The sequence below is a fragment of the Buttiauxella sp. 3AFRM03 genome, from assembly GCF_003675305.1.
GTDB classification, from domain to species: Bacteria; Pseudomonadota; Gammaproteobacteria; order Enterobacterales; family Enterobacteriaceae; genus Buttiauxella; species Buttiauxella ferragutiae.
On sequence record NZ_CP033076.1, the window covers coordinates 2,184,851 to 2,242,521 of the forward strand.

49 protein-coding genes, 1 tRNA gene and 4 pseudogenes (2 of these 54 running past the window's edge) are annotated in these 57,671 nt (G+C 49.3%); 22 read left to right on the forward strand and 32 right to left on the reverse strand.

Features of this window, described 5'->3' with window-relative positions; all coding sequences use genetic code 11:
* The 4 genes from D8682_RS11670 to D8682_RS11685 all read left to right on the forward strand — a co-directional run.
* Positions 1 to 31, forward strand: a tRNA-Phe gene (locus D8682_RS11670) (it extends 45 nt beyond the left edge of the window).
* Positions 32 to 283: 252 nt separating this feature from the next.
* Complete coding sequence (locus D8682_RS11675) at positions 284 to 1,075, forward strand: SDR family NAD(P)-dependent oxidoreductase (RefSeq protein WP_121814307.1); 792 nt, start codon at positions 284 to 286, stop codon at positions 1,073 to 1,075.
* A 357-nt stretch (positions 1,076 to 1,432) separates the two neighbouring features.
* Positions 1,433 to 2,203, forward strand: a complete 771-nt coding sequence (locus D8682_RS11680) for an ABC transporter substrate-binding protein (RefSeq protein ID WP_121814308.1) — start codon at positions 1,433 to 1,435, stop codon at positions 2,201 to 2,203.
* An 11-nt stretch (positions 2,204 to 2,214) separates the two neighbouring features.
* Entirely contained in the window at positions 2,215 to 3,309 is a 1,095-nt protein-coding gene (locus D8682_RS11685; protein WP_238392836.1) for a DUF2817 domain-containing protein, read from the forward strand.
* Here the strand turns inward: D8682_RS11685 and D8682_RS11690 are convergent.
* The gene (locus tag D8682_RS11690) at positions 3,306 to 4,079 is read right to left on the reverse strand and encodes a 2OG-Fe(II) oxygenase family protein (RefSeq protein WP_121815689.1); all 774 of its coding nucleotides are present in this window, start codon (positions 4,077 to 4,079) and stop codon (positions 3,306 to 3,308) included. The two genes, D8682_RS11685 and D8682_RS11690, sit on opposite strands and share 4 nt — an antisense overlap.
* Before the next feature lie 100 nt (positions 4,080 to 4,179).
* On the opposite strand from D8682_RS11690, the gene D8682_RS11695 reads away from it, so the two are divergent.
* A complete protein-coding gene (locus D8682_RS11695) occupies positions 4,180 to 5,088 on the forward strand; it encodes a LysR substrate-binding domain-containing protein (RefSeq protein WP_121814309.1) in 909 nt (302 codons plus the stop codon).
* Between the two features lie 260 nt (positions 5,089 to 5,348).
* Complete coding sequence (locus D8682_RS11700) at positions 5,349 to 6,110, forward strand: hypothetical protein (RefSeq protein WP_064540247.1); 762 nt, start codon at positions 5,349 to 5,351, stop codon at positions 6,108 to 6,110.
* Positions 6,111 to 6,267: 157 nt separating this feature from the next.
* Here the strand turns inward: D8682_RS11700 and D8682_RS11705 are convergent.
* The 19 genes and pseudogenes from D8682_RS11705 to tssB all read right to left on the reverse strand — a co-directional run bounded on the left by D8682_RS11705 (position 6,268) and on the right by tssB (position 28,300).
* A pseudogene (locus D8682_RS11705) lies at positions 6,268 to 7,595 on the reverse strand (VasL domain-containing protein).
* A 112-nt stretch (positions 7,596 to 7,707) separates the two neighbouring features.
* Positions 7,708 to 8,178 (reverse strand): DUF1240 domain-containing protein, encoded by a 471-nt coding sequence (locus D8682_RS11710; protein WP_121814310.1) that lies wholly within the window; start codon positions 8,176 to 8,178, stop codon positions 7,708 to 7,710.
* Positions 8,179 to 8,244: 66 nt separating this feature from the next.
* Complete coding sequence (locus D8682_RS11715; protein ID WP_121814311.1) at positions 8,245 to 8,709, reverse strand: DUF1240 domain-containing protein; 465 nt, start codon at positions 8,707 to 8,709, stop codon at positions 8,245 to 8,247.
* 66 nt (positions 8,710 to 8,775) lie between these two features.
* On the reverse strand, positions 8,776 to 9,234 hold the full coding sequence (locus D8682_RS11720) for a DUF1240 domain-containing protein (RefSeq protein ID WP_162303014.1): 459 nt from the start codon (positions 9,232 to 9,234) through the stop codon (positions 8,776 to 8,778).
* Positions 9,235 to 9,238: 4 nt separating this feature from the next.
* Positions 9,239 to 9,961: a hypothetical protein gene (locus tag D8682_RS11725; protein WP_238392837.1), complete on the reverse strand. Its 723-nt coding sequence runs from the start codon at positions 9,959 to 9,961 to the stop codon at positions 9,239 to 9,241.
* 156 nt (positions 9,962 to 10,117) lie between these two features.
* Entirely contained in the window at positions 10,118 to 10,597 is a 480-nt protein-coding gene (locus D8682_RS11730; protein ID WP_064539989.1) for an Hcp family type VI secretion system effector, read from the reverse strand.
* 74 nt (positions 10,598 to 10,671) lie between these two features.
* The gene (tssM, locus tag D8682_RS11735) at positions 10,672 to 14,196 is read right to left on the reverse strand and encodes a type VI secretion system membrane subunit TssM (RefSeq protein ID WP_121814313.1); all 3,525 of its coding nucleotides are present in this window, start codon (positions 14,194 to 14,196) and stop codon (positions 10,672 to 10,674) included.
* 18 nt (positions 14,197 to 14,214) lie between these two features.
* Positions 14,215 to 15,609 carry a type VI secretion system protein TssA gene (tssA, locus tag D8682_RS11740; protein ID WP_121814314.1) on the reverse strand — a complete coding sequence of 465 codons (1,395 nt, stop codon included), beginning with the start codon at positions 15,607 to 15,609 and terminating at the stop codon, positions 14,215 to 14,217.
* A 4-nt stretch (positions 15,610 to 15,613) separates the two neighbouring features.
* Positions 15,614 to 16,219: pseudogene (gene vasI, locus D8682_RS11745) on the reverse strand (type VI secretion system-associated protein VasI); the annotation flags it as partial.
* An 83-nt stretch (positions 16,220 to 16,302) separates the two neighbouring features.
* Positions 16,303 to 19,005 carry a type VI secretion system ATPase TssH gene (gene tssH / locus D8682_RS11750; RefSeq protein WP_064539995.1) on the reverse strand — a complete coding sequence of 901 codons (2,703 nt, stop codon included), beginning with the start codon at positions 19,003 to 19,005 and terminating at the stop codon, positions 16,303 to 16,305.
* Positions 19,006 to 19,013: 8 nt separating this feature from the next.
* Positions 19,014 to 19,757, reverse strand: coding sequence for a type IVB secretion system protein IcmH/DotU (gene icmH, locus D8682_RS11755; RefSeq protein ID WP_121815690.1), 744 nt, complete (start codon positions 19,755 to 19,757; stop codon positions 19,014 to 19,016).
* Between the two features lie 79 nt (positions 19,758 to 19,836).
* Positions 19,837 to 21,180, reverse strand: coding sequence for a type VI secretion system baseplate subunit TssK (tssK, locus tag D8682_RS11760; RefSeq protein ID WP_064556633.1), 1,344 nt, complete (start codon positions 21,178 to 21,180; stop codon positions 19,837 to 19,839).
* 2 nt (positions 21,181 to 21,182) lie between these two features.
* Positions 21,183 to 21,692 (reverse strand): type VI secretion system lipoprotein TssJ, encoded by a 510-nt coding sequence (gene tssJ, locus D8682_RS11765; RefSeq protein WP_121815691.1) that lies wholly within the window; start codon positions 21,690 to 21,692, stop codon positions 21,183 to 21,185.
* A 17-nt stretch (positions 21,693 to 21,709) separates the two neighbouring features.
* A complete protein-coding gene (gene tagH / locus D8682_RS11770; RefSeq protein WP_370090872.1) occupies positions 21,710 to 23,005 on the reverse strand; it encodes a type VI secretion system-associated FHA domain protein TagH in 1,296 nt (431 codons plus the stop codon).
* Between the two features lie 28 nt (positions 23,006 to 23,033).
* Complete coding sequence (gene tssG / locus D8682_RS11775) at positions 23,034 to 24,080, reverse strand: type VI secretion system baseplate subunit TssG (RefSeq protein WP_121814315.1); 1,047 nt, start codon at positions 24,078 to 24,080, stop codon at positions 23,034 to 23,036.
* Positions 24,047 to 25,867 carry a type VI secretion system baseplate subunit TssF gene (gene tssF, locus D8682_RS11780; RefSeq protein WP_064540003.1) on the reverse strand — a complete coding sequence of 607 codons (1,821 nt, stop codon included), beginning with the start codon at positions 25,865 to 25,867 and terminating at the stop codon, positions 24,047 to 24,049. The genes tssG and tssF overlap by 34 nt, the downstream gene beginning before the upstream one ends.
* A 2-nt stretch (positions 25,868 to 25,869) precedes the next feature.
* A complete protein-coding gene (tssE, locus tag D8682_RS11785; protein ID WP_064540253.1) occupies positions 25,870 to 26,289 on the reverse strand; it encodes a type VI secretion system baseplate subunit TssE in 420 nt (139 codons plus the stop codon).
* A 5-nt stretch (positions 26,290 to 26,294) separates the two neighbouring features.
* Positions 26,295 to 27,779 (reverse strand): type VI secretion system contractile sheath large subunit, encoded by a 1,485-nt coding sequence (tssC, locus tag D8682_RS11790; protein ID WP_064540005.1) that lies wholly within the window; start codon positions 27,777 to 27,779, stop codon positions 26,295 to 26,297.
* A 20-nt stretch (positions 27,780 to 27,799) separates the two neighbouring features.
* Complete coding sequence (tssB, locus tag D8682_RS11795) at positions 27,800 to 28,300, reverse strand: type VI secretion system contractile sheath small subunit (RefSeq protein ID WP_064540008.1); 501 nt, start codon at positions 28,298 to 28,300, stop codon at positions 27,800 to 27,802.
* 638 nt (positions 28,301 to 28,938) lie between these two features.
* Here tssB and D8682_RS11800 point away from each other — a divergent pair.
* The 6 genes from D8682_RS11800 (at position 28,939) to D8682_RS11825 (ending at position 37,935) form a co-directional block, all read left to right on the forward strand.
* Positions 28,939 to 29,457 carry an Hcp family type VI secretion system effector gene (locus D8682_RS11800; RefSeq protein WP_064540010.1) on the forward strand — a complete coding sequence of 173 codons (519 nt, stop codon included), beginning with the start codon at positions 28,939 to 28,941 and terminating at the stop codon, positions 29,455 to 29,457.
* A 225-nt stretch (positions 29,458 to 29,682) separates the two neighbouring features.
* The gene (gene tssI, locus D8682_RS11805; protein ID WP_121814317.1) at positions 29,683 to 31,674 is read left to right on the forward strand and encodes a type VI secretion system tip protein VgrG; all 1,992 of its coding nucleotides are present in this window, start codon (positions 29,683 to 29,685) and stop codon (positions 31,672 to 31,674) included.
* 55 nt (positions 31,675 to 31,729) lie between these two features.
* On the forward strand, positions 31,730 to 32,824 hold the full coding sequence (locus tag D8682_RS11810; protein ID WP_121814318.1) for a DUF2169 domain-containing protein: 1,095 nt from the start codon (positions 31,730 to 31,732) through the stop codon (positions 32,822 to 32,824).
* Between the two features lie 11 nt (positions 32,825 to 32,835).
* Positions 32,836 to 33,180: a PAAR-like domain-containing protein gene (locus D8682_RS11815; protein WP_064540016.1), complete on the forward strand. Its 345-nt coding sequence runs from the start codon at positions 32,836 to 32,838 to the stop codon at positions 33,178 to 33,180.
* A 58-nt stretch (positions 33,181 to 33,238) separates the two neighbouring features.
* The gene (locus tag D8682_RS11820; RefSeq protein WP_121814319.1) at positions 33,239 to 37,462 is read left to right on the forward strand and encodes an RHS repeat-associated core domain-containing protein; all 4,224 of its coding nucleotides are present in this window, start codon (positions 33,239 to 33,241) and stop codon (positions 37,460 to 37,462) included.
* Positions 37,459 to 37,935: a hypothetical protein gene (locus D8682_RS11825; RefSeq protein ID WP_121814320.1), complete on the forward strand. Its 477-nt coding sequence runs from the start codon at positions 37,459 to 37,461 to the stop codon at positions 37,933 to 37,935. Before D8682_RS11820 ends, D8682_RS11825 begins: the two co-directional genes overlap by 4 nt.
* A 60-nt stretch (positions 37,936 to 37,995) precedes the next feature.
* On the opposite strand, the gene D8682_RS27205 is transcribed toward D8682_RS11825, so the two are convergent.
* Positions 37,996 to 38,283 carry a SymE family type I addiction module toxin gene (locus D8682_RS27205; protein ID WP_238392838.1) on the reverse strand — a complete coding sequence of 96 codons (288 nt, stop codon included), beginning with the start codon at positions 38,281 to 38,283 and terminating at the stop codon, positions 37,996 to 37,998.
* A 55-nt stretch (positions 38,284 to 38,338) separates the two neighbouring features.
* Between D8682_RS27205 and D8682_RS27340 the strand changes: the two are divergent.
* The 3 genes and pseudogenes from D8682_RS27340 to D8682_RS11835 form a co-directional block, all read left to right on the forward strand.
* A pseudogene (locus tag D8682_RS27340) lies at positions 38,339 to 38,434 on the forward strand (hypothetical protein); the annotation flags it as partial.
* An 84-nt stretch (positions 38,435 to 38,518) separates the two neighbouring features.
* Positions 38,519 to 40,054, forward strand: coding sequence for an RHS repeat domain-containing protein (locus tag D8682_RS11830; protein ID WP_238392839.1), 1,536 nt, complete (start codon positions 38,519 to 38,521; stop codon positions 40,052 to 40,054).
* Entirely contained in the window at positions 40,054 to 40,536 is a 483-nt protein-coding gene (locus D8682_RS11835; protein ID WP_121814321.1) for a pentapeptide repeat-containing protein, read from the forward strand. Before D8682_RS11830 ends, D8682_RS11835 begins: the two co-directional genes overlap by 1 nt.
* 42 nt (positions 40,537 to 40,578) lie before the next feature.
* On the opposite strand, the pseudogene D8682_RS11840 reads toward D8682_RS11835, so the two are convergent.
* A pseudogene (locus D8682_RS11840) lies at positions 40,579 to 40,836 on the reverse strand (SymE family type I addiction module toxin); the annotation flags it as partial.
* Between the two features lie 88 nt (positions 40,837 to 40,924).
* Here D8682_RS11840 and D8682_RS26755 point away from each other — a divergent pair.
* The gene (locus D8682_RS26755; RefSeq protein WP_162303015.1) at positions 40,925 to 41,092 is read left to right on the forward strand and encodes a hypothetical protein; all 168 of its coding nucleotides are present in this window, start codon (positions 40,925 to 40,927) and stop codon (positions 41,090 to 41,092) included.
* 176 nt (positions 41,093 to 41,268) lie between these two features.
* On the opposite strand, the gene D8682_RS11850 is transcribed toward D8682_RS26755, so the two are convergent.
* Together D8682_RS11850 and D8682_RS11855 are read right to left on the reverse strand one after the other, a co-directional pair.
* Positions 41,269 to 42,102 carry a sugar phosphate isomerase/epimerase gene (locus D8682_RS11850; RefSeq protein WP_121815693.1) on the reverse strand — a complete coding sequence of 278 codons (834 nt, stop codon included), beginning with the start codon at positions 42,100 to 42,102 and terminating at the stop codon, positions 41,269 to 41,271.
* 429 nt (positions 42,103 to 42,531) lie between these two features.
* Positions 42,532 to 45,066 (reverse strand): penicillin G acylase, encoded by a 2,535-nt coding sequence (locus D8682_RS11855; protein ID WP_121814324.1) that lies wholly within the window; start codon positions 45,064 to 45,066, stop codon positions 42,532 to 42,534.
* 252 nt (positions 45,067 to 45,318) lie between these two features.
* On the opposite strand from D8682_RS11855, the gene D8682_RS11860 reads away from it, so the two are divergent.
* Positions 45,319 to 46,680, forward strand: a complete 1,362-nt coding sequence (locus D8682_RS11860; protein WP_121814325.1) for an HdeD family acid-resistance protein — start codon at positions 45,319 to 45,321, stop codon at positions 46,678 to 46,680.
* A gap of 2 nt (positions 46,681 to 46,682) precedes the next feature.
* Here the strand turns inward: D8682_RS11860 and D8682_RS11865 are convergent, their stop codons facing one another.
* From D8682_RS11865 to D8682_RS11880, 4 genes are all read right to left on the reverse strand, one after another.
* A complete protein-coding gene (locus D8682_RS11865) occupies positions 46,683 to 48,041 on the reverse strand; it encodes an 8-oxoguanine deaminase (protein WP_121814326.1) in 1,359 nt (452 codons plus the stop codon).
* A 227-nt stretch (positions 48,042 to 48,268) separates the two neighbouring features.
* Entirely contained in the window at positions 48,269 to 48,814 is a 546-nt protein-coding gene (locus D8682_RS11870) for a hypothetical protein (RefSeq protein ID WP_064540044.1), read from the reverse strand.
* Positions 48,815 to 48,989: 175 nt separating this feature from the next.
* Entirely contained in the window at positions 48,990 to 49,550 is a 561-nt protein-coding gene (locus D8682_RS11875) for an NlpC/P60 family protein (protein ID WP_121814327.1), read from the reverse strand.
* A 203-nt stretch (positions 49,551 to 49,753) separates the two neighbouring features.
* Entirely contained in the window at positions 49,754 to 50,257 is a 504-nt protein-coding gene (locus D8682_RS11880; protein ID WP_064540047.1) for an ESA_00282 family adhesion-associated protein, read from the reverse strand.
* On the opposite strand from D8682_RS11880, the gene D8682_RS11885 reads away from it, so the two are divergent.
* Positions 50,256 to 50,759 carry a hypothetical protein gene (locus tag D8682_RS11885; protein ID WP_238392841.1) on the forward strand — a complete coding sequence of 168 codons (504 nt, stop codon included), beginning with the start codon at positions 50,256 to 50,258 and terminating at the stop codon, positions 50,757 to 50,759. The two genes, D8682_RS11880 and D8682_RS11885, sit on opposite strands and share 2 nt — an antisense overlap.
* Before the next feature lie 5 nt (positions 50,760 to 50,764).
* Positions 50,765 to 51,151, forward strand: a complete 387-nt coding sequence (locus D8682_RS11890; RefSeq protein WP_238392842.1) for a cytoplasmic protein — start codon at positions 50,765 to 50,767, stop codon at positions 51,149 to 51,151.
* On the opposite strand, the gene fucR is transcribed toward D8682_RS11890, so the two are convergent.
* The 3 genes from fucR to exbB all read right to left on the reverse strand — a co-directional run bounded on the left by fucR (position 51,130) and on the right by exbB (position 53,205).
* On the reverse strand, positions 51,130 to 51,867 hold the full coding sequence (gene fucR / locus D8682_RS11895) for an L-fucose operon activator (protein ID WP_064540053.1): 738 nt from the start codon (positions 51,865 to 51,867) through the stop codon (positions 51,130 to 51,132). The genes D8682_RS11890 and fucR overlap by 22 nt on opposite strands.
* Positions 51,868 to 52,040: 173 nt before the next feature.
* The gene (gene exbD, locus D8682_RS11900; protein WP_064540055.1) at positions 52,041 to 52,466 is read right to left on the reverse strand and encodes a TonB system transport protein ExbD; all 426 of its coding nucleotides are present in this window, start codon (positions 52,464 to 52,466) and stop codon (positions 52,041 to 52,043) included.
* 4 nt (positions 52,467 to 52,470) lie between these two features.
* Positions 52,471 to 53,205: a tol-pal system-associated acyl-CoA thioesterase gene (gene exbB / locus D8682_RS11905; protein WP_121814329.1), complete on the reverse strand. Its 735-nt coding sequence runs from the start codon at positions 53,203 to 53,205 to the stop codon at positions 52,471 to 52,473.
* Positions 53,206 to 53,393: 188 nt separating this feature from the next.
* Between exbB and metC the strand changes: the two genes are divergently transcribed.
* A complete protein-coding gene (gene metC / locus D8682_RS11910) occupies positions 53,394 to 54,581 on the forward strand; it encodes a cystathionine beta-lyase (protein ID WP_064540061.1) in 1,188 nt (395 codons plus the stop codon).
* Between the two features lie 180 nt (positions 54,582 to 54,761).
* A complete protein-coding gene (locus D8682_RS11915; protein ID WP_064540063.1) occupies positions 54,762 to 55,421 on the forward strand; it encodes a DedA family protein in 660 nt (219 codons plus the stop codon).
* A 58-nt stretch (positions 55,422 to 55,479) separates the two neighbouring features.
* On the opposite strand, the gene D8682_RS11920 is transcribed toward D8682_RS11915, so the two are convergent.
* Positions 55,480 to 56,370 (reverse strand): AraC family transcriptional regulator, encoded by an 891-nt coding sequence (locus tag D8682_RS11920; RefSeq protein ID WP_121814330.1) that lies wholly within the window; start codon positions 56,368 to 56,370, stop codon positions 55,480 to 55,482.
* A gap of 190 nt (positions 56,371 to 56,560) precedes the next feature.
* On the opposite strand from D8682_RS11920, the gene yqhD reads away from it, so the two are divergent.
* Positions 56,561 to 57,671: the 5' portion of an alcohol dehydrogenase gene (yqhD, locus tag D8682_RS11925; protein ID WP_064540068.1), read on the forward strand. The gene runs 53 nt beyond the window's last position; only the first 1,111 of its 1,164 coding nucleotides appear in the window; its start codon is at positions 56,561 to 56,563; its stop codon lies beyond the right edge, outside the window.

Below are 57,671 nucleotides of genomic sequence, written 5' to 3' on the forward strand. Positions count from 1 at the left end.
GTCCTTGGTTCGATTCCGAGTCCGGGCACCACTATTTAAAGAAACCAGCCTACGGGCTGGTTTTTTGCTTTTGGAGAAACGCTCACTCCATCAAACCCTATTCGATGACTCATCGCCTCCCCCCACATTCCAGCGCCTGCTACACTTTCAGCAATCCTGATGCGCAGGCATTCTGAAGGGCGAATTCACTTCCTTTCTCCCCATATTCCCCACTGACCTGCCCATTGCGAGACTGCAAAACTGACCCCATGTTTTTGTCATCCAATCTCGACAGGAGCAGAAAATGCAAATCGATCTCACAGGCAAGAGAGCGCTGGTTACAGGTTCAACGGAAGGCATCGGCTACGCAATTGCTCGCCAACTTTCAAGGGCTGGAGCGGATGTCGTGCTCAATGGCCGCTCAGAGGAAAAGACCACAAAGGCCGCCAAACGGCTAGAAGCCGAAGGCGCAAGAGGTAGCGTTAAACCTGCCACGGCCGACCTGTCAACTGCCGAGGGGTGTGCGGCTCTTGTCGCCCAAATTCCTCAGGTAGACATCCTGATTAACAACGCAGGCATCTTCCAGCCAATTGACTTTTTCGACGCTGACGACGAAGTTTGGGATCGCCACTGGCAGGTCAATGTCATGTCCGCCGTCAGGCTTTCCCGCGCCTATCTTCCAGGCATGCAGAAACTGAACTGGGGCCGCGTGATATTCCTGGCCTCAGAATCTGGTTTTAATATTCCGGTCGAAATGATTCACTACGGCGTCAGCAAGACCGCCGACATCGCTGTCGCCCGCGGTCTCGCTAAGCGCATGGCTGGTACAAATATCACCGTTAACTCCGTACTCCCGGGTCCTACTCTTTCCGAAGGTGTAGAAGCGATGCTTGCCGATGAGCAAGCGAAAACGGGGTTGCCGCTGGAGGAAATTGCCGCCGCCTTCGTCAAGCAGCATCGTGGCAGTTCGATCATTCAACGTGCCAGCAGCGTCGAGGAAGTCGCAAACTTAGTAACCTATCTTGTGTCGCCGTTTGCTTCCGCGACCACAGGAGCGTCCGTTCGCGTTGACGGTGGGGTCATCGATACTCTCTGACAGCAAACTATTTCACTGACATAACCGAGTTGAACGGCATTTTTATAGATCTCTAACCTGGTTATTAAGCACTATCAATAAACTGGAATCATCACCATTCTACAGTTCGGTTACTTGACCAATAATTTATCAATAAATCGCCTGCTTAATTTGCAATATAAATAAACGCATTTATTCCCACTAATAGTATTAAATAATATTTAATGCTGTCGAAAGTTTTACTTACCACAACGACCCAACCGAAATTATAAGAAAAAACTAGTGCTGAAGTAAGATATTTACTGGCGGAAATAGTAACGTCATGGTAATTAATTTATGTGTGACTAATAATTTCACCTGCGCCCCTCGGAGATAAAAATGAAAAAACATATTCTCGCCTCACTGATTCTCGCGTTTTCAGGATTAAGTCATACTGCTTTTGCACAGCAGACCCTACGTATTGGTGTCGACCCAACGTTTGCGCCGTTTGAATCTAAAGCTACTGACGGCTCGCTTCAGGGGTTTGATATTGATCTGGGCAATGCCATCTGCGCCCAGGCTAAAGTGACCTGCCAGTGGGTAGAAATTGGCTTTGACGCGACCATTCCTGCGCTTAATGCGCGGAAGTTTGATGCGATTCTGTCTGCTATGGCAATGACCGAGAAGCGCCGTGAGCAGGTCGCATTTAGCGACATGCTTTATAACACTCCAAATGCGCTGATCGCACTGAACAGCAGCACACTGAGCCATGATACGGCTTCACTGCAGGGCAAAAAAATCGGCGTAGCACAGGGGACTATTCAGGAAACCTACGCCAAGAAAAAATGGGAACCACAAGGCGTGGAGGTCATCTCCTACGCCAATCAGATGGAGATTTATCCTGATCTGGTTTCCGGGCGTCTTGATGGCAGCCTGACCAATATTATCTCTGCCGAGCAAGGTTTTCTTGATAAACCGGAGGGTAAAAACTTTGCGATTAAGGCCACTATTACAGACAAAGAAGTATTTGGTGATGGTGTTGGCATCGCATTAAGAAAAGACGATAAAACAAATCTGCAATTAATAAACCTGGCATTGGCCGAAATACATAAAAATGGCACTTACGATCGTCTGGCAAAGAAATACTTTAATTACTCAGTTTATCCATAAGGAAATAAATAATGATGACAGCGGATATTCCATTAGCGGATTATACCACTCAAAGGTCGCGTTTTATTTCTATGGCAGAGACGAAAGGTGGGTTGATTCATTCTTACCCACATCCACTCAGCGGCCCGAAAGGTGAATTACTTTATACCGATGTAGCGCTTTTTGGCAGTGAGACGGCATCTCGCATGATGCTTGTGATTTCTGGCACTCACGGGGTTGAAGGCTATTATGGCTCAGAGAGCCAGATTGCCTGGCTTGCGGAATTTGAGATGAATCAGTTACCTGCTGATACAGCACTGCTGTTTATCCATCTGCTTAACCCCTGGGGAACCGCCCACCTGCGGCGAGTCAACGAAGACAATATTGATCTTAACCGCGGTTTCATCGATTTTTCACAGACCATCCCGAGTAATCAAGACTATCTGCGTTGGCACGATATTTACTCTGGTGAGCGGGAATTTGCCGACAGGCAACTGGCGTCAGCGCTGTCCAGGGAGGGATGGCCTGCGCTAAAACGCGTAGTCGAGGCCGGGCAGTATCAGTATCCGACAGGCTTGTTCTATGGTGGCAACCAACCCAGTTGGTCCATGCAAACCATGCAAGCCATCATTGAGCGTCATCTCAGTCGCGCACGGACCATCATCAGTTTTGATCTGCATACGGGTGCTGGAGCCTGGGCCCATCCAATGCTGCTTTCTATTGCTGAGCAGCCATTCCCGGCACACGCATGGGGCAAACGGATCTACAAAGAATCACTGACGCTTTTGTTTACCGGTGCGGGTCGAGATAGCGATACCGGCGTCACAGCGACAGCAACGGGTTATTTGTCGCAGTTCCTGCTCAACGCTCTGCCTGATACCCAGATTCTGCCGCTGGTCGTGGAATGTGGCACCTACCCCGCAGAAGAGATGCACCGGCGACTACGGAACGATCACTGGTTACATCTCAAAGCTAATCCTGCCACTGCCGAGGGCCAGGAAATTAAACGTGATTTGGTGGAAGCGTTCTGGCCCGCCGATGAAGACTGGCGGGCACTGGTGGCGTTGCGTACTCAGCAATACTTTGCCCGTGGTTGGCGTGCGCTGCTTAACGAGACTGAAGATTAAAGACGCCCATAAAAGGTCATACGGGCGTTTTCTGATAGTGCGATATCCGGTTTAGTGTTGTAAGCCAGTACGACCAACATTCGCGTCACCTCACCTTCGGTGGGCGTGACGCGATGAAGCGAATTACGGCCCCGAAACAAAACCAGATCGCCCGGGTCAATTGCCAATTGATCGACAGTGCGGCGTTCATCAAGGACTTCTGCCACTCCGTCGTAATTCATCTCACCCGCATCTGCATCGCGCAAATCCTTCACATACTGAAAAATACCGCCCGCTAGCGGTTTTTGTAATAACAGAGTGATGGCAAACGATGAGTTATCAAAATGCCAGCCCAATTCCTTACCGTGTGGAGCATAGTGAATATTAATCGATGAGAGGGAGTCGGCATAAGGATAGAGAGCTTCTTCGCCCAGTACATCGCAAAGAAAAAACTGAAACTCAGCACTATTATAAAGTGTGCGTAGCGGCGAATTAGAGGCAATTAAATCATCAGTGATGCAACCTTTGGTACTGATTACGTCGCGATTGCGGGGATGTTCCGCACTGAATTCCGGATCGGTTTTCATCAGGTATGCATTATGGCTGCTGACCGTGTGATACGCCTGATGGCGCTGTGCTTCGGCCTCACCGATAATGGTATTCAGTGCTGCTGGTTGCAAAAACTGGCGTAGTACCAGCGCACCGCTGGCGTTTAACTGCTCCCGGCAAGAGCGACGCCAGGCGATATCGTTAATCGGGTGCGCGTCGAGACTAATAATGGATTCAGGCATATATGCAATTCTCATCGTTAGCAGGTGTGATTTTACTGTAATCCCCCTGCACGCTGAGTAGATAACGATAAATACTTAATACCTTGAAAAGGAAAAATTAATGCCTGCACCGCAACTGCGATTACCCAAAATCAGCGTGATTAACTCGTTCAAAGCGGCGGCTGAATTGGGCAGCCTTGCAAAAGCGGCAGCTCAGTTAGCGCTCACTCCTGCGGCTGTTAGCCAGCAAATTCGTCAGTTGGAGGAACAGCTAGGCAGTGCACTTTTTGTCCGCACACCAAACGGAGTGATGTTGACCGAAACAGGGAAAGAGTATTTACGTTATGTCACTGAAGCTTTTGATATTTTGCTGCTTGGCCAGCAAAACATTCGCTATGCCGCTGCGGCTCCCCGATTAACGCTCTATTCTTTGCCTTCACTGGCAACCAAATGGCTACTTCCCGAGTTACATAACTGGCGTGCCCATTGCCCGGATGTTGACCTGGCGTTGCATGGCACTCATACCCAGGTGGACTTCAACACCATGCATGCCGATTTTGTTATCTGTTTTGGTGAAGAGCGCTATAGCCAACTGGAAAAACAATTTTTATTTCACGATGAGGTGCTGCCAGTCGCCAGCCCGGAACTGGTTGCGCGTTTCCAGGGCCGGGATCTGCTAAACGAAGCACCACTGATTCATCTCGACTGGGGAAACGAAGGGCGTTTTCTACCTGACTGGCGAAGCTGGTTTCAGGCTAAAGAGAGGGAAGAACCTCAACCGCAGCCCTCTTTCATCTTCAATCTCACTTCACTCGCATTAGATGCCGCTGTCGCGGGTACGGGGGTTGTACTTGGGCAACGGCATTTAATTGCCAAAGAACTAGCATTAGGCAGCCTTGTTGTCGTAGATGAGCTCAGCCTGCCGCTGAGTAAACCCTATTTTCTCGCCTGGCCACAACGAACACTGAGCCAACCTGGAAGTAGCCAGTTAATTGCCTGGCTAGGAGGGATTGCCGGAACGGATGATTAATAAAAGTGCCGTGCCAGACCAAACATTGTGATATTTCTACTTACCTATTTAATATTACAGAAATATCACCACCACGACTAAAGACTTAATTCACCATCATGAAAATCATTCAGGTAATCATTTCAGCACAACCCATATATTTCATGAATGCATAATAAAATAAATCCTATTTTGCTGACTACTAGTACAGGTATATAATCACTTCAGATTTCCAGATGAACAATCACAATAATTTTGGCGAAAACAAGGAAGAAAGTAGCATGGATTCCAGGTCAACAGTCTTTTTGTGCGCGGCTGCATTTTTTCTTGCTGGCTGTGCACCACATTCCCCTATTGATGCAAAAAAAACCGGAGCATTTCGTCCAGAAAGTAGTGCCAGTAAAAATGCCCTCGCACAGCAACTGACTGACAAAGACATTTTTGGGAATGAAACGACACTGGCTGTATCTGAAGAAGATATTCAGGCAGCACTGGATGGCGAGAAGTTAAGTGTACCGCTGAATTCTGCCGTTATCCTGGTTCAGTCAGGTAACAAGGCGCCTGAAATGTCCATGCAACAGGAAATGGAAAAATACTATCGGGTATCGACATTCACCGGAATTCCAGACAGACAAAAAGTAGCTGTATGTAATAAAAATGAGAGTGGGGATATTATTGCCAGTGAAAATATGAATTATATGCAGGCGTTACGTTATATTGCAGCGAAGGGGCATCAAAGAGTCATTATCGTTTACCAGGATACATTGCAGTCAGGCAGATATGATTCTGTGACAAAAAACATGGCATGGTCCGATTATAAAAATGAAAAACTCACGGATTCAGCCTCACTGCGTTACCTGGTACGTTTTTCTCTGGTGAATGTAGCAACGGGTGAATGGGCTACCTGGTCACCTGTCAATTATGAATACAGTGTGCTCCCGGTTCAGTCAGGAAACATAAATACAACAGAGCAACAGATTATTCAGCTTAAGCAGAAAACGTTTGTAGCTGTGGTTAAAGATCTAGTGAACCGATATCAGTAATATCACCACATCTGCCGCCTGTAATTTATGGCGGCAGGCATTGATAAATATATTACTTTCGTACTTCATGTGAAATACGGTGATATATCAAAAACTATCACTTTCTGTTTAATGTCAGTTAAAAAATCTGCCATGTTAATCCCCCTGATAGTCAGTACTATTTATCAACTTTAGTGTCGGTTACCGTCCCCAGAACAGTGGTGTCTTTCAGCAACAACCAGCGGCTTAATACGCCATCCAGCCGCTCATTAATTTGTTTTTCCAGAGCATCAGTATTCAGCTTCTGCTCGTGTGCATCCTGGTATTGCGTCAGCAGGTATTCCAGAGGTGTTTCCTGGTTCAGCGTCCGTTCTGCCTGATAGACCATGGTTTTGATAGAAGAAAGTGTAAAACCTTCTTTCGCTTTTTCACGTTGTACTAACAATTCAGCGAATGCGCGTAAATCCGTGCGCGTCTGCTGCCAGCCCTTAAGTTCGGGGCTGTTTGCTGAGCGGCCTTTTAGCATGTCATTCCACTGCGCCGTCGCTTGCTGTTGTTGCAAACTTTCAGGCCACTGGCTGTCTGCCGTGCGAACCATCCGTTGACCCGTTTCCAGTGGTTTCAACGGTGAAACAGTAAGAAGTTGCTGTAACCGCTGCTGATAATTCGCCTGATCCGGTGATACTAACCACACAGTTGCTGCCCCTGCGCCGTATCGCGCACTGCACCGATTTGTTGCTGCATAGGGTAAACCTGCCACCACCAGAATGCGGCAACCACAACGGCGCTACAGAACACACCACCTGCAAATCCCTTAACGAGATTTCCCTTCTGGGCTATAGGCTGGCTGGCTGCCATACCATGAACAGCCACTCTCATCTCCGGCAATTCAGGAAGGGGCGGTAACAAATCGTGTGAGGTTTCTGCACCCTCTGGTGAGTACACCAGCGTCCGGACAGTCGGTTGTACTGGCACGCTGGTTATTAGCTGTGGTTCAAGCCGTTTTCGCGTGTTCTGCACAAAGTACAAAAGATTTTCCACACGCGGATGACGCTTCAACTCCACCTGCTGGAGTTTGTCGCAGATAAGTTGTAATGCCCGCTCAGTGCGATAGAGCAGCGGTAGGTCAGCGTCAGAAAATGACAGCTGTTGGCGCAAGATATTGCCAGTACGAGTGTTAAACCAGTCGAGCATTTCGGTGCGCGCGGGACCACTCTGCGGCCAGAATTTTTCCCATTCATGGCTTATCATCGCTGCCAGCAATTCAGTCCCTTCACAGAACCCGGGCAACCCTTGGGTACGGGTGCGAGCCAGCGTATAGTAAGCCGCAGTATGCAAATCTACTCCATTGGCTTTGAAAATCGCCAGCGCCAGCGATTCCACCAGTTTCCAGTTCAGTTCCGGTTGCGATGGATTATTGGCTTTATTAATTTCCTCGCGGATGGCACTAAATTCCGGCAATTCGCGCGGGTCGCTACCAGTAACGATGGTCTGCGTCTCTTTCATTTTACTTATTCCTTGGATGTAATTGAGAACAAAATAACCACGTACAGAATAATCTTTTGCTCATTATATATTTCGCATAACTCTTACAAATTCAATGTCGACAGATTAAACATTATTTAATAGAATCTACTTTGCTTTCCTGCTCAGGTGAATATGCTCTTTGTTTGCATATCTCTTTACTCTTAGCATAATAACTACCTGAGGATACGATACTTGTGGAATCACATTTATAGTAATCGGTGCCAAGAGGGTATACAGAAATAATCATGGAAATAATAATACCAACAACAAATGAGGAAATACTATAAACCGTTACTGGAATCATTAATTTCTGTATTACCGAAGCCATTCTTTTTTTCCATGGAAAAATCAAAAGGCAAATAATAAATAAATCAAAAAAAATCATAACCGGAGTGAAAAGGAATAAGGGTATTTGTTTCCAGTCATAATAAATATAATCATCTCCATTAATCAACCCAATCACTGTCTCACTGCCAATAGTGTAAAAAAACAACACACCACTCGTCAGGAGTATAATAAGAAAAACAGCCCCAGCTATACCTTTCAGCCTTACAATATCCATAATATAAACATCTCTTAATCATTAATGGGAATTGATAATCATCTGTGCTTTAAATATCTTCTGGATTTACCTCTGAGTTTCGTCTTCACTGTCTATTGAATATTCTCTCGCCTTGCACATTTCTTTACTCTTAGCGTAATGACTACCTGAAGAGACTATACTTGTGGAATCACATTTATAGTAATCGGTACCAAGCGGATATACAGAAATGACCATAGAGATAATCACACCAATAACAAATGAAGAAATGCCGTAAACTGTTACTGGGATCATTAATTTTTGCATTACCAAAGATATTCTTTTTCTCCAGGGAAGTAGTAACATACAAATAATAAATAGATCAAAAAAAACCATAACTGGCAGAAAAAGAAATAATGGAATTTGTTTCCAATCATAGGAAATATAGTCGTAGCCTTTGATTAGTTCTATTGTATCCGACCCTGCTTCATTGTAAATAAAAACTATCCCGCTCGTTAGAAACACAATAAGAAAAACAGCCCCAGCTATACCTTTCAGCTTTACAATATCCATAATATAAACATCTCTTAATCATTAATGTGAATTGATAATCATCTGTGCTTTAAATATCTTCTGGATTTACCTCTGAGTTTCGCCTTCACTGTCTATTGAATATTCTCTCGCCTTGCACATTTCTTTACTCTTAGCATAATGACTACCTGACACAATACTTGGGGCTTTACATTGATAGTAATTAGCACCCAGTGGGTAAATGGATATTATTAAAGAAAGCATAAAACCAAGAACCAATGCAGCAGCGGCATAAATTGTTGCTGGGATTATTAGCTTTAGCAAAGCAGGAGTCGTTTTCAAACTATATGGAAGAAGTACACTCAAACAGAGCACATCGCCATAAATTATTACAGGCAGTGCAAAAAATGATGGAATACTTCCCCACGTATAAAAAATATAATCCTCACTATTAATCAAACCCATTATAGTTTTGCTGCAAGCATTATAAAGAAAGATTATCATACTTGTCAGAAAGACAACCATAATAAACGCTACAACTTTTTTCTTGGATGTCTCAATATCCATAATGTCAATACTGCCCATTCAACATTGTATACAAATAAGGATTGGCATTTTTGACATTCCATTCAGTCACTTTCTGATGTTCTTCCATCCCTTTATCGATACTCGAGATTAGTTTATTGGATAAATGAAATTCTTCATCCAAATACATCAATCCGGTCGTAACAGCAACCCCTAATAAAATAATAAGCACTATGCCAGCAGAAATTGGGAGAGTGACACTAAACATAATTCCTGCTCCTGCTACTACCATTTTTGTCACAAATATAGTCACCACTACTTTAGCCACATCCATGGTGATATTTCCAATAAATGCGGCAACAGCCTCCCCGCTGTGATCGGAAAAAATAAACTCCACAACACGTTGAGCAGCAGAAAAATAAATGCAGAACCGTGCACCACTCATGATTCCGGCATTAATTCCTGCTTTTCCTATACCCAGTTCAAGGATCTGTGGGTGATTAACCGCATAACGGGTTCCATTCAAAATTCGGCGCAGAGAAGCATAGCCGGTAATTTTAATATAGGTGACACCTTTCTGAATATAAGTTTCTGCCTTAACACCCAACCCTTTAAATCTAAAAACCAGCTTCTCAGCCTCTCTGTAGCTCATCAGTTTAGTAATATTTTTTGCACCAGATATTGTATCTTTTATATTGCCTGCAAAGGTGGTGCCGTAACTATAAAGATCCTTCACAGCATCAAGTGCTTCATCCGTAGTTAACAGCATTATATGCTGCGTGTTTTTTGATAATTGTGCTTCTAAATCGCGGCGACTTTGTCTCCATGCCTCCAGAATGGTATCGTCCCCCCCCTTATGAAAGCATCCTGAGCATTATTCTCTAACCACTGGGAATAACTTGTCATTTAAACACACCTCCCTAATTCAGAAAATACGATCGCTCCATAAACTATATGCACTGGTTCCCGCAGTACAGTGCTCCCAATTAATTGACTCATATGTCAGTTCAATAGTTTCTTGCGGTTGGCCATCACTATCATCAATAGTATGGGGAACCTGAAGATGAATTCCCGCTATTCTGGCATTAATTAATTTCAGCTTATAATAACATTCATTCATGCCCATACGATTGGTACGATAGAAACTGAAATCACAAGTTAGACATTCATTTTCAGTGATGGCTTTCCCCAATAAAGGGGATGATTTATCTATCGGCTTAACCATCGTTAGCGCCTGGTGATTAACATTCTGCTGCCGAGTTAAGCTGTGAGACAATTCCATCACCATTATTTGATCATAATGAATAACCTGCGCTTTATTACCGATAGAATTCAGAGAAGAACATCCAGCTGAAATTAAGCCCTGTAATTCCCCGTTAAGAGACATATATATGAGATTTGCCATAATTATTCCGCACGATAAGTTTAAATATTATGTGATGCCTTCATCAGATAAATAACCTGAGAAGGCATCGATCCTTAGTACAGCGTATCCGTCAGTTTGAACTGGCTGAATAGCCCGCCAACAAATGGGTTATCTTCTGTATCGGTATGTACCCGATATACCATTGCACCGCCATCCACATTAAAGCGCACACTGAAACTACCATCCTGAATGTTGGTTAATTGGCCTGCACCAAATAACCGGAATTGCGCCCACGGCCCACTGAAGCTAATACTTCGTGGTGCATTCCCTCCAGTACCGATCATCGTCAGCTTGCTCTCGTTACCTTCGCGCATATTGTTCGGCCACACCAAATGCGCGGTATAGTTACGCCCCTGGCTATAATCGACAAGCTGGCCATCCAGGTTCAATACGCTGCGCCGTTTGTTACCCGAAAGCTGCACCGGCTCCACCGCAAACTGAGTCCCTAAACCGTTTTGCCGACTGAAAAAGATGTCGCGGATTTTTTGCGCGGTATCTAGTTGCTGGCGGATATCTTCGCGAATAATCACGTTGTTATCGCCATCCACCAGACTCAGATCGTTTTCCATAAACAGCTTCAGGTTCTGCTGATAAAAGCTGTCCAGAATACCGTCTGGTTTAAAGAAACGTTCAAACGCGTCCAGCGATGCATCCTGCGATGAACGCGGGTTAAACGGATAGTTATTCGCAAGCTGTTCATTGAACGGTTTTACTACGTTTTCGCGCCAGTCCACTTCCATATAGTGAACAGCTTCCACCATCACCACATGCCAGGCCTGGTCAGCTAGCTTGCCTACCCAACGGTTGAGCGGTGCGGGCAATGTTTTCGCCATCTGCCGAGTGGCGAAAATAGGGTCGCTGCTGTTTTGATCCAGCCGTAACTGCACGGCTTTCAGCGCTGATTTACCCGGCACCGGTGCGTTCTGAATAGCCTGTAGATAACGATGCAGCTCTGTCAGTTGTTGGTAAACTGCCTGTAGAGTGCTTTCTTTGTCTTTCTGTACCGTCAGTGTGCTGTTTTCGGTAGCAAACTCATGCCCCAGACGCGTCAGCAACAGGTAATCCGGCTCTGCCAACGCTTCTTCGCGGGCCTTGTCATCCAGTTTTTCGGAAAACACCGCCGGTTGCGTGTTATCCCGCAATGCGGTCAGCGCCCGCTGAAGAGGTTGGTCGCCGCTGATGATTTGCTCCAGCGACCCTGCCAGTTCCGTGATCGACTCATAGTTATGCACGTTCAGGTTGTCCATCCCTGCACGCCAGGTCGCTGTGTAATCGCTGAAATACTGCTCGGTGAGTTGACGTTGGATTTCAGCCCGGTCAGCCTCGCTGTATTTCACACTGCGAGTCAGGTTCAGTACCCAAGAGTCCATCGCCGTCAACTCCACCAGCGCGTCACGCTGTTGCACAAAGTAACTTTGCAGGCCGTAACGGGTAAGAAACTGCGGGACAATTAGTTTGCTGTCATCTGAAGAGGTAAACACCAGATCAAAGGTCGGGCCGACCTGGTCACGCAAATTCAGATCAGCAGGCAACACACCCAACGCCCTTGTTTTCAGGCTCTGGTAGACGCGCTGGTAAACCGGCAGTTTGCTGAGTTCTTTCTGTGCGGCAGCGACTGAATTTTCATACGGTGTCCAGCGATTGATGGCGTCGACATCGCCTGCCACACGCTCTGCCTGCCAGTCTGTATGCTTCAGGCTGTAATCGAGGTGCGCCATCAGTTGCGCTTGCACATCGCGCTGGCCATGAAACTTATCGCTCCAGCGTTTCGCCATATACTGCTTCACCGCAGTCACGTTGCGCCCGCTTTTGTCTTCCAGCATCCTGATCACACGTAGTACAGCAAGTTTCTCTTCACTGCCATCCGGAGCTGCTGCCAGATCCTTCATCAGGCCATTAAGCAGGGCTGGGAGATAACGCTGATCCAGCAGTTGCAGATAAGTCTGTTCCACATAGGGACCAATACGCCGCCCTTGATATAACCCCAGTTCAGCCAGGCGGCTACGCTCGCCCCAGTCACCATACGCCAGCGTGGCATCACGTACCGGGTTAAGCAGAGGCAATTGCAGATTGCCGTAGTCATCTGTTCCCTGTGGTGGCGGTACGGCCATAAATGCCCTCGCCTGTTCCAGTACCCTAATCCCTGCGCGCCAGTTGGTGTTGTAGTAATGCTGCCAGCCGCTGATGAGCAGGATGGCCAGAACTGCACCGCATGCCGAAAAAGCCATCATCTGGCGACGGGCATTACCCAGCCAGACGCTATTTTCCCCAGACAAATTAGGCTCTGCCAGCAACGCTTGTGGAAACAGATTGCGGGTGAAATACGGTACGGTGTCTACCAGTGGCCAGGCCACTAGCGGGCTGCTACCCAGCCGATATTGACGGGCAGCGGACTGCATAAAGATGTCATCTACCTGACCACGTTGCAGCGAAGAGGTGAGGTACACCCCGCGCAGCATGACATCCATGTTTTCGCCGTCCAGCAAGGCGTCAATCAGCGCAGTCAGGGATTCGCGGCTGCCCTGTATTTGGCGGGCAAAGCTGAACAGGGAACTGCGATTGTGGTTCTGCGCCAGCATCAGATCCGGCAAGCTATGGTTGAGCTGTTCTACCCATTTTTGCCAGAATGTATTCAATTCCGTACGCCAGTCTTCATTCTTATGGGCATGGCGGGTAAAGGTGACGCCGAGAATAGTGTCACGATCTTTTTTGTCCAGCGACTGAAACAGGGCGGCAAAACCATGGAGTAAATCCAGTCGGGTTAGCACCACATAGACCGGTAACTGGCAGTGAAGATGTTGACGTACATCCTGCAGACGGCTGCGCAGCATCTGCAACAGATTCTCACGGCGGCGTTTGTCAGCAGTAAGCAGATCAGTAAAGTCCAGTGTCAGGATCAGGCCATTCAGCGGCTGACGGGCGCGTTTTTCGACTAACCAGCCCAGAATGTGTTCCCAGCGCCGACGGTGTAAGACATCTCCATCTGGCTGGTCGCAGAGCGCACCATCAATATCAAAAATCACCGCCTGCTTCCCGACATGCGGTGTTATGCGTAGATGTTGTTCTGCTCCCCGAACGGCTTCAGGAGTATAAATAATGTCAGATGGAAAACCTTCGCGCAGCAGCGCTGTTTTACCACTCCCTGTTGGGCCTATGACCATATACCATGGCAATTGCCACAGGTAACGACGGCTGTCGAGATGACGTTGCAGACGCAACAACCAGCGATCAAGATAACGCTGCTGTGCATTCAGTTCCGCGCTGAGCGGATCCTGCGTCTCCTCACGCTGCTGACGCTGCTGTTTTTCAAGTTGCTGCAGTCGCTTCATGACCCTGATAGTCAGCCACGCCAGCGCGATCAATCCCCAGGCTGCAGTGGCCAGCCAGCGGTTTGCCAAAGGTTGTAGCCAATACTCGTCATACAGCTTCCACGCGGGGCCTTTCCACCAGATCCATACCAGCAGAAAGATCCACGCCAGCATCAACAACCAGGCAGCGGAAACCTTTAACCGCGGCATCGCCGGCCTGAGCATGGTCTTAAGCCCGCTAAACAGTCGGGGGGTTGGTAATCTGAACACAAAAACTCCTGTAATTTCTTATTGTTCTGCCGTGAATTTGTTTTTCAGTGCTTCCAGCAATGACGGCTCCCAGTCGGCCAGCATCATCCGCCCCCCTGCCTGGAACATCATCCGGTACTGCTGTTGAGCAAGCTGTTCCATCCCTGCTTCTTCCATCAGTTGTGCACCAAGATACTGCCGGTGAAACTGGTCACGGGGCTCCCCTGCGGGAAGTTGCTCCAGATACCGCAGCGCCGCTTCCAATCCGTGATCGCTAAAGCACTGACGGATGGCCTGCGTAGCTTCATCTGTCTGCACGGCATGAGTTGGCTGGCTACCCTGCCCTGCAAGCAGCCACTGTTTCGTTGGTTCAGCCATAAACGGTGTGAGATCGTTAAACTTTAAGTTAGCCAACTGAGGTAACAGGGTGAGAAAGCAGGTAACTTCATCGCGGATAGACTCCGCCACGCGGGAATAGCCAAGATGCTGCGCGATTTGTGCGGAAAGGTAATGGCCGTCAATCCAGTACGGGGCAAGCAATAGACTTTTCTCTGTCTGTTGCCATAACGCCATATCCGCAGTGTTCAGACGGGACTGGTACTCTGCTGCCATATCGGCAGAGACTGCCGCCAGTTGTGTGCGTCCATCGCTTTCAGCCTGAGGAGTGCTGGTGATAGATTGCCATAATGCATGGCGGCGCAAACGGTAGCCCTGCGGCGAGTCCGGTTGGCGTTCACATAAGATGGCTGCAACTTTCAGTAACGTGTCGCGCCAGGTTTTATCGTCATGGCTATCGATATTTACCATTGCCGCAGGCGTTGTTGATACCGGCAAAGCAGCGGTCTGCACCGGGGTAGCGGTGGACTGTGTAGATGCAGGAGAAGAGACTGGCGAGCAGTCCCGAAATGCCCGCTGGTAAAGAGCAAAGAGATCATCTGCGGACTGTGCCAGTTCCGGCGCGTTATGTTCCTTCCAGCGCAGTGCAAGTTTCGCCAATTCCCCCAGTAGCAGGTCGCGTTGTGTGGCATCAGCCTGCCGGGCAAAACCATCAACGCCAGGCTCAAAACGCTTTATCACCTGCCCGGCAAAGCGCTTTTTATGCGCCATATTTTGTGGCGCAGCGACCAACCAGTAGTGTTCCACGTAACGGTCCAACAGGCGCAATGCCAGCAACGGGTTGCCAGCGTGTTGCAAGGTACGCAAAAGATGCGCCAACAGACGGAAGTCTTTGCTCTCTGAGGCCAGGAGTACAAGCCCACGACGCTGTATTTCTGGAATATTCAGTTGACCATGCGCCAGCGAACCGAGCTTGACGATGTCGCCGTCAATATACTCCCAGTCAGGATTGTCATCTTTCAGTGCTGCGGCTGATTTATCTTCTGGCAGATTTTCCAGTAGGTGTGCAAACCACACATCGGGATTATGTAAGTCCATCTATTTATTCCCTCGCCCAGTGACAGGCTTCCTGTAACGGCTTAATCACCTGCGCTAGTCCGTCGATATTAAAAGTCAATTTCCCGGCGGCGCTGTCCGTGCCAGTGTTAATAGTCAGTGTTTTTGCCCCCAGGATCTGTCTGATTTCATCAATACCGGATAGCCCCCGGCTGGCCTCCAGCAGCGTACCGTTCTCACGTACAAACCAGTGGCTACTGAAAGTTCTGTTATCTGCATTCAGTTGGACGGTGAGATCGTGTCTGTTCAGCGGTTGCATTAGCGCTACCTGCATCCGGGTGATGTTGTCCACGCAACTGAACATCAGCACCGGGCGAGGCGGCAAGTTGCCAATCGCAGGGGTAGTGATAGTTACCGTCGGGCGCTCGCCAGAAGCCTGTGTGATCAGCAATTCAGTAGTATTGCCGGTACGCTGTTTTTCCTGCTCAATAGCTCGCGTCCACGCCTCCCCAACGTAACTTGCTTTTGCCAGCGCACCGCTGAACCCCTGTGATTGCATCGGAGCGAGTATTTGGTCATAGCAATCGAGACGCTCTAGTGCCGCAGACTCCCGACGGCAGGATTGCATTGCCTGCAACGAGGACAATGCATCCTGCGCCTGCGGTGCAACGTCGGGAAATTCCCCGGCATACACCGGAGAGAACGTCAGAGACGCCATCAGCGACCAGCAGGGAGCTATTCGCATAAAACGTCTTCTTCCTCAGCAATCGTTGCTTCATTCAATTCATCTTCTACTTCTGCCGTAAACACGCCGTTCACTGCGCTCAGGCAAATCCGCGCAATCGCCGTACTGGCGGCCATTTTCTGCAACAGCAGTAGAGAAAGTGGCGGCAGCATCTCTCCGTCAATCACCGACTCAAGCATACGAGCCCCGTTTTCCGCGCGGGTGACTCTCTGCATGATTTCATCCGTCACTTCCGGTTCAATCACCACTTCTGCACTAAAGCGGGTGTGCAAAATGTTCTCAAGGCGGGCTAGCTTCCCGGCGATAATCACGGATAAGGTCTCGCGTGAAAGCGGTAAATAGGGTACGACTTCCATACGCGCCAGTAGCGCAGGTTTGAAAAATTCCGCTAGCAGCGGATACAACGCTTCCTGCATGACTTCAGGATTTTCGGCATGTTCAACAATCACCTGGTAACCAAGGTTGGACGTCAGGAAAAATACAATGTTTTTGCAGTCAATAAGACGACCTTCACCGTCGGCCATCTCACCTTTATCAAATGCCTGGTAGAAGAGGTTGAGCACATCCGGATGAGCTTTTTCCACTTCATCCAACAGGACTACTGAGTAAGGTTTCTGGCGAATGGCTTCGGTCAACACCCCACCTTCGCCGTAGCCAACGTAACCAGGAGGTGAACCAATCAGGCGCGAGACGGTGTGTTTTTCCTGGAACTCCGACATATTAATGGTGGTGAGATACTGGCGACCGCCGTAGAGCAGTTCTGCCAGTTGCAGCACGGTTTCGGTTTTACCCACACCGCTAGGGCCAGCCAGCAGGAAGGCGCCGAGCGGACGCCCTGGCCGGCGCAAATCGGCCCGCGCAGTCAGCAGATGTTTGTGTAGATGTTTGATTGCCAGCTCTTGACCTTTGATGGTATCGCCGAGCCACCGTGGTAACTCAGTAATGACCGACATTTCGTTTTGCGACAGACGGTTAAGTGGGACGCCAGTCCATTCGGCAATCACAGCGGCAATTTGTTTTTTATCAACGTGCGGCGAGACCAGTAACTGAGTATGATGCAGGGCATCCAGTTCGGCGGTCAGTTCCGCCAGACGTGTTACAGGACAAATCCCGGCTTCGTTTTCAGGCTGTTCCATTACAGGTTCATCTGCTGCTTCGGCGGCATCATCGCTGACAACCACCGCTTCCAGCAGCCCTTGTCGCAGCGTGATAATCTCCTGCACCAATGCCTGCTGCTGGTGCCATGCGGCTTCCAGTGTCAATAATTCACTATGCGCTGTTTCATATTGTGCTTGAACCTCGTCCCGTCGCGACGTATCAGAACGCAGGCCAATTCGGATTTCGCGTTCCAGCTGACGGATTTCCGCTTTACATTGGTGGATCAGAGTGGTCAAGGCTGAGATTTGTTTTGGCGGCGACGAGAGGTTAATCGCTACGCGTGCACAAGCGGTATCCAGCACATCAATAGCTTTGTCTGGCAACTGACGGCCAGAAATATAGCGCTCGCTAAGTGACGCCGCCGCCTGTAGAGCCTCATCGTCAATCAGCACACCATGCGACTGTTCATATACCGCCGATAGGCCACGCAGGATAATAGTGGACTCGGCAGCATCCGGTTCGCTGACCTTCACTAGCTGGAAACGACGTGACAACGCAGCATCTTTCTCGAAGTATTTTTTGTATTCGCTCCAGGTCGTAGCAGCGATTGTTTTCAGCTCACCACGAGCCAGGGCGGGTTTGAGCAGGTTGGAGATATCCAGCCCCCCCTGCTGATTGCCTGCGCCAATTAGCGTGTGCGCCTCATCAATAAACAAGATGATTGGTTTCGGTGACTGAATCACTTCCGCCATCAGTCCTTTAAAACGTTTTTCAAACTCCCCCTTGACTGACGCCCCTGCCTGAAGTGCACCTAAATCCAGGGTCATGATATCGGTATCGCGTAGCTTATCCGGTACTTGGCTTGCGACAACGCGTAACGCCAGTCCTTCAATTAGTGCACTTTTACCCACGCCCGCCTCCCCGACTACCACTGGGTTGTTCTTACGGCGACGGCAGAGAATATCGATCATCAGGTCTATTTCGTTATCGCGGCACAATACCGGATCAAGTCGCCCCTGACGGGCATCTTCGGTCATGTTCTTCGCATAGCGGGCAAGTAAGCTGTCACCTGTATCTGCTGCTGTATTGACGGCCAGTCCCTCTGCATTCAATAGCACTGTTTCCGCTGATTCCTGCGTCCACTGTGCAAAATCCTGTTGCAAACGGTCACGGTTAATACCGCTCAACAGACGAGCTGCAGCGGGAGGTAAATAACGCAACGGTGAATGTAACAGGGCTAGCAGCAGCACACCGCCACGCAATTCGCTCTGTTGCATTTGTGCAGACGCCAGTAGCCAGGCCTCTTTCAGCCATTCAACCAGCATCGGTGAAAAAGAGGGGTAACTGTCTGTTGAACGGGAGCTGGCATAATTTTCCACTGTCAGTGCCTGGCGTAGATCATCCAACCGGATCTCGGCATGTTCGGTGATCACCCGCAGGTCGCTACGAGGAATGGCAAGCATCTGTATTAATATGTGGCTAACAGTAATCTCCACTGCTTGCTGGCTCATGCATTCCGATGCAGCCGTCTCTAACGCCTGCCTGGAAAAGAGGTTAAGGCGTTTTACCAACGTTGATAAATCAATCTGGATCATAGGTGTCCTTACCTGGCGAGCAGCCGGTTTAACTGGTGGAGAATGTCCTGCGTCTGGTTATCCAGGCGCAGCAGGTAAAATAGGAAAAACAGAACCAACACAGTAAAACCACCGAGCAGCACATGTTTAATGGTCAGCCGCTTGATTAACTGATAACGCCCGCCCTGTGTTTTATTATCCTGATGCAGCAGCGGGAACGGCGCATCGCCACGCAGCCCATGCAAAGCATGGTGCAGACGGCGGTAAATCAGCTCAAATTCCCCGGAATCCTGTACCGCAACTTTGTAGCGCCCACGAAAACCCAGAGAAAAACACAGATATAAGAACTCCAGTAAGTCCTGGTAGCGTTTTGGTTCGCGCATCAGTCGCTCGAGCAAAATAAAGACTTTCTCACCGCCCCACGCTTCATTATGGAAATGCACCAGTAAAGATTGTTTGATCCACTCATTCTTGTTCGACCAACCATTACCTAGCGCCACCTCGTCTATAAAGGTGCAGAGGATGTAGCGAAATGAAACGATAGCGCCAGGTTCATAACCCTGCTCCTGGAGCAACTGCTCTATTGCCTGCACATCCGTCACCACCTGAGGAAATAGATGTTCCGGCATGGCATGGCTGTTCATCCCAGTGACGCGCATGACCATCCCCAACATCGGAGTGGCAGCGTCAATCATTGGGTTCAGGCTGCTACCACGCAGGACGAGACGGTAATGGCGCAGAGATATTTCTTCTCCACCTTCAGGTGAAACCATTCTGCTCTGCCCGGGGGAGCCCACGGTGAGCAGAGGGTCATTTTTGTCGGATAGAAGAACGGACTGTTCGCTCATAGACTTAGCCTCTTATCGCCCACAGCTGCATGTCTAGTTCCGGGAAATTACCGGAAATATGCAATGCCAGCGCACCGGCTTTCACCACGTCCTGCCAGGCCGAAGAACCTTTTTCCAGTTCGAAGTAAACATACCCGTCGTGATACGGAAGCTGGCGCGGGGCAGCGGTCAGTGTACGCAGCGGCACACCCGGTACCTGCACACTGACCACATTGCGAATCTTGTCAGTAGCGGCGATTTTGGACTGCTGAGTAAACTGGAGGATAATCTGGTTGCTCGGCATACGTGCGCGGACCGCCAGTACAAAGGAGCCGGATTGCAGCAGTGCCGGATCGTTTACAGTAGCGAGATAGACACCATCCGAGAAGCTCAATGGCAGGTTCTGCGCACGTGGCATCAGCACAGTGTTAAGCGCACGGCGCAGTTCCGGTATCACCGTTTTAAACGACATAGTGAGGTCGCGATGAATGTAAACCTCCACACTACAGGGTTGACGGCTGTTTTCAGTAAACGTCATCAACTCACCCAGTAGCCGGACCAGATCCAGATAAAAACTTTCGGGGTGCAAAGTATGTAAGTGCGAGCGGTGATTGAAGTGCATCTGACTGCGATTGAGCATCTGCAACATCATAAATTCCGCAACATCAGCAATACCGCTTTGCTCAGGGGAGCCGATACGTTTCGCCAGTTCGCTGGCACGATTGCTGATAAGGCCCTGCACATCACCAGCAAATGCACTCAGCACCGAGCTGACCCGAATGGCCTGACAGGTAGGAATAAAACTGTCATCCAGCACCAGTGCACCATTGGGTTGCAGGCTCCGGATACGGCATAGCGGCAATGTCACCATGGCACTGAGATCGTCCGCGCCGCTGACAATTTTCGGTACTAGCATTCCCAGTTCGATCTGCTGTACGTCGCCACCATCGGAGTGTAAATCACGGACATCGGCACGGGTTAAGCTGTAACGCTCCGTTCCGTTCCCGGTACTCTGATGCCCCTTAATTTCGCAGATAATATCGCTGATCACCGGTATCGCCAGGTAAATATCATGGCTTCCTGGAGCGGACATATCGATGGGTTGAAAAGGCACGGGAAGATGATCCTGCTCAGGAATACTGAACACCGTGCCATCAGGCATACAGCCAGTCGCACTGGAAAGCATAATTTTCCCCTGCGCGAGGAGCTCTGTATTGAGTGACAGCTCAGTAAACCCCCAGGCGAAATCATCCCGGGCATTGATACGCTGGTTCAGCAGGTATTCATGGTTACGCTGCTGTTGCTGAAAATGCTGAGGCACGGCGAACAAACCTTCCTGCCAGATCACTTTATTTTTCATGGTCGCCATTATCAGTTTTCCTCTTTTTTCATTTCGATGCTGTTCTGCCGTACATGTACCAGCAGGCGATACTCATGGTGACCCGCGCCTTCCACTGGTTCGATTTGTTTCCATTCAGTGGTCTGATCGTCAGAAAAATAGGCAATGACACCAATAAACTGTGTTTTTTCATCCAGTTTCACTGGTGGCAGGGTTTTCATAGAGTCAGGCAATAAGCTGAAATCCTGGTGATCGATATAATTTTTCCCAATCACGTCCGGTAACGCGGTTCTGGCAATCTGGTCATAATCCGCAGCCTGTAATTTTGAGTCATCGCTCATGTAAACCAGTTGCACATCCACTGGAGCGGCTTCACCATCTACGTTGGTATTGGTGTCCGGTTCAGTTAGCAGGGTAATCGTGATTTCCGACGGCTGCTCTGCCCGCTTTCCAACCTGAACACTCGGGTCGCTGATCACCTGACCAATTTTTTTCGCTGTCTCGCAACCACTCAGGGTTGCGGCAAGCAACGTTATCCAGATGCAGAAAACGCGTCCTTTCACTCTTCAGGCTCCCGCTGTTTCTCACGCAGCACCCGGTCATAGACCTGGGCGTATACTTCGTTGAACAACATGGAAAAACCCTGCTGGCGATCTGAAGCCAGTTCGTCGTAATAATGGCTGTACATCTGCCAGGAACCTGCATCATCAAGTTGTTGACGCAGTTCATGGCTGCAACGGTATTGAATAAAGCGACGCATCAAACTCTGCGGAGAGAAAGCCTCCAGCATCACGTGTAATGCTTCATTGATAGCTGCCTTGTTTGCTTCGTCATGATGGCGAATGTTACGCAAACTCTCAGCAATGGCCGCAGGGGCCGCAAGATGTACCGGGCTTTTGCCTTCGGCAAACATCACATCCACAGCAGTGGAATAATCCAGATTCAGGCGTAGGGGGTTATCTTCCAGGGGACGCAGATGTTTGTCTGACAGGCTACTTTGCCGTTGTTGTAGGTCGAGCAAGCCCTTTATTGCTGCCTGTAATGAACGCCCTGCTTCTTCGAGAAAATCGTCCGCATCCTGAGAGTTACGTACGGCAAGTGAGCTACCCAACCCGCGGAGAAGCGGGGTAACGGCAAGGTGGCGCTGCGCCATCTGAGCAGGCGAATCGGTATTCTCATTAGTGTCACGATTGTCACGTGCATCGGCATACATAGGAGGAAGATCCATAAAAGGAATATCGATCCCACTATTATTGGCAGGATCGGACAACTGGGCGGAAGACCTACCGCGCGCCATACCAGAAAGCAGATCGCCTGCAGTGGTCAGGTTTTCGGCCTGAAGCACCTGCAATGGGTCGGTGGAAAAACCATTTACAACCGTGTCCGCAAGTTGATGGCGGTGAGGCATTCCTGGATATGCAGGCTGGCCGTCAGTGGTCAGCAGGGCATCAGCTAGTCGATCACGGTTTGTCACTATCGTTTCGGGCGCGGCCATCTGTTCGCCATAACTCACCAGCTTCCCTTCGTGAATAAACACTTTCAATACCAGTGCGCCCAAGCCAATCTCATCGCCCTGACACAAACGCACCAGCCCAGTGTCTACCGATACTGAAGCTTGATTAATCATCAATCCGGGTGTCAGATTGCGTAAACAGAATGTGCCATCATGCAGGACGACCTGGCAGGCACGGCCTGCAACCGAACCAGCCCGGTCCTGTATCGGCCAGTGGCATGCCTGCGTATGACCAATATCCCCACCTCCGGCGGAAAAAAGGCATTTTGCGGCACGTCCACTTTCCAATTCGTTGCCGTTCATCACCTGTAACGTCAGTGATAATGCGGAAGACTGTGGTATTTCCTCAGCCATATACTGCTCCATAAAATTATTCCCTGATGTGGAGGGTGACAGAAGGCGGTGTTTTCGGCAGACCAATAAACGCAGTACGGCCAATACAGGAGCGGGCACAGTCACCCAGTCGCATTCCCTGGGCCTGTTCTGGTGCCAGATCTAGCCGTAAATCCCAGGAAAACTGATCTCGCAGAAGAAAGGAAATAAATACCGTTAGCGCCTGATGGTTATCACCGCCTGGTAAAAAAGACAGATAACGAGTCATCGATAAACCGCCAATCTTTAGCAAGAATTTTCCACTGCGATCTGGCACTCGCGAACCGAGGGTAAAATTAACGCCAATCACAGAGCGTCCGGGGATATACCCGGCAGTTTTCTTCTTCGAATTGCGGACACCCAGACGGTTCTGCTGTGATGGTTCAATCGGTACTTTACGCAACTGCCAGCTTTCAATGGTGACATCCGGCAGATCAAAACAATGGGATACCAAATTGCATACCACATCCGGCGAACGGCCTGGTGTCGCCAGCACTCCGGCATAAGCCAACATCTTGCTATGGTTGATAGCGAGCTTGCCACGCACGCTCTGATTACCTAACCCCACCAGGGCATACATACGCTGCGAGAAAATGTCCGTACCACCATTGCGAAAACAGATGTAATAGCGGTACTTGCGCCAGGCGTGGTAAGCAAACTGTGTCCAGCGGTGACTGAACAGATCGAGAAATGCTTTCAGCCCTTCTTCATGCTGCGCATCTTCCCGGGCCATCTTATCCAGGTAATAACCCGGTAAAGGGGACTGGCTACCTGAGAAACCAAGAAACGTTGTGGTCAGAGAGAACTGGCCAGTATCGTTGCGCCCAAGCGTAGTCAAGTCACTTACCGGAAAGGCGATGCCGGCGTCTGATTTGAACAGTGCCACTTCCCGGCGGGGTTCCGTGCGCAAAGAAGGCTCCTCGCCTGAATCTCCATACAGACGGTACAGCGCATCCATCAGGACATAAAAATTCATCCCGCGCACATCGGTCGGGAATGAGCCCCGTTTCCCTACATCAGGGCGTGCTGACCGGTATGTTGCCATTCCCAGGCCTCCTGACTTTCCGTATTGATGATTTTCAGACAGTGAAATGAATTGATGCTGGCATACAGGGCGAAGAAGTGCGACAGCACGGTTCCCAGCAGATAGATCTCACCCTCGCAGACAAAGGGAGTGGGGTCGATCCACAGCGTGGTGGATAATCCACGTACTGGTACCCCTTTAAACAAGCGGTCAACTGGGTGGGTATCAAGTTTTTCAATGGCATCCAGTTTTTGGCGTGAGAGCATTGCTTGCTGCGGGTGGTGGATCCCCGGCAGGTCGAATGTACGCATCACCTGAATTAGCGCGTCTCTGTCAAGCAAAGACAGGTAATTCAGGTTCATACAAGAAATCAGCGACCAGTGCATGTCGCCATCTGTGACGGGGTACAATGGACGGGTCGGACGGGTAACATTGCTGAAGGATGCTACCGACGAATTTTTGTCAACCGCAACACTGATATCACCAGTATGCAGCGACGCAGGTAGCATCCGGTTGGTACAGACCAGTGAGGCGGTGATAACTTCATCGTTCAGTCCGGAGTGGTCTGGCTGGCTGCCATCTGCATGTACAAAGGCTATGGAATGTTCCAGACCACGATGGAACAACGAGGTTTTTGTCCGGTGGTGCCAGTAAACGACTTCGCGCTGACGGCTGTATTCTATTTGATGCTGAAAGCCTTCAAATTCAGGCCAGAGGCGGAAGGGTTTACCGTCAGATGAACTGCTCACCTTGCTGGATACAGATTTCACTCGAAAGATATCATAGGCTTCCGGATGCTGATGGCTCGCGCGCAGAGGGTACTGCGGTGTGCTGCTGTCTGGACTGACAGGTTCGGCATGGTAAGCAAACAGGTTTACCGCTGGCGTACAGTACGGACGCAAAGAATCCTTTCGCAGTTTTATGTCCACAGGCAACGGCTGGTTAAAATGCAGGCGCAGCGTGAAGGTTTGAACCGGAAAATCTTCCGGTAACGGTGCTGCGTCACGCATGCGAAAGAAGAAAAAACTCTCCGGATAGCAGAAGTATTCCTGGAGTACACGGTAACCGGTATGAACATTTTTTGGCCAGGGTAGTAACGCATCGTCCCGTTCAAATCCGGCAGCATCCAGCCACAGTTCCGGTAATGCGAAACGATGTGACCCGGAAACCAGTTCAGCATCCATCAACCGCTCACTGAACCACAGATAAAGTTGGTGACGAGTGTAATCATCCTCGTTACCCAGCCAGAAGGTCAGTTTATTCATATCCAGAGAGCGAGATGGAACATTCCCTTCAGTGAAGAAATCAACCTCAATGACCCCCTCTTTCAAGCTACTGACATTGCGTACATCCCGGATATACAGGGGTTGCAACCAAGTATTGCGTGCAAGAGTAAAATAGCAGGCTGGAGGCGCCGCTTTCTCGTCATCGGTCAGCCCTCCAGGGGCGAGAGACTGTGAGCCGCTACCTGTATCGGTTCTTACCAATTCGTTCCGGCTTACTTCAACCGCGGTTAGTAACTCTTTTTTGGGCTGATATTCAATGACTGTCATGGACGGAACTGGGCGCAGGTAATTAGGCCACAGCATATTAATCAGCCCATGTGTGAATTCAGGAAATTCATCTTCCAGCTTCTGACGCAGACCGCCAGAAAGGAAAGCAAACGCCTCCATCAGGCGCTCGACATCTGGATCTCCTTCCTTTTCAGCCAGAAAACGGGCCAGGTAAGGTTTTTCTTGCGCGAGTAGTTTGCCGAGCTGACGCAAGTAATCCAGCTCCTCCCGGTAGTAGCGTTCTTCGAAAGCCATTTCTACTCCACACACCAGTGCTGGCGGTTATCCAGCAGGATATCAAACTCCAGAACATCCCTGCTTTCGCTGAAATTCATGTACGCCACAATATGGAAACACAGTTCCAATGGCGAATACCCATCCTCTGCAATTGCCGTTACCACCACATCAGACATTCGAGGTTCGTAGCGCAACATACAGTTCCTGATGGCTTTTATTATTTCGCTTCTGAAATCACTGGAGACCAGGGCATCATCATCTAAATCGGTGATACCTAGCTCCGGTGACCCATAACAGCTACCGGAACGGGTGTTGAGTACATTCTGCAGATTGCTCCGAACAGAGCGCAGCAACGCTTCTTTCGGTTTCCTGCGTACAGGCAGATCCACCGCCTCCTGGATGCGTTCAAACAGACTGCCCCCGAACTCCCGCTCCTTCATCATAGTTATTCCCTATCCAGACGACCCACCAGGGATAAGTCAAAGCTGGCGCCCATGAACTTGAAATGCGGACGAACAGAGAGGGCAACCTGGTACCAGCCTGGTTCGCCTTCTACATCCAATACCTCAACCTTCGCCTGGCGCAGAGGTTTGCGACTGCGAACCTCAGAAGGTGGGTTCTCCTGATCCGCCACATACTGACGAATCCAGGTATTCAGCTCACGCTCAAGATCGCCACGCTCTTTCCATGAACCAATCTGCTCGCGTTGCAGCACTTTGATGTAATGAGCAAGACGCGTGATGATGAACAGGTAGGGAAGTTGTGAACCCAGTTTGTAATTCGTTTCAGCCGCCTTACCTTCCGGTGTATTTGGGAAGGTTTTAGGTTTTTGTACCGAGTTAGCTGAGAAGAATGCCGCGTTATCACTGCCCTTACGCATGGTCAGAGAGATGAATCCCTCTTCTGCCAGCTCATATTCACGGCGGTCAGTAATAAGTATTTCGGTCGGAATTTTAGCCTGAAGTTGTCCCATCGACTCATACAGGTGCACCGGCAAATCTTTCACCGCTCCGCCACTCTGTGGACCGACGATATTTGGGCACCATCTGCTCAACATGAAACTTTCAGCCATATTAGCCGCCAGTAAGAACGCTGTGTTACCCCACAGGTAATCCTCATGGTTACGGCTGACGTTCTCCCGATAGTTAAAGCTTTTCACCGGGTTTTCATCTGGTGCATACGGATGGCGCAACAGACAGCGAGGCGCTGTCAGCCCCAGATAACGGGAGTCTTCCGATTCGCGCAGGGCACGCCATTTTGTATATGCCGGGCCTTCAAAAATAGCGGACACATCCTTCATACCCGGCAATTCCGTGTACGAATCTAGCCCGAAGAATTCAGGAGATACTGCTGACAAGAATGGGGCATGAGCCATCGCACTTACTGCACTGATATATTTCAGCAGCTTCATATCTGCCGCGGTGTTATCAAATGCGTAGTTACCGATAACGGCGGCTACTGGTTCACCGCCAAACTGGCCAAAACCACTTGAGTAAACATGCTTGTAGTAGCCAGATTGGGTGATCTCAGGGGCAAATTCAAAATCATCCAGCAATTCTTCTTTGGTGGCATGCAGCACGTGAATCTTGATGTTTTCCCGTGTATCTGCACGATCAACCAGTAACTTAAGTGACCGCAGGAACGACTCCAGCTCCTGAAGCTCAGGAGCGTGAAGAATAAGATCCATCTGACGCCCCATACGAGCATCAATATCAGCAATCATGGCATTCACGGCCAGAATATCGACAGGCTCCGCATCTGTATTGCTCTCTAACAAGGCAGCGATAAACGCGGTCACGCCCTGACGGGCAACATCATAGCTCTCCGATGCTGGCTGAAAGCGGGTCTGCGCCATAATTTCATCCAACAGAGATGGTGCAGCCGTTGGCGTGGTCGAAGCGAGTTCTTCTTGTAATGAGGTATCTGACATACTGAAATCCTTGTACAAAGTTATTTCCGACCAACGAGGCCCAGTTCCGCAATCAGCTGTTCGCGGGTTTCTTCGTTATCCAGCAGAGCCTGAATCTGGGCGCGGAAAGCTGGGATATTGCCCATTGGCCCCTTCAGCGCAACAAGCGCCTCACGTAGCTCCAGTAGTTTTTTCATTTCTGGAACCTGCGCGGCAACGTTGTCTGGTGAAAGATCGCTTATCGACTTCACTTTCAGGCTGACATTCATTTGTGCATCAGGGATTTCGCTGAGCGCAGAAGTAACGATGAAACTCCGTTCGATTCCGGACTTTTCTAGCACAGCGTTGAAATTATTCCTGTTAATAGAAACGGGCTGACGCTCATCCAGCGGAGTATCATCTGCAGTACCTTTCAGATTGCCAGTGATCAGCAGATTAAGCGGCAACTCAACTTCGGCCGCCTGACCATCAGTTTTAGGGATATAACGAATATTGATGCGCTCTTTAGGTGCGATACTACCGTCGTTTTTATTGCTGCTCATGAGAATAGTCCATCGGGTTATCGTTCAAGCCATGAATACGGCAAAATCCGTATAACAGAAATACCGATGCAGTGGCCGCTTTATAATATCAGTCCATGTGTTTAAAACGTATTCTACTCTCGCATTAAATAATTTCAAAAGAACTTTTTTTCATTTCAATGCGAGAATTTATTTTGCACAAAAAAATAATTCAAAAAACAAATTAAATTAAAAATAAAACAAATAAAAACAATGTATTACAAACATAACCTCAAAAATTAATCGCTAATTAACAATAACTTAAGGCGTACTAAATCACTATTCACAAAGCAGGGCATCCTGCGCATTCATTTTACTGAAATACAGGAACGCCAGAATCTTAAAAGCTCCAAATAATATAAAAACAATTGTTGTGAAAAACACCAATCCCGATATAGCATATTCCATTAGCACGACTACATATTAATAATTTATATATGTCTCATCCATTTCATATAAATAAGTGGTACTTAAATTTTTATACATTCATCTGGTTTTGTTTTTTAACAACATACCAGCTACACGAATGATGCGGTTCCCGGTTAAAGCCGTGCCGCCTCTGCCTATCGAGGAATAACGGTAGGCAATCATTAGCAGCAACCAAAAAAGGAGTTAAAACTATGCCTACCCCTTGTTATATATCAATCAATGGTCTGACCCAGGGAAACATCACTGCCGGTGCATTTACCGCCGATTCTGTCGGTAATATTTACGTTCAGGGCCACGAAGATGAAATGCTAGTGCAGGAATTTCTGCATAACGTGACCGTCCCAACTGACCCGCAATCTGGTCAGCCAAGCGGTCAACGGGCGCACAAGCCGTTCATTTTCACCGTAGCACTAAACAAAGCTGTGCCGCTGTTGTACAACGCACTGGCAAGCGGTGAAATGCTACCAACGACTGAACTGCACTGGTGGCGTACGTCGGTTGAAGGCAAGCAAGAGCATTATTTCACTACGCGCCTGACAGATTCGACCATCGTCGATATCAATCTGCATATGCCGCACTGCCAGGATCCGAGCCAGCGAGAATTTACCCAACTGCTCGCAGTGTCACTGGCATACCGCAAGATCGAGTGGGAACACGTCAAGTCAGGCACTTCCGGTGCTGATGACTGGCGCGCACCGCTGGAAGCGTAAGTGTCAAAGTGAACTAACAACATTCTGCCTTATAGGCAGAATGTTGTTTTTGTATCTATCCGTAAGCTGAAAGATCTGTCCTAAAAAAGAAGTTACGTTTTTCACGGGAGCTGGCATAAGCCGTCCCCCTGCCGGTAGCATGTCTGAATAGAAACGTATCGCTTTACATTCACAGTCACTTTCCTGCGGTTAGTCTGTTTTTCCTGTGAACTCAGGGAGGTTGTTATGTCATTAAAAGGGCTGCGTTTCACACTGGAGGTAGACGGCCAGGCGCCGGATACGTTCGCGGTTGTCAACTTTTTGCTAATGCAAAAATATTCTTTACCATTTGTTCTGGACGTAGATGTTGTCAGTAAGTCATTTGATCGGGAAGCGAAAGTTTTACTGGAAAAGAACGTCACACTGACCATCTGGCAGGGAATGAAGGCACTGCGTTCTGTCAAAGGTGTTATAGCCAGCTTTGGGATGCAAAATAATGACCAATGGCAGATGCAATACCGCTTCAGAATTCACCCAACCCTGTGGCGCTGTGGTTTGCGACAGAACTTTCGTATATTCCAGCAACAAGATATCAAGGCAATCTCAAGCACTCTGCTTAATGAAAACGGTGTGACTGATTGGTCTCCATCCTTTTATCAAAAGCATTCTCCGCGAGAATTCTGCGTGCAATACGGCGAATCAGATTTAGATTTTCTGAATCGACTGTGGTCCGAAGAGGGGATTTTCTTTTATGACAAAATGTCCGCAGATGGGCCGAACCAAAAACTGACACTGTGTGATGATGTGGCAGGCCTATCCAAGTTACCGAATCCCATTTCGTTCAACCCGAATACGACAACCGAAGTCACTGATGAATGTATCAGCGTGTTCTGTTACGAAGCGAATGTCCGGCCTTCATCAGTTATGAGCCAGGATTACACCTTTAAAGTTCCAGGGTGGCAAGGGCAATACCAACAGAAAGGTATAAACCTAAATAACCAGTTCTCACAATATGAAATCTTTGACTATCCAGGCAGGTTCAAGGATGAGCAACACGGCCAGGATTTTACTCGCTACCAGATGGACGGGCTGCGTAACGATGCAGAAAAAGGCACCGGAACCACTAACTCACCGAAACTATGGCCTGGAACAAACTTCACGCTGGTGAACCATCCGCAGGAACCTCTGAACCGTAGTTGGCAGATCGTCAGCAGTATTATCACGGGTGCCCAACCGCAGGCACAACATGGTAATCAGGGACAAGGAACCACACTAAGCAACCAGTTCACCGCAATACCAGCAGACAGAACCTGGCGCATTTCACCTCGATCTAAACCTAAAGTAGATGGCCCACAAAGCGCAATTGTCACAGGCCCAGCCGGTGAAGAAATTTTTTGTGACGAACATGGCCGGGTACGAGTGAAATTCCACTGGGACAGATACAACCCAAAAACTGAAGACAGTTCCTGCTGGGTACGAGTGTCACAGGCCTGGGCAGGCGCGGGGTTTGGCAACCTGGCTATCCCGCGTATAGGTCAAGAAGTGATCGTGGACTTCCTCAATGGCGACCCGGATCAGCCCATCATTATGGGACGGACTTATCATCAGGATAACCGTTCTCCAGGCGGCCTGCCTGGCACCAAAACTCAGATGACTATTCGTTCGAAAACCTACAAAGGCGATGGTTTTAATGAACTGCGCTTTGAAGATGCAACCGGTAAGGAACAGGTTTACATCCACGCCCAGAAAGACATGCAAACGGAAGTGCTGCATGACAGGACAACGACAGTAAACCACGACCATACCGAAACCGTGAAGAATAACCAGACGGTCACCGTTGTGGTCGGTCAGACCATCAATGTGGGGAGTAAGAAGGAAGGTGGTCATGACCAGAAAGTCACTGTCTCCCATGATCAAAAGATAGCTGTGCAGAATGATCAGACGCTGGATATCACGGAAAATCGCGAGAAAAACGTCGGAGGAGATCAGAAAGCAGTCATCGCCGGTGAAGATAATGAAACGGTAAAAAAGTCTCAAAAAATCAAGGTAGAACAGAACTATGCGCTTGATGTGGACCACGAAACCCAAATTAAATCAGTGGATAAAATCGAACTAATATGCGGTTCCAGCTCCATCACGCTGGAAAACAGCGGGAAGGTCACCATCAAAGGTACCGAGTTTGAATTCACTGCCAGCGGTCCCGTGGAGATCAAGGGTAAAGATGTTCATCTTAATTAAAAGCAGCTCAGCATATTAAAAAATTAGTGAACGTCATGACAGATAAGGAGAACTCATGTCTGTTTTACCTGAACCCAAATTACGTATTCTGGATAATCAGACGGGTTTGACTACTTTTCAGTACGACAAAATGGCTCCGGGAAAGGTGTTTCATGATGTTGTAGTAGTGAAAGCTAGTTTTAATCTGCTACCTGGTGGCCTTTGCCCTATTCCCCAGCCAGCAGTACTGTTTCTTGCTGATAAATACCGCCAGCCTGATGACCCAATGAGTTCTTCTCTGCTTCAGGCAGGGGATCTTGTTTTGGGTAAACCCGGTACCGATATATTGGTTACTGGGTCAGTTTATGCCGATTGCCCCACACAACATTTTCAGACAAGTTTACGCATCAGCAACCGTCACAACACGCTGGTTGATTACACCTGCATAGCCACTGGAAAGCGTTGCTGGCAACACACTGAACGGCTGGGATGGCATATGAGTGAACCCGCCCTGACAGAACACGTTCCGATTGCCTACGAACTAGCCTATGGCGGACGCAACGTATTTCCTGATACCCCACCTGAAGAGTGGGAAATTTATGCCCCTAATCCTTCAGGCAATGGTTTTAGTTTTGCAGGCTACTCAACTGATGACCAGTTCCCCGCCCCGCAGTGGGAACCAAGAGAACATCAAATCGGTACAAAACCGCCACTGACCGGTTTTGGCCCCGTGGCCCGCCATTGGTTAAGTCGTCAAAAATATGCCGGAACGTATGATGAAAAATGGCGGGATCAACTCAAAGATAACCCACCCTATCTGGATTATCCCGATGACTTTGACCTGCGCTTTTTTCAGTGCGCGCATCCTTCACTGCAAAGCTCAACCCCACTAAATGGAAATGAGAAACTTGAATTTTTCCATCTAATTAAAGGCATTCCACATCTTGGAACCTGGCTACCCGCCCTTGGTATTGCAGCGTACTGGCAGGAAGGCATAACCGCTCGACAGTCTATGTTGCCTCTGGATACCGTACATATCGCTACCGACGAAAACACCGGGCAAGGGCGTATCGACCTCGTGTGGCGCTGGAGCAAACCGCATCATCTGAATATCCATGAACTGCTTCTACGGACTGTTCAACTGCCAGAACCAGAACAGCATTCCGCTTAAGGAGAACTGATATGGCTATAAAACATATTGCTGATGCCGAAAATGAGTTCATCGTCGTCAACGTGACACCGGATTTTTGCATAGTCGGATTAACCGTCATTCCCTTCGATATCGTCCAAAAATTATCTTCCGAAAAAATATCTTATTCCAAAACAGTTTTTGCCCGGGGAAAGAAGGTACTGATGATAGATAGCATCATCCAGGGCGTGGAAGGTAACGCAGGGGTTGGTGTCCAGTCAGGTGTATCGCTCAGTAATGGCCACTGCAAAGTGCTAACTGGTGCCACCACGGTCTTCACTGAAGGTCGCCAGACTGCACGACATCTGGATGAAGTTCTGATGAATGGAAAAGTCTGAAACGAAACCCGTCATTCAACAACCTGACGACGGACTATGCCAGTAAGGAGGGCAACCCATGGCCGACTTTAACCCCAACGGAACACTGGGGCGTATCTACACGCTGACCGGTATCTGTAAACCACAGAAGATGCTGACCAAACAACCCGGCATCTGTGAAGCTTATCTGAAGAATATCTTCAAAGAATACGACGAAAAAGACATCCTGAAAAAAATGGCAGATAAAGGCTATCAGGGCAATGTGAACGCTGGTAATTCATTCAGAAACCAGTGCGAAGCTTTACCCAGCCAGATGCCCGAGCAGGACCTTAATGACCTGCAAAAGTTGCTCAACGATTACGTTGACCACAACATGCCACCCGAAGATATCTATCGCATCCGCCACCTTCATAACCTCTATGAAAGAGTTTATCGTCCCGGCCCCAGGCTAGAAGCTCCGATTACGGAAGCTGAGCAGCAATGGCTTCTGCAAAACAGCAATGACATCGTCATGGCTCTCCTTGCCCCTCCGTTCAACCTGCCTGCATTCGTAACAAAGATGGCGGGGGGAACACCGCAACAGGTTTCTGGCGCCCTTGAAACTGGTGCCGTGCTATCTGATATGGCGGGTATGGCTGCTGGCATGAAGCAAAAACCGCCACCGGCACCTCTCTTAGCTAATGAGGGAGTATTTATTCAAGGTAAAGGACTGGGAAATGGTCGGGGGGTGGGGCGGCTCAATACCTCCAGCATCTGCCGGGGTGATCCTGTCGATGTCGGGACGGGTAGCCTTCTCCAGCAACTCAGCGTACTCACGCTGCCCGGCTCACTACCATTAACGCTCTCCCGCGTCTATCGCTCCCGCTCCAGCCATGGTGGAGTATTTGGCCCAAAATGGACCGATGAATGGTCCCGCTCACTGCATATACAGGGAAATGATCTGCATTTTACCGACCAGGAAGGCGTGGTGCTTTATTACCCCCTGCCTCGTGACGGTATTTTCCAGCAAGCCGCCAACTCCCGGCAACCCCGTTACCGGCTGACCGGGGACATTAGCGCAGAACTCACCGTTTTTGACCGCCACACACAGCAAACTCTACGCTTTGTTCCTTCTGCTCCGGGGACTTTTCTGCTGTCTGCGCTTCACGACCAGTATGGCAACCGCATTGACTTTATCCGCACCAATGATCTGCTGACTGAAATCCGCCACAGCGACGATTACACGCTCGCCCTTGACTGGCAGAACCGGCAACTGATGAGCATTGACCTGGTCACCCCTCAACGCCAGCGCCTTGTCACCTGCCACTATGACAGCAACGGTTTTCTCGCTGAATGCGACACCTTCCAGTTCTCCCATCTGTGGCACGAATACTCTCCTGAAGGGTTTATGACCCGCTGGCGGGATACGGATAAAACCTGTGTCGATATCAGCTATGACGTGCAGGGCCGGGTGGTCAGTACCCTGTCAACCGAAGGCTATTACAGTGACCACTTTATCTATAACGATGAAGAAAAATGTACCACCTACCAGGATGCTGAAGGGGGAGAAAGTCATTACTGGTATGACGATGAAGGCCTCGTCACCCGCACACTTGACGAGCTGGGCCGTGAAAGTTCGGCTCACTGGGATAATACCCTCCTGCTCTCGCGCACCGACGCCCTTGGGCGCACCACTGAATATCACTATAACGATGAGGGCGATATCCGCCATGTCGCCCTCCCCGGCGGCCACAGTCTCTGGTACGAGTACAATGACGCCGGGCAGCTCACCCGCCTGACCACACCGGGCGACCAGGCATGGCTGTGGGCTTACGACGAGCTCGGCAGCGTGGTCAGCCTCACTGACCCGCAGGGCCGGAGCCAGCAGTTCAGCTACAGCGAACAGGGCGATTTACTGGCTCATATTCTTCCCGGCGGCGCGACCTGGCGCTGGAGCCATGATGCCCTGCACCAGGTACGCGAAACCACTGCCCCGAATGGCGGTATCACGCACACCGAACAGGATATGCTGGGCCGTCTGCTGAGTGTCAAAGACCCGCAGGGCTTCACCACGCAGTTCCGCCACGGCAAAAAACATGCCGGGCCACAGGGTAGCATCGAGGAAATTAACCGCCCCGACGGTGTGCGCGAACTGATGCGTCAGAACAGTGAAAAACTGCCCGAAAGCTTCACTGACGGGGAAGGAAAAACCACCCGTTATGAATACGGTGCATTCGACCTGCTGACGGCGGTGATACGCCCGGATGGCGAACGGCTGGAATGCCGTTACGATAAACTCACCCGCCTGACTGAAATCACCAACGCCGCCGGTGAGCACTACCGTCTGACCTACGACAAAGCCGGGCAGCTGATTGCTGAAACCGATTTCACCGGCAGAACTCTGAATTACCGCTACGACGCCGCAGGCCGCTGTATCTGCACTTCTTTCCCGGATGGCGCCCACCTTAACCGGGTATATAACGTCACCGACCAGGTCGTACGCGAGGACGTCACTCAGGGCGACAGCACCCGCGTACTCAGTGCCACCCTATTCCGCTATGACACCCTCTGCCGTCTGGTCGAAGCGAAGAATGACGATGCTACCGTCAATTATGAATATGACGAGGCCGGTCGCATTACTGCCGAAATTCTCAACGGCCGACGCACGGAATATACATGGGAAAAAGAACGCGACTATATCTCACAACGCACCACTGAAGGACTCACCGAACACTTCACCCGTGGATTAATGGGAGAGCTGGAGCAGTGGCAGATAGCAGACCATGCGCCACTGACCTTCACCCACGACCTGCGCGGCCACGAAATCACCCGACAGAATGACACCGGCTTCCGCCAGCAACTGGGTTACACACCAACCGGGATGCTGACGCAGCAGCACGCCGGCAGTAACACTGAACCAGACGCCCGCAATAAAGACCTGCAACGTCAGTGGCTGTACGACAAGGCTTACAACCTGACAATGATTGCAGACTCACTGCGCGGTACCGCCGTCCACACTCTGACCGCGAACGACCAGATAAGCCACGCCACCTGGACCGGCAACAGCAGTGTGCCGATGCGCGAAGAACGCTTCACCTATGACCAGAACCTCAATATCACCCGCCGCCAGACCTGGGTGAATGACGTACTGGAAAGCGAAGCCTACCAGCAACAGCAGCATAGCCGGGTCGCATCGCGCGAGCACAAAGCCTGGCGGCACACCACCTCACGCATCAACCCCGATAGCGGGAAACCTGAAGACGGAAAATTTGTCCGGGTGGTGAACGAACACAACATCACCTGGAAATATGATGTGAATGGTCGTCTGGTCGAAAAACTGGTGGATAAAGGCGGCTACCGCCCTCTCCAGTGGCGCTACCGCTGGGATGCCCGAAGCCAGCTCACCGCGCTGGAAACCCCGGACGGCGAACGCTGGGAATACCGCTACGACCCGTCTGGCAGGCGCATCAGCAAACGTTGCACTAACCGCCAGAAAACCGGTTACGACTTCCACTGGAATGGCGACCAGCTGACCGAAGAAATCCCGGTGTATGCCGGTGGCACTCCGGCGTATGACGACAGTATCCGCTGGATATACGAGCCAGGCAGCTTCACACCGCTGGCACGTTATGAAAAAGGCCAGTTGCACTATGCGGTAACCGATACGGTCGGTCGTATTCAGGAATTACTGACCGAAGACGGCACCATCGTCTGGCGCGGCAAGCAACAGCTCTGGGGTCGGGAAGAAAGTGCTAACGATGACAACCTGAGTTGCAGACTGCGCTTTCCGGGGCAATACGAAGACACAGAATCCGGGTTGCACTACAACCGCTTCCGTTACTATGATAGTGAAACGGGACAGTATATTTCGGCAGACCCGATAGGGCTGGCGGGGGGATTAAACAGTTATTCATATGTACCGAATCCGCTGAAGTGGGTTGACCCGCTGGGATTATGTAAGACATCAGGAACTAATAATAAAGGTTTAGAGTCCCGAGGATATAAACCTCAACCCGGTGAACGAACTCGTGAAGGTTATATGAACAACAATATTTCACCAGATCGTGAGGTTACACTTCATACTAAATCGCCTGGTTTTAATAACAACAAAGGCAATACCGGAGGCCAATTTAAACGTTATGGTGTTGAATCTCATGGCGGTCTCAGCCCTCATGTTCATCAACCAACAAGAAATGTGTCACCAAAAGGCGATATATATGGTTCTCAAGGGACGAAGATAAGTAATGGTGATGTAACCTCGCCTACAAATAAAGACATTAAGCAACTATATCTTCATTTTAAGGAGGGAAGGTATAATCCATGACTATTATCCGAAATGAAAATTTTGACTGCACACAAATTATTTCATTTGCTTTTTCTGATGAAGATGATGTCGATCGCACGCTCTATGGTCTTGATGATTTTATAAAATTAGGCTTTACTATTGTTTTTGATAAAAATATTCGTCGAGTTAAGAAGGATTATTTTCACAAAAAAGATAATGAAATATTCATTGAATTTGAAAATAAAGAATTTATTGGAGAGTTTGATGACTGGCTTATTCAGAGAGAAGCTCCCAAGTTAATTGATGATTATTGTTCTGCGGTAATTAATTTTATTGAAAGAAACAATTTGACTGATGTAAGGATTTTTATTTCTTCATTTTCCGAGAACGGGAAAAGCAGTGACATTGAAGTTTCATCAACAATATCAGATCTCAAAGAAAAATTATTTTTAATGTCTAAAAACAATTTTGATGAATGGGGGGATAATATAATAATAAACATCATGAAGTAGTATTATTTTTATTGTCACAGCGCCGTGTCAAAGCCACCTGCTATGCAGGTGGCTTATTTACTAGTCTGTCATCCCACGCAACGCCGATTTTATATTCTTATTAGTCATCTTTATATCCTGCAGTTGCTGGCGCAGCGCTTCCTGCTCATGTTTCAGCACATCCACTTCTTCGCTGTCTTTAATAATCACAATGCAGCCGTCCGATATTTTAACGGTGAGATGTGCACCCGTCTCAAATCCCGCCTCTTTCAGCCATTTACCCTTTAAATTAATATTTGGCTTCCCGGATGGCACACACCTGAACTGACCATATAACGTCACCGACCAGGTCGTACGCGAAGACGTCACTCAGGGCGACAGCACCCGCGTACTCAGTGCCACCCTATTCCGCTATGACACCCTCTGCCGTCTGGTCGAAGCAAAGAATGACGATGCTACCGTCAATTATGAATATGATGAGGCCGGTCGCATTACTGCCGAAATTCTCAACGGCCGACGCACTGAATATACATGGGAAAAAGAACGCGACTATATCTCACAACGCACCACTGAAGGACTCACCGAACACTTCACCCGTGGATTAATGGGAGAGCTGACACAGTGGCAGATAGCAGACCATGCGCCACTGACCTTCACCCACGACCTGCGCGGCCACGAAATCACCCGACAGAGTGACACCGGCTTCCGCCAGCAACTGGGTTACACACCAACCGGGATGCTGACGCAGCAACAGGTCGGCAATCCGGCAGAGCTGAATCCGCACGACCGGCGCAACAAAACCCTGCAACGCCAGTGGCTGTACGACAAGGCTTACAACCTGACAATGATTGCAGACTCACTGCGCGGTACCGCAGTTCACACCCTGACCGCGAACGACCAGATAAGCCACGCCACCTGGACCGGCAGCAGCAGTGTGCCGATGCGCGAAGAACGTTTCACTTATGACCAGAACCTCAATATCACCCGCCGCCAGACCTGGGTGAATGACGTAATGGAAAGTGAGGCCTACCAGCAACAGCAGCATGGCCGGGTCGCATCGCGGGAGCACAAAGCCTGGCGGCACACCACCTCACGCATCAACCCCGACAGCGGGAAACCGGAAGACGGAAATTTTGTCCGGGTGGTGAACGAACACAACATCACCTGGAAATATGATGTTAACGGGCGTCTGGTCGAAAAACTGGTGGATAAAGGCGGCTACAGCCCTCTCCAGTGGCGCTACCGCTGGGATGCCCGAAGCCAGCTCACCGCACTGGAAACCCCGGCCGGCGAACGCTGGGAATACCGCTACGACCCGTCTGGCAGGCGCATCAGCAAACGCTGCACCAACCGCCAGAAAACCGGTTATGACTTCCACTGGAATGGCGACCAGCTGACCAAAGAAATCCCGGTGTATGCCGGTGGCACCCCGGCATATGACGACAGTATCCGCTGGATTTACGAGCCAGGCAGTTTCACACCACTGGCGCGTTATGAGAAAGGACAGTTGCACTATGCCGTCACAGACACTGTCGGTCGTATTCAGGAATTACTGACCGAAGACGGCACCATCGTCTGGCGCGGCAAGCAACAGCTCTGGGGTCGGGAAGAAAGTGCGAATGATGACAAGCTGAGTTGCAGACTGCGCTTTCCGGGGCAATACGAAGATACAGAATCCGGGTTGCACTACAACCGCTTCCGTTACTATGATAGTGAAACGGGGCAGTATATTTCGGCAGATCCGATAGGGCTGGCGGGTGGGCTGAATCCTTACGGGTATGTGGCGAATCCACTGAAGTGGGTTGATCCGCTTGGGTTGTGTAAAGTCAGCAACGGTGCTGATGTAACGCCAGATATAATTCGAAACGCATTAAAAGACGACACAATGCAGACTCTGCAAGGTGACGTTTCTCTTCCAGCTATTCAACGTTATGTAGATCGATTACTTAAAGGTGATGTTGCTCCTCCAATTAAAGTTGATGGTAATGTTGTCGTTGAGGGAAATCACCGATACGTTGCAGGTAAGGTAGCAGGGAAAATGCCAGAAATATCACCAGGGACTTTATCACCAAGCCAAGTACCAAATATTAAACCGATGTCATCTACTACAGTAGATGATTTTGACTGGGGAAATCATTAATGATAACCATTAAATTTAAAACAAACGAAACACAAGAATTTAACCTTGAGAGCTTGGATAGAGCCAATTTTGATGAAAATCAATTGCATGCAGCCATTTTTGATGGGCTTTCTTTATATAAAGCTAGCTTTATAAAAGCTAATCTACGAAGTGCAGAACTTTCCCGATGCTATTTAGACGAAGCTATTTTTATTGAGGCGTTGTTAATGAATGCCTATTTTAAATATTCAGTATTAACGAATTCAGATTTTTCCTCCTCGAGGTTATCAGGTGCTTGCTTTTTTAAAGCGGATATGAGGAATGCTAATTTTTCCCAGGCAGATGTATTTGGTGTTGAATTTAATGGTGCTGATTTAAGAGGGGCTAATTTTCTTGGTGTAGAACGATTTGATAATGCTAGTTTTAACGAAGCGCTTTATAACGAAAAAACTCTTTGGCCTGAGAGTTTTTCCCCAGAACATCGGGGTCTGATATTAATTTGAAGAACCGGAAAAAATCTCATATCTTCCCGGTTCTTTTATTCTCTAAACCGCCATCCCCTGGAGCGCCGCCTTAGCGGTGCTCTTTATGTCCCGATTAGCCTGCTTAACATCCCGCAGTTGCTGGCGCAGCACTTCCTGCTCATGTTTCAGCTCGTCCACTTCTTCGCTGTCTTTAATAATCACAATGCAGCCGTCCGATATTTTAACGGTGAGATGTACACCCGTCTCAAACCCCGCCTCTTTCAGCCATTTACCCTTCAAATGAATATTGAGCTTCCCGGACGGTATGCGCGCACCATAGTCGACGGTATAGAGCGTTCAGGTGGTACGCGAGGACATCCCATAGGGCGACAGCAACCGCGTCCTCAGTGCCACCCTCGGTCGCCCGGTGGAAGCGAAGAATGACGTTCTGGAAAGCAAAGAGTACCAGCATGGCCGGGTCGCATCGCGGGAGCACAAAGCCTGGCGGCACACCACCACACGCATCAACCCCGACAGCGGGAAACCGGAAGACGAGAAATTTGTCCAGGTAGCGAACGAACACAACATCACCTAGAAATACGCTGTTAACGGTAGTCTGGTGGAAAAACGGCTGGAGCAACTCATAACTGCTGCTGCCCAGTACCGAAATGAAGCGATGAGCGAGTCGAATAACTGACTCCCCGCTGAGTTATGGAAAACGTGGCGTCCAGGCGCCACGTGCCGTGAAAAATCCTATCTCTAAACCATGAATCACTGACTCAAGCGGCGCAGGTAAGCCACACTTTCTAACAGCGGGTCGCCGGTCAGCTCTTCAACAATGATCGGAATATGAGCCAGTTGGCGCTGTTCCAGCACAGCCAACACCTCAACATAATCAATCAGGCCATGTTCCAGGCTCGTCGGAATCTTGTCTCGCCCTTGCAAGATGAAATTCTTGAAATGGAACAATCGGATGCGCTCGCCATGCTGGCTAAGAAAATCGACTAAGATCTCACGCCAGTTCCCGGCATTGTCCGCATCCAGCAAGTTGGCCAGATCAAGAGTCACCTTGAAATTATCGCCCAATCGCGTGTTCAGGCTCGCCAGACAATTGGCGTCATAAATAATATGATCTTTGACCGCCTCGACCAGAAAATCACAACCTGCCTGCTCCAGTTCGGGTTTTAACTGCTCAAAGGTCCGCTCCACTTTCTTGAAGGAGGCCGCGCTGTGATTATCCGGATGCCAGGTCCAGTCATTGTCGTTCAGAGAGCCAGTCTCACTGCCCACGACGCCGACATTGCAGCGGCGAGCAAGTTCGATATTAAAACGCACGCGCTCCATCTCACTCTTCAAGAAGTCTGTATCTGAATGAGCAGGGTTGAAGTAACTGGCCAGCAGAAAGATGGAAATACCGGCCTGCTGAAGCTGTTGAATATTGGCGACCATCGTGTCGATATCACGAGCCTGCCAGGCCTCGACCCAGCTCCTGTGTACCGCCAGTTGCAGTCCGTCAATCCCCGCCTGGCGCGCATAAGCAATAATCCCTTCTGGAGTCTGATCGATAAGATCATGTCCGCGTGCGCCTATTTTTAACGTTGTCATATCTTCATCCTGTGAAGTCATAAAATAGCTTGAACTGCCTGTTTGCCACAGTAATCCTGTTCAAGGTAAAGGAGCACAACTTTTAGCGGTGGCATTAATAGCAAGACCTGAACCCATTCAACCAAGTCAAAATAAATTTTGAAACAACGGTTTGAATATACTTCTACATCTTTTCAGTTTCAATGTTGGAGTATGTAACCTTTAAAAAATGAGAACTATCTTCAATTTAAATGAGTACGGAAAAACCCACAGCTTGATTTCAGCAAAATCAAAACACTAGAAATTGGCACGGGCTTCGCCCTCTTTTTTAGCCGTAGCGATGGCAATAATGCAAGAGTGCAAGGATGTGAGGACAAATGACAAAACATGACAGGTTAAACCACAGCCAAAATAGCCATCACACGCTATTTTGGCTGTACTAATAATTAACTACTGCACGACTTGAATTACCTCTTCAGACTCTTTATGGGCGTTCACGTCTGCGCTGTTTAGCCATAATGCTTTTCGGCCAAACGTCTGATACATTTCCAGTTGATCGCGATAGTGCTTCGCAGGCGTTCCGTCTGGAGCGATAAAGCCACTTTGGCCAGGTGCAACCACATCCCACGCTTGCACTTCATCTCCCTTCGCACCAAAAACAATCATGTCGTTTTCTGTACCACGGTTCTGGTATTCCGCCTGATGCACCGCTTCATCGGCGTTGGCCTGCGGCACGCCAAAGAAGTTATTCGCTCTAAAGGTCAGCGGCATCGCCGGAGTTTTCCAGCTATCAACTTGAGTGCCATAACGTTGTGAGAGCTGCTGCCAGCTATCCTGCAACGCATTTCTGATCAGTTCATCCGATGGTTTTCCACCAAAAAGATCAACCGTTTGCGGGATTGGTGAACGCGTTCCTTGCAATGCCTCATACAGAATTTTGGCTCCGACACTGATATTCAGTGAGCCGGTTGGGCCATCCTGTGTGGTTTCATAGCCGCTGGCGCTGTACCACTTATTAAATGGTGCAGGCACAGCGGCAACAAGCGTTTGTTTCAGCATGCTGGTCAGCCACGCGTTCAAAATTGCTGACCCCGGATGCTGATAAGTTTTGCCGTCGGCATTCATTTGATTGTTGCCATCCCAATTTGCGAGGATCTCCGCAAGCTGGCGACGCGGATCGTCAGCTGGTAACGCTTTAACCGCCTGTTCGATAGAAGGCAGGAAGAGGCGCAGATTCAGATCCTGGCGGCTGGTTTTGGCAATAATATCCCATGCCTGCTCATGCGTGAGTTTCGGCTGTGCGTCGATCAATTTTTTTATCTCATCGACACGATCGGCGCTCCCCCACAGGAAAGCAAAAAGATCCGAGGCCGGATAACCTGCTTCTGGCGCATTATTCCAGTTTGCGATGTAACCCGATTTCGGGTTGTAGATTTGCGGATTGCTGGAGAACGGCAAAATCCCATCCCAGTCCCATTCACCGGTTCCAGGAACAGGCAGGCGTGGGTCGTGCCCAGGTTTACGCTGCGGGTACGCGCCAGTGTGAACATAGCCGATATTCCCCTGTTTATCCGCGTAATACCAGTTGATGGTTAAGGCCTGATTTGCCGCCTGTTTCGTCCATTGCGTCCAGTTTGTCGCCTGCATTTGATGCGTCCACGCCAGCAATGAAGCGACTTCTTTTCCCTCCCAGGCTCGAGATTTTGCGTAAGCCGTTGAGGTTTGCGGGTCGTTTTTGATGACGTTGCCGTGTACCGTGCGATAGATCGTGAACGAAACCGGTGTCCCGCCTTTAACGTTGATCGTTTCACTGCGGCTAAGCATTTTCACCCACTGCCCGTGACGCTGATAATAATCAGGGCGTTGAGGATCAAGTTTTTCCGCAAAGATATCGACGTCATCGCCAAAACCGGCAGTCGATCCCCACGAAATGCTTCCGTTATGCCCAAACACCAGGCCCGGATAGGCAAATGGCGTGTTCCCGACCACATCGTATCCAGCGCCATGCAGGCCGATTCCATAGGTGTAAGCCGGTGCGTACCAGCCAAACTGCGGCCCGTTAACCATAATGGATTTAGCGTCTGCCGCTTTTTTCTGGCCGATCACCCACATGTTACTGGTGGTTGGGTAGCCCGCCAGCCCATTTGCGCCGCTGTGAGCAAACTGTTCGCCAATTACTTGCTGATTTTTCTGATGAGTTAGTGTGAGTAAAGCGCCATCATTGCCTTTTGCCAGGCGCTCGAACATCGGAGGAGTATGGTCGAAACGCGGTAAGTTATAAGCCAGTTGCATGGCCTGGTTTGCCAGTTTGAACGGATAACGATGTTCTTCTGGTTCGATAGTGGTTGAGGCTGAAGGGTTCACTAACCATTTGATTTGGTTAAATACCCCCATCCCCTGCTTGTCACCGTATTTATCTTTCAGCGCGTTAAACAACGCCAGGTTATCAATTTCGCTGGTGCTGTCTGAAAAACGGTTAGCCATCGTGCCGACAAAAATCATCGCGACATCGAAAGGCTGCCAGTGTTGCGGTTTAAAACCCAGTGTCGAAAACTCTTTTGGCAACAACTTTCCAGGCTCGGCGTTAACCTTATCAATCCACGCATTCATACCATCGGCATAACCCTGCAAAACAGCTTTTTCTTCAGCAGGTAAAGCATCAATTTGGGCATGAATGCTGGCAGGCCAATAGTTCAGCCGAATGTCTTTATCAAAATTGAGAAACTTGTCACCCAGCACTTCCGCCACCGTACCCTGAGTACTGCGACGTGCCATTTCCATCTGAAAAAGCCGGTCCTGAGCCACAACATAGCCGTAGCCATAAAACAGGTTGTGGGTGTCGTTGGCATAAATGTGCGCAACACCATACTCGTCGCGAATGATTTTTACGTCTTTGCTTTGTTCCGCAGCCAACACTTTCGCGCTGTACAACACAGCCACTCCTGTCAGAAAGCAACTCACAATAATGGTATTTTTATTTTTCATTGTATCCTCTTACGGGTGAAAGACTCGCACAAGGATACTAGCAACAGAGCTGGCAATATCCATTTCAACAGAACAGTTTCTGATGAAATCGTGAGCGTGATAACTAAATTAATCATTCATATTTTTATCTTTAATCAAAAAATATGAATCATTAAATTTGTCATAAAGCACAAAGTTATGTCGATTCGCTTCGTATCGCACTTGAGTCTGGTGGGCTATATATTTGGTGGAGCAATTGACGGAAACTTCCCCATGATGCGGCTTACGATGATCCTGCTCGGCATTGATTTTTTGCGTTCCCACTGGCGTGGGTTGCGTCGTTTCGGTTGGATTACGCTTATTGCCGGAATAGTCGTTTTTCTTGATGCCCTGGATGGCTCGCTCTATTTCCCTATCGAGCCATTCGCCTGCCTGCTGCTGTTTGAAGGTGCTGCGACATTGATGGTCGCGCATAGCGGTATGGGTGGGCAACGCATTCTGCGCTACGTTAAAGGCGCGGCATTTTCCCTTGCGGCGCTGTTGATTCTGGCCGGTCATCACCACGGTAACTTCGTGTTATCGGTGATCTTTGGCTTGTTGTTTTTCTTCGATGGCACTCTGCAAATCGCTTCAGCTGTGGTGGTGCGTTATCGCCGATGGCGGCCCGCTTTGTGGGGGGGCATTGCCGAAATTGCGCTGGCGATATTTTTCTTCCAGCCCTGGCCGTCAAACTATGAAGGAACGGTTCCTTATTGCCTCGGGTTAGGCCTGGCATTTGCGGGCTGGAACCTGTTTATTCTCGCCATGCGCGTTAAAAATGCCGCTGAGAATCCGGGTCTTAAAGGTTCAGTATTTATGGCAGAAGCCGACCATCTTCCGCCTGACGTTGTGGAGTGGGACGGCCCACCGGACGATGACGAAAGAGCGCTGACGGTTCACGTCTGGACACCCGTCGGATCCGCCGCAGGAGAAGCGATCCCCCGTCCGGTGATCAGCCGTTATATCGCAGCGGTCGATCGCAACGGCGTGATCTCGACTGGTCACGCCGCACTGGAATCTCCCGGCGGGGTTTATATCAGCCTCTATCCTGCTGAGCTTATCGACCAGTCGCCAGATGAGTTTGCCCGCCTGCTGCGGGCCACACCTGAAAACAACGTACCGGGGATTTTCCAGCCGGATTACGCAACGGAATCCGCAAAGTGGTGCCCATCCACAAGAAAAGTACGAATCCGTAATTACAGCGAAGCACGGCTAAAAGCGTTTTGGGAAAGCTATCGCCAGAATGAGTCCTACAATTTGACCTATCGAAACTGTTCGAGCAGCGTGGCACGGGCTTTGGAAGCGGCACTTGAGGGGGCGGTCGGCAGGCTTTGGCAAAAACGTGGTTTCTGGATGGCGATGGGAAAACTGATGTCGACGCCGGAACTTTGGGTCGCACTGCAACTGCGTAAACGGGCTGAAACCATGGCGTGGACGCCAGGCCTGGTGCTGGATTACGCTCGCGCACTGAGTATGCTGGCCGATCCACGTCCAACCGGTTGGTTGAATACCAGCGGACGGGCGCTGAAAAAAATGCTTCAGCGCCGCGTCGCCTGGGGAAAAGGCAAAAGCGGCGAGGAAGTTACCGAGGATTAATGTTAAACATCAGCGACTAATTTCGCCGCCGCCTTGCGGTGCCGGGATATCAGATCCGGCACATCCAACCCGACGATATTGCCGTCGGTCACTCGCCATTTACCGCCAACCATCACGTGTTCTGCCCTTTCTGCACCGCATAACAACAGGGCTGAAATCGCATCGTGGCTGCCACTAAAGCGGAGTTCGTCCTGAGCAAACAGCGCCAAATCGGCCTGTTTCCCGACGGCAATTTCGCCAATATCGCTACGCCCAATCAGTTTTGCCGAGCCACGCGTCGCCCAGCCTAACACTCTGTGCGGAGTAATCGCTTCAGCGCCATAACGCAGGCGCTGTAAATACAATGCTTGCCGCGCCTCGTACATGATGTTTGACGCATCGTTTGAAGCGGAACCATCAACACCGAGGCCAACTGGCGCACCGGCATTTTCCAAATCAACCGTCGGGCACACGCCTGATGCGAGACGCATATTTGAGACCGGACAATGACAGACACCGACTCCCGCTCGCCCCAGGCGCTGAATTTCACTCTCATTAAAATGGATGCCGTGGGCAAGCCAGGTTCGGTCATTTAGCCAGCCAACACTTTCCAGATAATCCACGGTACGCAAGCCAAAACGTTGCAGACAGAAGTTTTCTTCATCTATGGTTTCAGCCAGATGCGTATGCAGCCGCACGTCCTCTTGCTGCGCAAGTTGGGCGCTATCCCGCATAATTTCAGTGGTCACAGAAAACGGCGAACATGGAGCGAGCGCGATTTGTAGCCACGCCCCTTCCCCGCGCTGATGGTAACGTTTAATCAATCTTTCGCTATCACGCAGAATTGTCCCGGCCTGTTGTACTGTGTGGCGAGGAGGCAACCCACCGTCATCTTCACCCAGGCTCATCGAGCCGCGCGTTAATACGGCACGCATGCCAATTTCGTTCACCACATCAACCTGCACATCGATGGCCTCCTCCATGCCCTGCGGGAAAAGGTAGTGATGGTCCGTTGTGGTTGTGCAACCGGAAAGCAGCAGCTCAGCCATCGCCACTTTACTGGCCAGCGCTAAAGCTTCGGCATCAAGCCGCGCCCAAACCGGATAGAGTTGTTTTAACCAGGGAAACAGCGGCACGTTAACCACCGGTGCCCACGCTCGGGTCAGAGTCTGATAGAAATGGTGGTGTGTGTTGATAAGTCCGGGTAACAAGACAAGTTCGCGAGCATCAAACACAGAGTCACATGGAACTGCGGGTTTGCCACCCAGGGGAATTAATTCACGAATGATTGCCCCTTCGATCACTACGCCACCTGCGGCGTCTTGCAAATTGGCGGTAAAAACTGCGCGGGGATTTTTGATCCACAAACGTTGGTCAGACATATCTGGCTCCTGAATATTAAAAAGTGAAGGAAGCCAGCTCAGTTATGGCCTGTCTGCTGATCCAGGCATTGCGGGGGCAATTTTGCCATTCTAACAGGAAACTGACGGGGCATCATCGCATCGTCTTATGGCTGTTATCAGGCAGGTGAAAGTGTTAAGGATTAACGAAAATGGGCTTCGCGGAACACGCAGGCGAAGCCCAATATTTGCGGATAATTATTTGCTAATTACTTTGCTGCTACTGCCGGTTTTGCAGTATCAGCCGCTTTAACCGTGATTTCAGGCACTTTGCCAAAATCCAGTTTGGTTGCATTCAATTTAGTGGTCAGGTCAGCGGTGACATCGAGTTCCGGCGCAACCGAAACTGCAGTCTGCATAGGCATAATGGCAGCAATTTTCTTTTCAGTGCGATAGGCATCAGTTGCCTGTTTTACCGCTGCCAACACAACCTGGCGTGCGGCGCGTTGCTGACCTTGCCATTGCTGAGCAATAATTTTTTTATCTGCCTGGCGCGCGGCCGCGACTTTATCTGCAGGCAGCGTGGCATAATTCTTTTCTGCCAGTTGCAGGCCTTTATGCAGATTTTCATTTACTGCTTTGAGATACGCTTGTTCTTGCTTAACCAGACCTGAATCCAGTGCGACCTTTTCCACATTAATAAATTTCATTTCAACTTCTCCAGCTTGTTTCGCATCGCAACCAACCAGCAAGGTACCAGCAACCATTACAGCGATTACGGCACCCGTCATCTGACGCATTAAATTTCGTTTCATTTGATACTAATCCCTGTAGGAAATTAAAATATAAGCACCGGCTAATTCATAAGTCATGAATATACATCGCCATCATTATATTTGCGCACCACATAGTAAAATAACCAATATCTTAAACCAGCCGCTATAGTAGTGATTATCAATATAAAATTAAACCCGCAATCCAGAATTGTATTTAACCAACCATGTTTAAACGGCGAGCGGTTTCATAATGTTCAACCCAATAACGGTTCGCCAGAGAAGACATGGTGACACCGACACTGCTTGAGGCGTGGACAAACTGGTTATCGCCAACATAAACACCAACATGGCGCATCCCCGGCGACGTTCTAAAAAAGACTAAATCACCCGGCTCGAGTTTTTCTTTGCTGACAGGCTGCCCATTTTTTATTTGCTGCGTTGTGGTTCTCGGTAATGATTTATGGAATGAATCGCTAAATATATGCTGCATCAGTGCAGAACAATCGACACCTTGATGTGTCGTACCGCCAAGGTGATAACGCGTTCCTTTCCAGTTTGAAAATTGTGCCAATATGGCAGACTTAATACTATTGGTATTACCGTGATCATCATTCTTTATATAGTTCCCTTTTTCAGAGAACACATCTTTCTTAGCAAGCGACTGGCTTGCGATTGATGCAAATTCCTTTGGCATATTAAAAGCAAAGGAATTTGCACTAAAAATAACAGGAATAATAAACAAAGTTGCGGCAATTAATTTTTTTAAACGAGGCATAAGAAATATCTTTCATCTACTGGCAAATACAGCGAAACAAGCCATTGCTGATTTTTAGCAATGGGACGAACAACTCCTTTTGGGTGAGCAAATAATAACCGCTGTATGAAATTTAGCCACGAGAGAATCGGTCTATTTTTAGACTTCTATTTTTTTTATTTTAAAAACAGCCTGATACTGAGTCAGGCTGTTTGGCATGGGGCTTACACGTTATGGAGACTGACTTCCGGCCGCTGGTAATGCGGCCAAACCAGTGCCACCAGCGCTGGGTAAGCATCCTGGCTGAACTCATCAAAACACTGCCGTAAGTTCAGCACTTCGATGTCAGCAAAAGAGACTTTTTCACCCTCAGTGCAACGTTTTCTGAGATTGTCGTAATAGCGATAGATAGCGGAATTTAAATCGCTGCATCGCCGTTGGGCACTAAAGAGTTTGGGATCGGCGCTAAGCATATCGATACTCATACGCTTAATAGTGGCGTGGTTAAAATCTGCATATTCATGGCTTACTCGCCAATAATAATCAGGGGTGATTTTTGAAATTAATTTCGCAAAGTAATCTTCATGTTCATCACTCTGCGAGAAATTTAATTTAGGGGAAGCCTGAGGGATGGGGTTGACGCTGGAATGGGATTTTTCACGCATTAGCATCAATACGCCGCACAGCAACAATAGTATTAATACAATTGAATAAAAGACACTTTGCATGGGGACTCCTGTTTTTTTTATAGTAATTTTGAGGCAAAATGTTGTCAACGCTATTCTTGGTGACTACGCATCTCATTCTATTGATATAACAGGATATTTATATATGTTACCTAAAAACATGGTACCAGGAATGCTTCCTGCTATGCAGGTTGCATTTATACCATTAGCAGAAGATAGCGCTCTAACACTAAATCCCCAGGATAATATTTTATCGCTCGAGAAAACGGTTCTTAGCGCAAATCATTACGCTGGGCAGGCGAAAAATACTCTGCTTGAAGAAAGCGACCGACATTTAAAAGACCGATTATTTTGCGCGCTTAAAATTGAAGCGCTGGTCACCGTATTAAATGAATTAATTGAGCAAGAAAAGATCAGTCCTGCCGACCTGCAAATGCTAATAGAAGATAAAGAATTGCAGATAAGTCACCATTCACAGCAAATCTGGGTCAATCAACTCACCCAGGAAAAAAGCTGGCCGATGTTTTATTCACTGGACGAGTAATCTCAATGTCTGACGAACTTCCTGAGGTTCTGCACAGTTCCGATTCACCTGTGGGTGCAGAATCCGATAACACCTTATTACGCGAAAACATTGCAGCACTAGTGCAGATTAAAAATGGAAATATTGCGCGCTTTACCCAAAGCCAGCTCAATATCACCTCGGCACTGGTTGAACAGAAATGGCATAACCGCCACCAGATCTTTCCCTGGCGGGTAAAAGAAGAAGTTTACGGAGCGGTGCTCTGTGAAATCATCGCCCACCAGCCGCGGTGGAAAAACGAGATCCTTGCCCGGCTTGAAGTGGTTTATCAGAAACTAAGAGATGAAGAGGCGCAAAGTTTGTCGTGCACGCGTGCGTTGCTGGAAAACAACTACAAAACTCCGCATTTGTAAGGCGTTAAAGTATGCTCGCCTTCACTAATAATTTCGGTCACATCAGCCTGCTCCCCGATCCGAACTTCACTCACCCGGTCAAATTTACTCTTGTCGATCAACAGCAAGGACTGCGCTGATCGCTTGAGCAACATCGTTTTATATTCGGCATTCCAGCTGCGCGTGTCCCATAACGTTCCGTCGCTATCCACTCCCTCGCAGGAAAACAGGAACAAGTCGATATCCATCGATTTAAGATGCGCTGCCAGCGGGGCATTGATATAGCACGCATATTTGCGCTGGAGAAGACCGCCAGTGCTAATCAGCTTGATATGTTCGCGCCTGGATAACGCCTGGCAAATACGTTCACTATTGGTGAAAACAGTGAGAGGAATATCTGGCAGTAATCGCGCCAGATACCAACACGTTGAGCTGGCATCCAGTGCAATCACCATGCCCGGCACAATCCAGGCCAGAGCGCGATGAGCAATATCCGCTTTGCTATTGAGATGGCTTTTCAGGCGGGCGGTGAAAGGATCACCGCTTTCGTCTGCGCCTCGATTAATACGCTTTGCCCGCCCATGTTGGCGAACAATTTTCCCCTGCTTTTGTAGTACACGCAGATCGCGCCGCACAGTTTCCTGGCTCACGCCTAATAACTGCGCCAGCTGTTGTGTGGTCAGATTGTTGTACTGCTCGACAAGTTGAACCAGTTGCTGGTGGCGTTCGGTTTTCATTAGCGCGTGTCTCCTGGCAATGCCCGAGATTAGCCCAGCAAAACCATTCGTGCCAGGCGAAACACGGAAATCGCCAGCTGTCGCTCATTCGCTTTATGAAAAAGCGGCCTGCTAGTTTAACCAGCAGGCCGCTCTATATATGTGATGCGATGGAGAGAAAGGAAAATTGATGCTTATTGGGTTTTCGTGACTTCTTGCCCAACCAGGCCAATCTTCAAATACCCTGCCTGATGCAGCGTATCCATCACATTCATCATCGTTTCGTAATCAACTGATTTGTCGGCGCGGAAGAAAATCGTGGTGTCTTTCTTGCCTTCTGTCGCAGCAATCAGAGCATTGACCATGCTCTCTTTGGTCACTTCATCGTTGCCGATAAACATCGTGTGATCGGCTTTGACAGACAGGTAGACCGGTTTTTCCGGACGCGGCTGCGGCTGGCTTGAAGACGCGGGAAGGTTAACCTTCACATCGACGGTCGCCAGCGGCGCTGCCACCATGAAGATAATCAGCAATACCAACATGACATCGATAAAAGGTGTCACGTTGATTTCGTGCATTTCACCGTTATCGTCGAGATTTTCGTTAAGACGCAAAGCCATGGGATCAACCTACACGCAGTTTCTGAGCGGTACGAACCGGGCGAGCAAGAGAACTGGCTGCTAAATCGAGGTCACGGCTTTGCAGCAGTAAAACCTGAGCAGCAACGTCGCCCAGAGAAGCTTTGTAACCACCAATCACCCGAGCAAATACGTTGTAGATAACAACCGCCGGAATCGCTGCCACCAGGCCGATAGCCGTGGCCAGCAAGGCTTCGGCAATACCTGGTGCAACAACAGCAAGGTTAGTAGTTTGTGACTGTGCGATACCAATAAAGCTGTTCATGATGCCCCAGACGGTACCAAACAGACCGACAAACGGGGAAATGGCACCAATAGTCGCCAGAAAGCCATTACCGCGCCCCATGTGGCGACCCACCGCCGCAACTCGGCGCTCAAGGCGAAAACCGGTACGCTCTTTAATGCCTTCGTTATCTTCGCTACCTGTGGAAAGCTCAAGCTCATTTTGCGCTTCATTAATAAGCATCGTGCTCAGGCTTTTTGCATCAAACGTTTCGGCCATTTCGCTGGCTTCATCCAGAGAGCGGGCATTAGCTAAATGTTGTTGTTCACGCTTCAGACGGCGCTTTTGCGACATCAGCTCAACACTTTTGCTAAAGAAGATTGCCCAGGTGACGACAGAGGCCAGAATCAGGCCGATCATCACAATCTTTACCACGATGTCAGCATGCTGATACATGCCCCAGACAGAGAGATCTGTCTGCATCAAATTATTCGTCACTCTTACTCTCCACCGCGAAATAATACTAAAACTGTGCGCAATAATATCAAAACGACATCGAATTGATAGTAGTTCTCATTAGTATTTAAAGAGTGCCTTAAATTGTCCATGGATTCCTTGCGTTTACGCAGCAAAAGCATGATAAGTTAGTTTTGGACATCCAGATGGTTAAATAGGGCAAAGTGAACATGACTGACAAGCACATTGAAACGGCGCTGGTTAATGCCGGGCGCGATAAAAAATTCACCCAGGGTTCGGTTAACAGCGTCATTCAACGCGCGTCATCATTGGTTTTTGAAACCGTCGAAGCCAAAAAACAGGCCACGGCAAACCGCGCGAAAGGCGAGCTGTTTTATGGTCGCCGTGGCACCCTGACCCACTTCTCGTTGCAAGAAGCCATGTGCGAACTGGAAGGCGGCGCGGGTTGCGCACTTTACCCTTGCGGTGCCGCAGCCGTTGCCAATGCGATTCTGGCCTTTGTCGAACATGGCGATAATGTGCTGATGACCGGCTCCGCCTACGAACCCAGCCAGGATTTCTGCACCAAAATCCTCGCTAAACTCGGCGTCACGACCACCTGGTTTGACCCGATGATTGGCGCAGGCATTGCCCAACTCGTGCAACCCAATACTAAAGTTGTATTTCTGGAATCGCCTGGTTCGATAACAATGGAAGTACATGACGTTCCAGCCATTGTTCAGGCGATACGCAGCGTGGCCCCTGACGCCATCATCATGATCGATAACACCTGGGCGGCGGGCATTTTGTTTAAAGCGCTGGATTTCGGCATTGATATTTCAATTCAGGCGGGAACCAAATACCTGATTGGCCATTCTGATGCGATGGTCGGAACGGCGGTATCAAACGCCCGCTGCTGGGATCAGTTGCGTGAGAACTCGTATCTGATGGGGCAAATGCTGGATGCAGATACTGCTTATATGACCAGCCGTGGTTTGCGCACATTAGGCGTGCGTCTGCGTCAACATCATGAAAGCAGCCTGAAAATTGCCGAATGGCTGGCGCAACATCCGCAGGTTGAGCGCGTCAATCATCCTGCATTGCCCGGCAGCAAAGGCCACGAGTTTTGGAAACGAGACTTTACAGGGAGCAGCGGCTTGTTCTCATTTGTGCTTAAAAAGCGTTTGAATAATGACCAGTATCAAAGCTACCTGGACAATTTCAACTACTTTAGTATGGCCTATTCATGGGGCGGATATGAATCGCTGATTCTGGCCAACCAGCCAGAAGAACTGGCGGAGATTCGCCCTGCCGGGGGAATAGACTTCACCGGAACGCTGGTGCGTGTTCATATTGGGCTGGAGAATGTGGACGACCTGATTGCCGATCTGGACGCAGGTTTCCAGCGTATCGCCTAAAATTGCCAAATGTGGACACTGCAAAGAACAGTTTTTTTGCTTTCATGGTGATTTGTTGAGCCTGTGATCAAGGTGTCGCAGGCCATTTAGCGTTACACTATGTCCCTAAAATTAAGGTGTGCCTAAGCTAATGACTTTAGATTTAGGTGCGCCCAATAAAGCGGTTCCACAGGATTTGCCATGGCTGTTATACACAATATTGTTCAGGCGCTTTGGCAACATGATTTTGCTGCACTCGCGGACCCTCATGTTGTTGGAGTGGTTTATTGCGTCATGTTTGCGACGCTGTTTCTCGAAAATGGATTACTACCCGCCTCATTTTTGCCGGGCGACAGTCTGCTGTTACTCGCGGGAGCCTTAGTGGCGAAAGGGGTGATGGGTTTTGTCCCCACCTTATTGATCCTCACCGCGGCGGCGAGCCTTGGCTGCTGGTTGAGCTACGCACAAGGGCGCTGGCTCGGTAATACCAAAATAGTGAAAAGCTGGCTGAAGCAACTACCACCGCAATACCACCAGCGGGCGACGGTGATGTTTGACCGGCACGGGTTAGCCGCTTTGTTAGCGGGCCGCTTTTTAGCGTTTGTCCGCACGTTATTGCCTACCATGGCGGGGATTTCTGGGCTCAGCAATCGTCGCTTCCAGGTGTTTAACTGGTTAAGTGGACTGTTATGGGTCGGCAGTGTGACAAGTCTGGGCTTCGCCCTGAGCATGATTCCATTTGTGAAACGCCATGAAGATCAGGTGATGACTTGCCTGATGGTGCTACCGATGGCGCTGCTGGTAGCAGGACTTGTGGGTACTCTGTTTGTGGTCATCAAGAAAAAATTTAACCCGGCATAAGACATTACAGGGTGGATAACGTGACATTATCCACCCCGCTAACGCTGTTCACTTTCCTTTAAATCACTCGCATCCGCGCAGCATCTTCCCCCGGCGTCACACCAAAGTAACGCTTAAACTCGCGGCTAAACTGCGATGCACTTTCGTACCCGACACGAATCGCCGCGGTACTGGCTTTAATCCCATCATGCAAAATCAGCATTCGCGCTTTGTGCAAACGGTAACTCTTGAGATATTGCAGCGGCGAGGTGCTGGTGACCGACTTAAAGTTGTGATGAAACGCCGAAACACTCATGTTCGCTTCTGCGGCGAGTTGGTCCACCGACAGGTTTTCTGTGTACTGCGTTTCAATGCGCCTGAGCACCCGGCTTATCAGGCTGAAATGCGTCTGCCGGCTAACCAGCGCCAGCAGTGCCGCACCGCATGACCCCACCAGAATGTGATAGAGAATCTCGCGGATAATTTGTTTGCCCATGATACGCGCATCGAGCGGGTGTTCCAGTACGTCCAGCAAGCGCTCGGCAGCACAAAGAATTTCTTCAGATAGCTGGGCGGAGTTAATCCCGGTCGAGCAGGTTTGCGGGTGCGATAAATCATCTTCGCCGATATCCATCAGCAAGTCCTGAAGCTGAAAAATATCAATATTAATGCGCAGTCCGGCCAACGGCACTTCAGGGGTAGCGAAGGTTTCGCATTCAAAAGGGAGTGGGACGGTCAATAGCAGGTATTCGTTGGCATCATAGCGAAACACGCGATCATTCAGATAACCCGTTTTATGGCCGGAAAAGAGAATAATGATCCCCGGCTCATACATAACTGGCGTGCGCGCATAGGGTTTCGTACCATACAGTAAGCTAACGTTTGGCAGAGAACTCAGGCCACTATTTTCTTTTTGTATCAATAAATTAATTTTGTTAGTTAACTGCTGACAAATCGCCTTCCGCTTCATTTTCCTGCGCTCCGCATGGCTTTTCTACCGATGTCAGTGTGCAACTAATTCTTTCATTTCTCCAGCACCCAGGAGAAATAGGCAAGATAAAGGCAGGAATAAGCATTGAGAGATAGCCACCCGAGGCCGACAATGGCTACCATCAAATGCGATAAGCAATCTCTGTTTACCCAAGCAAAGGGAACCAATAATGAACAACTTCAACCTACACACCCCGACTCGCATCCTGTTTGGTAAAGGCGCTGTTTCCGAACTGCGTGCACAAATTCCAGCAGGTGCCCGCGTTCTGATTACCTACGGCGGCGGCAGCGTGAAGAAAAATGGCGTACTGGACCAGGTTTACTCCCAACTTGAAGGACTGGACGTGCTGGAGTTTAGCGGTATCGAACCGAACCCGACTTACGAAACGCTGATGAAAGCAGTCGAAATCGTTCGCCAGCAGAAAGTCACTTTCCTGTTAGCCGTCGGCGGTGGTTCTGTGCTGGATGGTACTAAGTTCATCGCCGCGGCAGCCAACTACCCGGCTGATATCGACCCATGGAATATTCTGCTGACTCACGGCAATGATGTGAAAAGCGCCATCCCAATGGGCTCTGTTCTGACACTGCCAGCAACCGGTTCTGAATCTAACAAAGGTGCTGTCGTATCTCGCCGTACTACAGGCGACAAACAGGCATTTATGTCTGAACACGTGCAGCCTGTCTTTGCGGTGCTTGATCCGGTTTATACCTACACGCTGCCACCACGTCAGGTCGCAAATGGTGTGGTGGATGCGTTTGTGCATACCGTTGAGCAATACATTACTTATCCGGTAAACGCCAAAGTGCAGGACCGTTTTGCCGAAGGCATTCTGTTAACTCTGGTTGAAGATGGCCCGAAAGCGCTGAAAGAACCTGAAAACTATGACGTTCGTGCCAACGTAATGTGGGCGGCGACCATGGCGTTAAACGGCCTGATTGGTGCTGGCGTACCGCAAGACTGGGCAACTCATATGCTGGGTCACGAACTGACCGCGATGCACGGACTGGATCACGCGCAAACTCTGGCGGTGGTTCTGCCATCGTTGCTGAACGAAAAACGTAACGAGAAACGCGGCAAACTGCTGCAATATGCTGAGCGCGTGTGGAATATCACTGCAGGTTCTGAAGAAGAACGTATTGATGCGGCGATTGCTGCAACGCGCAATTTCTTCGAGCAAATGGGCGCGCCGACTCGCTTGTCTGCCTACGGTCTGGATGGCAGCACTATCCCGGCTCTGCTGGTGAAACTGGAAGAAAAAGGCATGACTAAATTGGGTGAGC

Bases quoted from the DNA above. Each gene is read 5' to 3' on its own strand.
- D8682_RS11675 (WP_121814307.1), top strand. From the start codon at position 284: ATGCAAATCGATCTCACAGGCAAGAGAGCGCTGGTTACAGGTTCAACG.
- D8682_RS11680 (WP_121814308.1), top strand. From the start codon at position 1,433: ATGAAAAAACATATTCTCGCCTCACTGATTCTCGCGTTTTCAGGATTA.
- D8682_RS11685 (WP_238392836.1), top strand. From the start codon at position 2,215: ATGATGACAGCGGATATTCCATTAGCGGATTATACCACTCAAAGGTCG.
- D8682_RS11690 (WP_121815689.1), bottom strand. From the start codon at position 4,079: ATGCCTGAATCCATTATTAGTCTCGACGCGCACCCGATTAACGATATC.
- D8682_RS11695 (WP_121814309.1), top strand. From the start codon at position 4,180: ATGCCTGCACCGCAACTGCGATTACCCAAAATCAGCGTGATTAACTCG.
- D8682_RS11700 (WP_064540247.1), top strand. From the start codon at position 5,349: ATGGATTCCAGGTCAACAGTCTTTTTGTGCGCGGCTGCATTTTTTCTT.
- D8682_RS11710 (WP_121814310.1), bottom strand. From the start codon at position 8,178: ATGGATATTGTAAGGCTGAAAGGTATAGCTGGGGCTGTTTTTCTTATT.
- D8682_RS11715 (WP_121814311.1), bottom strand. From the start codon at position 8,709: ATGGATATTGTAAAGCTGAAAGGTATAGCTGGGGCTGTTTTTCTTATT.
- D8682_RS11720 (WP_162303014.1), bottom strand. From the start codon at position 9,234: ATGGATATTGAGACATCCAAGAAAAAAGTTGTAGCGTTTATTATGGTT.
- D8682_RS11725 (WP_238392837.1), bottom strand. From the start codon at position 9,961: ATGCTGTTAACTACGGATGAAGCACTTGATGCTGTGAAGGATCTTTAT.
- D8682_RS11730 (WP_064539989.1), bottom strand. From the start codon at position 10,597: ATGGCAAATCTCATATATATGTCTCTTAACGGGGAATTACAGGGCTTA.
- tssA (WP_121814314.1), bottom strand. From the start codon at position 15,609: ATGGACTTACATAATCCCGATGTGTGGTTTGCACACCTACTGGAAAAT.
- tssH (WP_064539995.1), bottom strand. From the start codon at position 19,005: ATGATCCAGATTGATTTATCAACGTTGGTAAAACGCCTTAACCTCTTT.
- icmH (WP_121815690.1), bottom strand. From the start codon at position 19,757: ATGGTTTCACCTGAAGGTGGAGAAGAAATATCTCTGCGCCATTACCGT.
- tssK (WP_064556633.1), bottom strand. From the start codon at position 21,180: ATGGCGACCATGAAAAATAAAGTGATCTGGCAGGAAGGTTTGTTCGCC.
- tssG (WP_121814315.1), bottom strand. From the start codon at position 24,080: ATGGCAACATACCGGTCAGCACGCCCTGATGTAGGGAAACGGGGCTCA.
- tssF (WP_064540003.1), bottom strand. From the start codon at position 25,867: ATGGCTTTCGAAGAACGCTACTACCGGGAGGAGCTGGATTACTTGCGT.
- tssE (WP_064540253.1), bottom strand. From the start codon at position 26,289: ATGAAGGAGCGGGAGTTCGGGGGCAGTCTGTTTGAACGCATCCAGGAG.
- tssC (WP_064540005.1), bottom strand. From the start codon at position 27,779: ATGTCAGATACCTCATTACAAGAAGAACTCGCTTCGACCACGCCAACG.
- tssB (WP_064540008.1), bottom strand. From the start codon at position 28,300: ATGAGCAGCAATAAAAACGACGGTAGTATCGCACCTAAAGAGCGCATC.
- D8682_RS11800 (WP_064540010.1), top strand. From the start codon at position 28,939: ATGCCTACCCCTTGTTATATATCAATCAATGGTCTGACCCAGGGAAAC.
- tssI (WP_121814317.1), top strand. From the start codon at position 29,683: ATGTCATTAAAAGGGCTGCGTTTCACACTGGAGGTAGACGGCCAGGCG.
- D8682_RS11810 (WP_121814318.1), top strand. From the start codon at position 31,730: ATGTCTGTTTTACCTGAACCCAAATTACGTATTCTGGATAATCAGACG.
- D8682_RS11815 (WP_064540016.1), top strand. From the start codon at position 32,836: ATGGCTATAAAACATATTGCTGATGCCGAAAATGAGTTCATCGTCGTC.
- D8682_RS11820 (WP_121814319.1), top strand. From the start codon at position 33,239: ATGGCCGACTTTAACCCCAACGGAACACTGGGGCGTATCTACACGCTG.
- D8682_RS11825 (WP_121814320.1), top strand. From the start codon at position 37,459: ATGACTATTATCCGAAATGAAAATTTTGACTGCACACAAATTATTTCA.
- D8682_RS11830 (WP_238392839.1), top strand. From the start codon at position 38,519: ATGGGAGAGCTGACACAGTGGCAGATAGCAGACCATGCGCCACTGACC.
- D8682_RS11835 (WP_121814321.1), top strand. From the start codon at position 40,054: ATGATAACCATTAAATTTAAAACAAACGAAACACAAGAATTTAACCTT.
- D8682_RS11850 (WP_121815693.1), bottom strand. From the start codon at position 42,102: ATGACAACGTTAAAAATAGGCGCACGCGGACATGATCTTATCGATCAG.
- D8682_RS11855 (WP_121814324.1), bottom strand. From the start codon at position 45,066: ATGAAAAATAAAAATACCATTATTGTGAGTTGCTTTCTGACAGGAGTG.
- D8682_RS11860 (WP_121814325.1), top strand. From the start codon at position 45,319: ATGATGCGGCTTACGATGATCCTGCTCGGCATTGATTTTTTGCGTTCC.
- D8682_RS11865 (WP_121814326.1), bottom strand. From the start codon at position 48,041: ATGTCTGACCAACGTTTGTGGATCAAAAATCCCCGCGCAGTTTTTACC.
- D8682_RS11870 (WP_064540044.1), bottom strand. From the start codon at position 48,814: ATGAAACGAAATTTAATGCGTCAGATGACGGGTGCCGTAATCGCTGTA.
- D8682_RS11875 (WP_121814327.1), bottom strand. From the start codon at position 49,550: ATGCCTCGTTTAAAAAAATTAATTGCCGCAACTTTGTTTATTATTCCT.
- D8682_RS11885 (WP_238392841.1), top strand. From the start codon at position 50,256: ATGGGGACTCCTGTTTTTTTTATAGTAATTTTGAGGCAAAATGTTGTC.
- D8682_RS11880 (WP_064540047.1), bottom strand. From the start codon at position 50,257: ATGCAAAGTGTCTTTTATTCAATTGTATTAATACTATTGTTGCTGTGC.
- D8682_RS11890 (WP_238392842.1), top strand. From the start codon at position 50,765: ATGTCTGACGAACTTCCTGAGGTTCTGCACAGTTCCGATTCACCTGTG.
- fucR (WP_064540053.1), bottom strand. From the start codon at position 51,867: ATGAAAACCGAACGCCACCAGCAACTGGTTCAACTTGTCGAGCAGTAC.
- exbD (WP_064540055.1), bottom strand. From the start codon at position 52,466: ATGGCTTTGCGTCTTAACGAAAATCTCGACGATAACGGTGAAATGCAC.
- metC (WP_064540061.1), top strand. From the start codon at position 53,394: ATGACTGACAAGCACATTGAAACGGCGCTGGTTAATGCCGGGCGCGAT.
- D8682_RS11915 (WP_064540063.1), top strand. From the start codon at position 54,762: ATGGCTGTTATACACAATATTGTTCAGGCGCTTTGGCAACATGATTTT.
- D8682_RS11920 (WP_121814330.1), bottom strand. From the start codon at position 56,370: ATGAAGCGGAAGGCGATTTGTCAGCAGTTAACTAACAAAATTAATTTA.